Below are 57,671 nucleotides of genomic sequence, written 5' to 3'. Positions count from 1 at the left end.
GGTGCTCCGCCGTTCTGACGGCCATCAGTGCGCCCTCCGGCGTCGACGTCTGGCCAGGCTGGTGGACGGATGAGACGGACACGGACTCCCTGGAAGAGGAATTCACCGCCAGGTACTTCCGCACGGAGGACCTCTGGAAGCACTGACGCCGCCGGAATCAGTTGCCGGCCCAGACGGCCCAGGGACCGCCCATCTGCTGGCGTCGAGACCTCGACCACGGCGAGCCCTGCCATCCCGTCTGCCATCGACCCGCCCTCCGGGGAGCGGGCCGCCGCCCGGCCCGCCATGTCAAGCGGACCTTGACGGCTCGTACGGACGCTGGCGGGCTGGGCGGTGGTCTGCTCGGCTTGCCCGGGTCGATGGCAGACAGGGATGGCCTACCGCAACCACCCACGGACCGCGACCCGCCGACGGAGCCCCGCAATCCTGGAGCCGGAGCGCCCCCGCCGGAGGCGCAGTAACCGGCACCCCGCGACCGCCGCCAGCTCGCCGACGCGGCCGCATTCGCTCCCCCACGCCGCGCGGGCTGCTGGCCGCGCGGCCCAGCCGTGTGGGGCTCGTAAATCGGGTTTGGCTACGCGGCCTGCGTGTATTCGTTGATCAGTCCGCCCAGAATCGGGCGTCGTTGAACGCGGGCGGCGGTGAGGTCGACGACCTGCGATGGTGGGTTCGGTGGTTGCTGGCCGAGCGATCGGTGTGGCCGGTGGCCGTTGTAGTGGGCGGTGTACTCGGTCAGGACGCTCGACAGGTGCCGTTCGCCGACGATGAGCATCCGGTCGGTGCACTCGCGTCGTACCGTGCCGACCCAGCGTTCCGCGAAGGCGTTCGCCCTCGGAGCCTGTGGTGGTGTGCGGAGCACGTCGATACCGGCGGCGGTGAACACCGTGTCGAACGCTGGCGTGAACTTCGCGTCCCGGTCACGCAGCAGGAACCGCAGCCCGTCGGCGCGCCGGTCGAGACTCATCAGCAGGTTCCGGGCCTGCTGCGCCACCCAGGCGCCGGTGGGATGTGCGGTAACGCCGACGACGTGGACCTGGCGGGTGGCGAGCTCGATGAAGAACAGGACGTAGATCCGTTTGAGGAGCACGGTGTCGACCGTGAAGAAGTCACACGCCAGGATCGTGTGGGCCTGAGCAGTCAGGAACTGCTGCCAGGTGGGTCCGGTCCGGCGGGGCGCCGGATCGACGCCGGCCCGGTGCAGGATCTTCCAGACCGTGCTGGCCGCGATCCGGTAACCCAGACCAGCCAGCTCACCCTGCACGCGGCGATGCCCCCATGTCGGGTTCTCCGCGGCCAGACGCAGCACCAGCTCGCGGAGCTCCCGGTCGACCGGTGGCCGGCCGGGCCGCACGTGCGGATGGGTCCAGTGTCGGGCGATCAGTTGCCGGTGCCAGCGCAGCAGCGTTGCTGGGGTGACGAAGAACGCCGACCATTGTGGTCGGGGCAGCAGCCGTGACAACGCCGCCAGCACCACCCGATCCTCGGGCTGCAAATCAGGGCGGTGCACCTGCCAGCGCAGCACCGCCACCTGATGGCGCAACACGAGCAGTTCGACGTCTTTCGCGCCGCCGTCGCGGGCGAGCTGGGTGAGCATCTGCAAGATCTGGCGCAGGAGCAGGTACACCAGCGAAGCCGTCATGACCCCATCGTTGCCGCTACCGCCGGGGCAGACCTCACATAAAGGCGCACGTCACAGACCGGCACCGAATTTACGAGCCCGACAGGCCGGATTCGAACCGACGACCCCTTGTTACCGTCCATAGCTATCCCGACCTTGTCATTGGCTGTGAGAGATAAGCGCTGAGCTGCATAGACATGGCCAGGGACCGATCGCCTCTTGTCACTGGTTGTCAACTGCGGGTGGGGGTTTTCGGGGGGTAAACGGGGGGCAGACCGACAGGACATCGCCAGGGACCGACCGCGCCCACCGCCCTACCATCGGGGCCTCCCATCGCCAAGAGAACGACGTGCCCCCGTCCATCGCGACCCGCCTACTGCAGGCATGGGGGTATGTGTCGGTGGGGCAACACAAACCAATGCCCCACCGCCAATGAGGCTCGACACGATTCTGAAGCTCACGCCAGTCTAGCTGCGCTGGTGGCCTCTTCGGCGGCTACGCCGACCGCTGGCAGGAAGAGACCGCCCTCAACGAGATCAAAAGTGATCTCCGCGGCCGGGGTGAAGTGCTGCGGTCGAAGACCCCAGACCTGGTCGAACAGCAAGTGTGGGGCCTACTGCTGGCGCACTACGCGATCAGGGCACTGCTGGTCGACGCGGCCGACGACGCCGGCTACGACCCCGACCGGCTCTCGTTCATACGCGGGCTACGTCTCGTGCGCCGCCAGGTCACCGACCAGGCGGCCATTTCCCCCTGAGCGTCTGACCAACGCCATCACCGAGGCCCACACCGAAATCCTGCGCCACCCGCTACCCCCGCGCCGGAATCGCACGTCAACGAACCACCCGGACAGACCGCCGGGCGAATACCGCCCGGGCGAACCGCCGCTTCCGGCAGCCGACCGCCCACACCGGGACCGCGAGGCAGCAGGAGCGGCGACGCCCGGGCGGATCCCCGCGCCGGCCGGCGTGTTCCAGCGGGCTCAGGCCGTCAGCGACGTACGCAGACCGGCGCCGAGCAGGGCCGGCTTCGCCAACGCGGTGTACTGTCCTAGGGCGCCCCGGTGGGGTACGACCGGACGGGTCCAGCCGGCCCTCCGGCGGGTGAACTCCCGCTCGACCTCGTCGGCGCCGACTCGCGTACCGTCCACTCCGACGACGTCGAGGGTGCGACGCGGGATGTCGATCTCGACGAGGTCCCGGTCGCGGAGGAAGGCCAGTGGCCCGCCGTCGAGCGTCTCGGGATAGGCGTACCCGATGCAGGGTCCCCGGCTCGCCCCGGAGAACCGGCCATCGGTGAGCAGGGCCGTGGTCGCCGCCAGCACCGGATCCGACGCAATCAGCTCAGACAGGAAGAACATCTCCGGCATGCCGGTCGCCCTCGGGCCCTGGTAACGGACGACGACGACGTCGCCCGGCTGGATACTCGCACTGACCACGGCCTCGATCGCGTCCTCCTCGCGGTCGAAGACCCGGGCCGGTCCGGTGTGCGTCAGCATCGAGTCGGCGACGGCGTGGGACTTCACGAGATTCTCCCCCACGGTCGCCCCGGTAACGGTGAGCGCGTCGAGGTGGAGCCGGTCCCGCAGCCGCGCCATCAGCGCCGGGACGCCACCGGCGTACCAGAACAGCTCGGTGGGGTATCGGCCTGCGGTCTTCGCGTCGACCAGCACCGGCGTACGGCGGTGGATCGCGTCGAAGTCCGCCGCCGAGACCTCGACCCGGGCCTCCTCGGCGACCGCGATGAGGTGCATCACCGCGTTGAGCGAACCGCCGATCGCCGCGTGAAGTGTGATCGCGTTTTCGAACGCCTTCCGGGTCAGGATGGCCCGGGCGGTCACCCCGTCCCGCAGCAACCCGACCGCGCTCTCCCCCGCCGCCCGGGCCATCCGCCGGAGCTCGGCCATTGAGGCCGGGATGAGCGCACCCCACGGCAGGGCGAGGCCGAGCGCCTCGCTCATCACCTGCATGGTGGCGGCCGTGCCCATGTACTGGCAGGCGCCACATCCCGGGCAGGCGAAGCGCTGGAACGCCGGGAACTCGTCGAGATCCAGCTTGCCCCGGTCCATGTTCACCTTCATGCTCCACAGCTCCTCGTTGGAGCGGAGCTGTGGGCCGGAGGCCATCGCACCACCGGGCACGTGGACGGAGGGCAGATCCAGCCGGGCGATGGCCAACAGGTGTGCCGGCACCGCCTTGTCCCCGGCGGAGGAGAGGACCATCGCGTCGAACGGCGTGGCGTTGGCGTGGATCTCCACCATGTTCGCGATGAACTCGCGGGATGCCAGGGGGTACCGCATGCCGTCGTGCGCCTGGGCCACACCGTCGCAGATGTCCGTCGTGGTGTATTCGGCCGGCTTACCGCCGGCCTGCAACACTCCCTTGGCCGCCTCCGCGCCGAGCTGACCCAGGTGGTACGAACTCGGATGCGAGGAACCCGCGGCCGTCTCGACCAGCACCTGGGGTCGGGACAGGTCGGCCACGGACCAGTCCATCGACATCCGGAGAGCGTCGCCCTCGAAACTGATCTGGCGTACCCGCTGGCTGGCCAGTCCGGCCTCCGGCACCGACTTCGGCGCGGTGCTCGACGTGGAGTTGTCGCTCATTCACATACCCTTCGTAACAGCCGGGCCGCTTCCGGCGGCACTCCGGCGCAGGATCCGGCCGGGACGGGCGGCGGTCTGCTCGCCGTCGTCCACCACCACCGTCCCGTTCACGACGACGTGGCTGATCCCGACCGGCGGCTGTGCCGGCTCGGTGAAGGTCGCGGCGTCGAGCACCACGGCCGGGTCGAAGGCGACGAGGTCGGCGAAGGCACCGGTCCGCACCGTGCCCCGGTCGACCAGCCGCAGCCGGTCGGCGACCGCGCCGGTCATCTTCTGCACCGCTGCGGCGAGGCTGAGTAGGCCCTGCTCGCGGACGTAGCGACCGAGGATCCGGGGGAACGTCCCGAACCCACGCGGGTGAGGCTTCAGGCCACCCTGGTCGAGTGGGACGGCCGAGCCATCCGAGCCGACGACGCAACGGTGGTGCGCCAGGAACGTCGTCATGTCGGCCTCGGTCCGTAGAAGAGCACCACCTGGACCGCGTTGCCGTGCTCCAGACAGAGGTCCAGGGTGAACGCCGCCGGTTCGACGCCGGCCCGGGCTGCGGCCTCCTCGATGGAGAGCCCGACGATGTCCTCCCGGCCCGGACCGCTGCGACTGATCACGACCCGGTCCCAGAACCACGGGATGCCGCCCATCCAGCCGTCCGCGAGGTCCCGCTCCGCCCGTTCACGGTTCGCCGGGTCGGCCAGCGCCCGGCGCATCCCGTCGGTGCCGCCGGCCTGGGTCCAGGGCGGGAGGTACTGGGTGAGCGAGGACGACGACGCGTCGTACGGGTAGACGTCGAACCAGACGTTCAGGCCCCCCGCCGCCGCGTTTTCGAAGAGTGCGACCACGTCGCCCGCGCGTCCCCACTTCGTCGGCTCGTTGATCGCGGCGTGTGAGAACTGCATCCGGGCACCCACGTCGGCGCAGGTCGAGATCGCCTCCTCCACGTCCGCGAAGCCCGGTCCGGCAGTGGCCCGCGCGTGCGTCGCGTACATCGCGTCCCGGCTGGCCACGACCCGGACGAGTTCCCGTACCTCGTCGGTCTCGCCGTAGCCGGACGGGATGTGGGTCAGGCCGGTCGACATGCCGAACGCCCCCTGGTCCAGGCTCTCCGCCACCAGCCGGCGCATCCGGTCCAGTTCGTCGGCGGCCGGACGGCGGTGGCGGTCGGACGCTGTGTGGCCGTGGCGGTCGAGGGCGTCGGCTTCCCGGCCGGCATCAGTGTCAGCGCACCCGCCAACCGATTCCCCCCGGAGCGTACCGAGGAGATCGTTGGTCACCTCCGTAAGGTCGCTCGGACGTTGACCCGCGATATGCGGGCCTGAGCCACCCCGACCAAGCCGACGCTGCTGCTGCGACTGCCCTACCTGGCCCTCACGAGCGTGTTCGCCTTCATACGGCTGCTGCCAATGAGCAATGTGGATTAGATGGCCAAGATTCTTGCGCTGCGCCACCAGCTCGCCATCCTGCACCGTCAGGTCGACAGACCTCGCCTCACCGGCGTTTCTGCTGGTCAGGGCTTTCTGTCTGTCGGGACGGCCGGATTCGAACCGACGACCCTTGTCGGCTCACCGGCGACCTCAAGGGCCGGTTTCCGCGACCGTCCCTTGGGGCGTGGTCCGTCGGTCAGCCCAGGCGGGCGGTCACCGCGGCGACCACCTGCTCCTGTTCCGGCACGAGATAGAAGTGGTCACCGGGGAACGTCGCCAACTCGAAGCAGCCGGTAGTCAACTCCCCCCAGGCCCGCACCGTCGACGTGGTGCAGGTCGGGTCCTCGGTGCCCAGGTAGGCGACGATCGGGGCTCGGACCTTCGCCGGTTCCCGCGGCAGGTGGCGGTAGAGCATCCGCAGGTCCCCCCGGAGCGAGGGCATGATCAGCTCGCGGAGCTTCGGTGACCGCAGCAGCACCGGATCGACCTCGCCCAGGGCGCCGATCCGGCCGAGCAGATATTCGTCGTCGGCGAGATCCGGATCGAGGTCGACCTGGCAGACGTGCGGCGCGCCGTGTCCCGAGACGAAGAGCACGCTCGGCGTGAACCCGTACCGGGACTCCAGGACCAGGGTGACCTCGTACGCCACCGACGCGCCCAGGCTGTGGCCGAAGAACGCAATCGGCCGGTCCAGGTACGGCACGAGCACGTCACTGATCCGCTCGGCGAGCACGTCCATCTGATCCACGCAGGGCTCCAGCAGCCGGTCCTGCCGACCCGGGTAGCAGACCGCCAGCAGATCGGTGGCGCCGTCAAGCAGGCCCGCCCAGGGTTGGAACACGTTGGCGTTCCCACCGGCGTGCGGGAAGCAGACCAGCCGCAGGTCGGACCGCTCAGCTCGGCGGAAGGTCCGCAGCCACCGGCCGCGTACCTCGGCCCCTATCATCTCCACATTTCTCCTCCCGCCGGCCGATGCCCGGTCAGTCCGACATCGCCACCAGGATGCGGCGGCTCCCGGTGTAGGGCCGCCGACCGTGCGCCACCAGCACGTTGTCGATCAGCAGCAGGTCACCGACGCGCCAGTCCACGTCGATCGCCGCGTCCAGCCCTCGGTCGCGGATCTGGAACACGTACTCGTCGGGGATCGGGCTGCCGTCGGCGAAGGTGACCGACTGGGGCAGTTCGTCCTGCGTCATCACCTGGGTCATCACCCGAGCGACCTCGTCGTCCAGAGCGGCCGGGTGCCACTGGTCGCTCTGGTTGAACCACACCTCCACCCCCGTTACGGGGTGCCGGGTGGTGGCCGGGCGGACCTGGCTCACCCGCAGCCCTTCCGCGGTCCACTTCCAGGTCGCCCCGGTGCCGTCGAGAAACGCCTCGACCTCCGCCCGGTCCTCGGTCTCAAAGGTCTGCTGCCAGCTCTTGCCCAGCCCCAGGCCGTCGTGCAGGTTCTGCTGGTAGCACACCCCGCCCGCGAAGGCGGCGCGGACCTCCGGGTCGAGGGACTCCAGCCAGTGATGGGCGTCGACCACCGGGGTGGCACCGCCGGTCGGCGCGGCGAGCTGGCAGTAGAACAGCAAGCGGGCCGGCCAGTGCGCGGCGTACGACAGTTCGTTGTGCATGGAGATGGTGTACGGCGCCGGGTACTCCGTCGAGGTGTAGACGTTGCGGCCGACCTTGGTGCGGGGCGAGTTGCCATGCACGTAGGCGAGCCGGTTGGGCAGCACCATGTCCATCACCGGGTCCAGCGCGCCCGGCTCGACGCCGAAGCCCCGGAACACCAGCGCCTTCTCGGTGGTGAGTAACGCCGTTAGGTCCAGCTCCCGCAGATGGCCGATCAGCCCGTCAACGGTGGCTGCGCATCCGGCGCTGCTGGGTGTGATCTCGTGCGGCTGCCACGTGCCGTGCTCGCTCATCGGTCGGTCTCCTCCACGCCAGGGTCGGTCCAGTGCCGGCAGCCTGACGTGGGCAGCCATATTTCCTCGATATCGTCGCCGGGCTCAACCATGCGGGTCGCGACCGGCTGCCGTCGCCGCCAGCTCCGCATCGGCCCGCTCGGCGTCGACCCGCTCGGCGTCGACCCGCTCGGCGTCGACCCGCTCGGCGTCGGCCCGCTCGGCAGCCGCCTCGGCCCGTTCCGCCTCGGCGGCGGTACGGGTGCCGAAAGCCAGCACCGCGAACACCGCGATCACCACCATCGTCGCGCCCACGACGGCCAACGCCACCTCGATGCGTGCGGCGTCCAGCAGGAAGCCCGCGAACAGCGCGCCGATCGAGTTGGCACCCGAGGAGAGCAGCGTGAAGATCGAGCCGGCCCGGCCGCGCAGCTCGTCGGGAGTCGTCCTGAGCAGGTACAGCATCCCGGCCACATTGCCGATCCCGGCGCCGTAGTTGATCAACGCCAGGATCACACTGACCGCCACCAGCCCGGGTGCCACGACCAGCAGCGGCATCAGCACCGCCCACACCACGTGGATGCCGATCATCATCCGGCGGATGCCCCACCGGCGCAGGTAGGCGTTACTGGTCATCGCGCCCGCCATGCCGAAGACGCTGTTGACCGCCAACAGCAGACCGACCGTCGCGGGCGTGCCGTCCCGGTCCTTGACCAGCACCACCAGACCGAGGCCGAGAACCTGGAAGAGGATGTTGCTGGCCGCGAAGAGACACAGCGCCCGACGCAGGTAGAGCTTGCCCCAGATGAAGACGACACCTTCCCTGATCTGGGCGATCAGCCCGCCCGCCCCGCCGCGCGACGGCCGGGGCGCCCGCAGGTCCCGTCGGACGAACAGCAGGGTCACCAGCGAAATCAGGTGCACCCCGGTGGCGAACAGGAACGGTGCGAACCGGGCCACGGCATAGAGCACGGTGCCGGTCGGCTGACCGAGGATGCTGGCGGCGTTGGCCCGCGACTCGTTGGCCGCCATCGCCGCGCCCAGTTGGTCGCGGGGCACCACGGCACACACCGCGGCTCGTTCCGCCAACGCGTAGCAGATGCCGAGGGTGGCCTCCAGGAACGCGACCACCATCAGGTGCGGCAACCGCACCGCGTCGAGCAGCACCACCGCCGCCACGCTGCCGGCTCCGAGAACGCGGCCGGCGGTGCAGACCAGCATCGTCGTACGCCGGTTCCACCGGTCGACCAGCGCGCCGGCCGGTAGCTGAGCGACCAGGTTCGGCAGCAGCGCGGCGAAGGTGACGAGGCTGGCTGCGGTGGCCGAACCGGTCGACCAGTAGACCAGCAGGGTGTAGCCGATGGAGGTGGCCCGGGCGCCGAGCGCGGAGAGCCCCGAGCCGGTCCAGAGCAACAGGAAGTCCCGGTTGCGGGTGAGCCTCGCCGCGCGGCGGGCGGGTCTGCCCGGCGGCTCGAGGACCGTCACCGCGTCGTCCCAGCCGCGCGCGATCGGCACCACTCAAGCACCGCCATCGCGCTGTAGAGCTTGTTCTCCGCCTGACCGAACGCGATGCTCGCCGGCCCGTCGAGTACCTCCGAGGTAACCTCCTCGCCGCGATGCGCCGGCAGGTCGTGCAGGAAGACCGCGTTCGGGCTGTGCCGCCAGAGGTCCTGTTCGACCCGGAACGGGGCGAAGACCTGACGCCAGTCCGGGTCCGGCTTCACGGTGCCGGTGGTCTGCCAGCGGGTGGTGTAGATGGCGTCGAGATCGCCCGGCAGGTCGGACATGTGGCACCGCTCGACGATGCTCGCCCCACTGATCCCGGCCTGCCGGATGGCGTCGGCCAGGATCTGTGCGGGCAGGCCGTAGCCGGGCGGGGTGCGCAGTTCCAGTTCCACGCCCGGAAACCGGGTGAGCGCCAGGGCGAGCGCGGTGGCCGTGTTGTTGGCCTCCCCCAGATAGAGCAGGCGCAGCCCCTCGATCCGGCCGAACTGCCGCAGCAACGTGGTCAGGTCGGTCAGCGCCTGGGTGGGGTGCTCCTCGGCGCTCATCGCGTTGAGCACCGCCATCCGACTCTGGGCAGCCCAGGCCCGCAACTCGGCCGGGTCACCGGCGGTGCGGGCGACCAGCACGTCGAGCATGCCGGACAGCACCCGGCCGGTGTCCTCGCTGGTCTCTCCGGTGTTGGTCTGCAGGTCCTGCGGGCCGTACTGGATCACGCCAGCGCCGAGTCGCAGTGCCGCGCTGGTGAAGGCGGTCCGGGTGCGCGTCGAAGTCTTGAGGAAGCAGACCCCGACCACCTGCCCGGCGAGCGGGCTGCCGCACTCCCCGGCGGCGAACGCGGCGCCCCGGGCAACGATCGAGTAAAGGTCCCCATCGGTCAGGTCGCGGATCGACACCAGGTGCCGCACCTGCCGGACGGTGGGGTCGGTGACCGTCGCGGAGACGCTCGGCAAGGTCGTCATCACATGTCCTCCGTCCGTGTGGTGTTCGACATCAGCAGCGACATGACCTCGTCGCCCGCCTCGCCGTTGGTCAGCAGCACCAGCCCGGCCCCGTCCGGAACCCGACCAGTGGTGAGCGCCCGGTAGCCGGCGATGTGGCCCCGGTGGGTGAACTCCACGTGCGTTTCAGCGCTCCCCTCGATGCGGTCCACCATGCAGCCGAGCCCGAAGACGCCGCCCGGGCCGGCGGTCAGTTGCGCCATCACCAGTTCCTGGCTGAGCAGTGCCCGATCACCCAGGTAGGCGAGCTGGATCTCCCTGGTCAGCGCGGCCAGGTCGGTAGCGGTGGTCCAGAGGCCGGCTGCCGCCAGGTCCGCACGCACCTCCCAACCGTGTGGGTGCGGCTCGCCCCGTTCGTCGTGCCCGGCGGCCACCGGCCGGCCGGATGTCTCCGGGAAGCTCTGGTCGAAGCTGCTGCCGGTCATCCCCAGTGGTGCGAAGACCAGCTCGGCCATCAGGTCGGCGAAGGGTGTCGCGGTGACGTCCTCCATGAGCTGCTGGACCACCACGAAGTGGCTGTTGCGCTCCACCGCGACCGGGTCGGGCGCGTCGAGCGCCCGCACCGGGCCGGTGGGCACGCCACGGCCGAGCAGCAGGTCCGACAGCGGCGGCACCGGACCGCCGCGCAAGCCTCCGGTGCTGCCCGTCGATGTCAGCCCGGCGACGTGGCTGAGCAGTTGCCGCAGACTCACCGGCCGGTCGGCGGGCAACTGCCAGGCCTTGAGGTACGCGTTGACGTCCGCGTCGAGCTGGAGTGCTCCCCTGTCGACCAGGGCCAGCGCCCCAACCGCCGCGACCAGCTTGCTGACCGAGCCCACCTGGAAGATGGTCGCCGGGGTCACCGGGGCGTCACCGCCCGCCGTGCAGTGCCCGACAGCAAGGACCTGCACCAACTCGCCGTCCGCGAGCACGGCCAGCGACGCGCCGGGCACCCGCGCCTCGGCGAGCAGCGGAGCGACCTGGGGCAGCGGAGCGACCTGGGGCAACGGCGCGATCCGGGGCAGCGCCACGGCTCGCGCCGCACCGGCCCTCGGGGCCGGACCGGCCGGGGTGAGCCCGGCGGCGAGGTCGGCCAGCGGTTGGTCCAGCATCGCCTGTTGCAGGGTGAGCGGGAGGCCGGCCTGCCGGGCCGCGGTGACCACGGGCACCACCAGCAGGGAATGCCCGCCCAGGGCGAAGAACCGGTCCTGACGACCGATCCTCGGCACGTCCAGCACCTCGGCCCAGATGCCGGCGAGGATGGTCTCGGCCGGACCCTGCGGCGGGGCGATCTCCGCCTCCGTCCGCAGTGGCACCGCCGGCAACGCCCGCAGGTCCACCTTGCCGTTGGGATTGAGCGCGATGGTGTCGACCGACACGAAGGCCGCCGGGACCAGGGCGGCGGGCAGCCGCCGGGCACAATGCCCGGCCAGATCTTCGGCACCACCCACGTGGTACGCGATCAGCTGGTTGCCCCCGCCGGGCGCCGGGTGGGCCAACACCGCCGCGTCGCGTACGGCGGGATGTTCGAGGAGCACCGCGCGGATCTCGCCCGGCTCCACCCGGTGCCCACGGATCTTCACCTGGTCGTCGATTCGGCCGAGCAGGTCGAGCTGCCCGTCCGGCAACCAACGGCCGCGGTCACCGGTGCGGTACAGCCGGGAGCCCGCCGGCCCGTACGGGTCGGGCACGAACCGGACGGCGGTGTGTTCGGGCCGTCCGGCGTACCCCCGGGCCAGTTGCGGCCCACCGAGGTAGACCTCGCCGACCGCGCCGACCGGCACCGGATTCAGCCGGGCGTCCAGCACATAGGTACGCATCCCGCCGAGCGGCCGACCGACCGGCGCGACCTGGCCGGTGAGCGTGCCGGTCACCGGGTAACGGCTGACGGCGACGGTCGCCTCGGTCGGTCCGTACTCGTTGAGCAGGACGGTCCGCGGTGCGAGTTGCTGCCACCGCGCGCAGGTCCGCGCGGTGAGCGCCTCGCCGCCGAGCACCAGCACCGGGGTCAGCGCGGCTGCCTGCTCGCTCGACAACTGCCCGGCGAGCAGGTCCAGATGACTCGGGGTCAGCTTGACGAAGCTGAACGGCCCCGCCTCGGCCAGCCGCGGGCCGAGTTCGTCCAGCCCGGCGTCGGCCGGCATCAGCCACAGGCGCTGCCCGGCAACCAGCGGCGCCCAGATGGTGGTCACCACCATGTCGAAGGCGACCGAGGAGAACAATGCCGCGCCACCCGCCCGGTCGGCGACGAGCTCGTCCACCGCCCAGTTCAGGTAGCCGGCCAGACTGCGGTGGCTGACCTGCACGCCGTTGGGCCGTCCCGTCGACCCCGACGTGAAGATCACGTACGCGAGCTGGTCCGGGTCGGTGCGGCCGGGTGGCTGCTCGTCAGGGCGGGCCGCGATCGGCCCCGCGTCGACGTCCAGCAGCACCCGGTCGACGCCGGTGAACCGGTCGGCGTAGGCGGTGCTGGTGACCACGACGGTGGCCCCGGCCTGGGTGAGCATGGACGCGATCCGCGCCGCCGGGTACGACGGGTCGATCGGCAGGTACGCCCCGCCCGCCCGCCAGATGCCCAGCAGGGTCGTGACGAGGTCCGCACCCCGGTCGAGCAGCACCCCCACCACCCGCTCCGGTCCGACGCCCCGCTCCTGCAGATGCCAGCCGAGCCGGTTCGCCGCCGCGTCGAGGCCGGCGTAGCTCAGCTCACCGACCGCCTCCGCGTCGCCCGCGGTGGCAGCCCTATCCCGCACCAGGTCAGGCACCAGGCCGTGCTCCGGCAGTTTCTCGTCGGCCGCCTCGGCCCAGGCCACCAGCACGTTGTGCCGTTCCGCCTCGGGCAGCCGGACCGCGCGGGCGTCGCCGTCCGGGTCCGCCACCATCGCGGCGAGCACGAGCCGGTACATCGCGGCCATCCGTTCGACCTCGGCTCGCTCCAGGTGGTCGCTGTCGCTGCTCAGCTCCAGGTGCCCGGCGACCGCGGAGACGGCCAGGGCGAACTCCGAGCTGGCGGCGGCGTACCGGGGACCTGCATCGACGTGCTCACCGACCACCTCGTCGAAGTCGAGGTAGCTGAAGTAGACGTCGAGCAGGCGGGTGCCGGCGACCGCCGGCCGGATCGCCGGCGCGGGGTAGCGCCGGTGCGGCCACATCTCGACCTCCGTCGCGTGCACCCGGCGGACCAGCTCGGTCCAGGTGGCGGAGTCGCGTTCGTACGGGAACGGCAGCGTGTTCAGCGACATGGCGTACACCCGCTCGCTGCCCGGCATGTCCGGCCGGGTGTGGCAGACCAGGCCGCTGTAGAACCGGGGCTCGTCGGTGAGCTGGCCGAGCACCGTCAGGTGCGCGGCGTGCAGCACCGCCTTGAGCGAGACCCGCGCGGCGGAGGCCAGCGCGCGAAGGCCCGGCTCCAGGTCGCGGAACGGCACCCGGACGGTGTGGGCGGTACGCGCCTGCGGCGGCGCCGTGGGCCGCCAGCCGGTGGGGAAGGTGAACTTCGCGCACCGGTCCATCAGGTCCTGCCAGTACCGCCGGTCCGCCGCGGATTCCAGGGCACGACGTTCCTCGGCGATGAAGTCGGCGAACCGCACCTCCGGCAGGGGCTCCGGCTCAGGCCCGGCCCCGACGCGCATCGAGCGGTAGCGGTCGAGGATCTCCGCGACCAGCGCGTGCAGGCTCCAGCCCTCGACGACCACATGGCAGATCGTCAGCACCAGCCGCCAACTCCGGTCGGTCTCCCGGCAGACGGCGAACCGCAGCAGCGGCGCCCGCTCGACGTCGAACGGCGACGCGTACTCCACGGCGACGAGGCGGCGCAGCTCGGCCTGCCGGTCCTCCTCGGACAACCCGCGCAGATCGTGCGGCACGACCGGCACCCGCACGGCGGGATGCACCAGCTGCATCGGCACCGAGTAGCCGGTCGGGTCCACCGAGGAGCGCAGCACCTCGTGCCGGTTCACCACGAGGTCCACCGCCTCGCGCAGCGTCGGCAGGTCCAGCGGGTCTTCCTCGCGGACGAGGAAGGACGCCACGTTGTGGTAGTGGTTCCAGCCATTGTCGGCCAGCATCTCCAGCAGCATGCCGAGCTGCACCTGGGACAGCGGGTACGCGTCGGTGAGGCCGTCCGGCAGCAGCGCCCGGTCCGGCGCGGACACCAACTCGAACGGCTCCACCGGGCGGTCGACGTGCACCGGTCCGGTGCGATCGACCAGCGCGGCGCAGAGCCGGGAAACGGTCTGCAGGTCCATCACGTCCGCGACCGAGACCTCGAAACCGGCCGTCCGCAGCGTGCTGGCCAGTACCAGCGCCTTGATCGAGTGGCCACCCAACTCGAAGAAGCCGTCCTCGACGCCCACCGCCGGCAGGCCCAGCACCTGCGCCCAGATCCCGGCGACCCGTTCCTCCAACTCAGTACGCGGACCGACGCTGGCCCGCCCATCGCCGGGATCGCCGTCCTGCGGCGCGGGCAGTGCCCGCCGGTCGAGCTTGCCGCTGTTGTTGCGGGGCAACTGGTCCAGCGTCACGAAGACCGACGGGATCATGTAGTCCGGCAGCGTCCGGGCCAGCGCCACGCGAAGCTCGCCGGTGCTCGGCCGCTGACCGGGCGCGCCGGCCAGATATCCGACCAGTCGTGGGTCGCCAGCGGTGTCCTCGCGCAGGACGACCGCCGCCTCGGCGACCTCCGGCAGCGCGGCCAGCGCCGTCTCCACCTCGCCCAACTCGATCCGGTAACCACGCAGCTTGACCTGGTCGTCGAGCCGGCCGAGGAACTCCACGCTGCCGTCGGGCAGCCGGATCCCCTGGTCGCCGGTGCGATACATCCGACTGCCGGCGGGGCCGTAGGGGTCGGGCAGGAACCGCTGGGCGGTCAGCGCCGGTTGGTTCAGGTAACCCCGGGCCACACCGTGCCCGGCCAGGTGGATCTCGCCGGGCACACCGAGCGGAGTCGGGTGCCCCTGCTGGTCGAGCACGTACATGCGCACACCGGCCAGCGGACGCCCGATCCGGCTGCCCACCCCGGCAGCGAGGTCGGCGCGGGTGACCCGGTGATAGGTGGAGTAGACCGTGGTCTCGGTGATCCCGTACATGTTGACGAGGGCGATCCGGGCCAGTCCGAGCCGATCGACCCACGGGGTGAGTTCGGCGAAGTCCAGCCGCTCGCCGGCCAGGACGACCGCGCGCAGCACCAGTCGCCGCAGCCGCTGGTCACCGTCGGCGGCCAGCCGGCCCAGACCCCGGAAGGCCGTGGGGGTCTGGGCCAACAGAGTCACCTCCTGCTCCACCAGCAGGTCGAGCAGGTCCTCCGGCACCCGGGCCACCGCCGGCTGCACCACCACCAGCCGGCTGCCGTGCAGCAGCGCACCCCACAGCTCCCAGACCGAGACGTCGAAGGCGTACGAGTGGAACAGCGCGACGACGTCGGTCTCGTCGGTGGCGTAGTGCTCCTGCGTGCTGTCGAGCAGCCGCAGCACGTTGGCGTGGCTGACGCAGACACCCTTTGGGCGGCCGGTCGAGCCGGAGGTGTAGATGACGTAGAGCGGATCGTCGGCGTCGTTCACCGGGGCCGGGTCGGTCTCCGGCTGGCCGGTCAGGTCGGTGCGGTCGAGCAGCACCAGGTGCCCGTCGTAGCCGGCCAGTGCGTCGGCGTGGGCACTCGTGGCGACCACCGTCCCGGCGCCCGCGTCGGCGAGCAAATACGCGATGCGCTCGGCCGGCTGAGTCGGGTCCAGCGGCAGGTAGGCGGCACCGGCCTTGAGCACGCCGAGCAGTGCGGGCACCAGGTCCACGCCCCGGTCCAGGCAGACACCGACCACCGTGCCCCTGCCCGCACCGGCGGCCCGCAGCTGCCCGGCGAGCCGGTTGGCCTGCGCGTTCACCTGCGCGTACGTCAGCCGGGTCGGGCCGGCGACCACCGCGACCGCGTCGGGTGCGGCAGCCACCCGAGCCTGGAACAGCTCGACCACCGTGCCGGTCACCGGCTCCTCGACGCCGGTGTCGACCACGCCCAGCAGCCGCTCCCGCTCGCCACCGGGCAGGTGGACCGCCTGCGCGTCACCGGCCGGGTCGGCGACCATCGCCGCCAGCACCGCCCGGTACATGCCGGCCAGCCGCTCCAGATTTGCCCGGGAGAGCACGTCGCTGCGGCTGGAGAGCTGGTAGTTGCCCCGGTGCGCGAAGACCGACAGCTCGAACTCGGTGGCACCGTCGCCGGCGCTGCCGACGACGACAGGCTCGGTGCCGGTCGCCGTCGCCGACTGCCCGGCCCGGGAGAAGTCCTGGTAGTTGAAGAGCACCCGCAGCAGCCGCTGACCACTGCCATGCTGGATCTCCGCCAGCGGGAACCGCCGGTGGGGCCAGAGGTCGACCTCCCGATCGAAGACCGCCGTCACCAGGTCGCGCCACGTCCGGGCGGTGCGTTCGTAGCCGAACGGCAGGGTGTTGAGATACATGCCCTGCACCCGGTCGGCCCCGAGCACCTCGGGCCGGGCGTCGCAGACCAGCCCGGCGTGGAAGCTCTGTTCGGTGGTGAGTTGACTGAGCACCTTCAGGTGCGCCGCGTGCAGCACCGCCTTGACCGAGACGCCGCCCTCGGAGGCGAACCGTGCGACGGCCTCGTCCAGGTCGGCGACGTCGACGGTGGTCGAGATGGCGGTCGGATCGCCGGGCTCACCCCAACCCGCGGGCAGCACGAACGGGCTGCGCCCGTCGACCACCGCACGCCAGTAGTCCCGGTCCTCGTCGGACGCCAGCGCGGACAGCTCGGCGGCGATGAAGTCGGCGTACCGCACCGCCGGCTGTTCGGTCTCGGTCGGGCTCCGCCCGTCGGCCAGGTCGGCGTAGACGGCCAACAGTTCGGCGAGCAGCTGTGCGGTGCTCCAGCCCTCGGTGACCGCGTGGCAGATGGTGAAGCTCAGCCACCAACTCGCGTCGCCGTCCTGGTGCGCGGCGACGCGCAGCAGTGGCGCGACAGGCAGGTCGAAGGGGGTGGCCCGCTCGGCCGCGACGAACTCCTCGAAGAGTCGCACCTGCTGATCCGCCGGCACGTCCCGACCGTCCACGACGGTCACCTGCGGGGTTACTTCGGCGTGTACGAGCTGCATCGGCACCGAATAGCCGGTCAGGTCGAACGAGGTGCGCAGGATCTCGTGCCGGGCGACGACCGTCGCGACGGCGGCCCGCAGCGCGTCGGCCGAGAACGGCCGCCCGTCGCGGACCTGGTGGGCGATGACGCTGTGGTAGGCCGCCCGGTCTCCGCTGGTGGCCAGCTCGACGAGCATGCCGAGTTGGGTCTGTGCGGCGGGGTAGGCGTCGGTGAGGCCGGCCGGTAGGGCGTTTCGGTCCGCGTCTCCCAGCAGCGCGAACGGCTGCACCGGGACCCACGAATCCTCGACCCCACCCAACGACGCCGCCAACCCACGCACCGTCCGGAACGCGAAAACATCCCGCACACTCGTCGGATAACCCGCCGCCCGCAACGCCCCCACCAACGTCACCGCCAGCATCGAATCACCACCGAGATCAAAGAAACTCGACTCGACACTGACCACGTCACGACCCAACACCCGCGCCCACACCGCAGCCACGGCCCGCTCCACCACCGACACCGGCGCCACAAACACACCCACCGGCTCATCCGTCACCGACGGCAACGGCAACTGCCGCCGATCCACCTTCCCATTCGGATCCACCGGCACCACATCGATCACCACCAACGCCGAAGGCACCAACACCTCCGGCAAGACCCCCCGCAACACCTCCCGCACACCCACCACATCAACACCCGAACCCACCGGCACCACATAACCGGCCAACACCCGCCGACCATCCACCTCCACCACCGCCGCCACCGCATCCCGCACACCCACACAGGACCGCAACGCCGACTCCACCTCACCCAACTCCACCCGCACACCACGCAACTTCACCTGCGCATCCAACCGACCCAGGAACTCCACCGTCCCGTCCGGCCGCCACGCCACCGCATCCCCAGTCCGATACAACCGCGACCCCACCGACCCAAACGGATCCGGCACAAACCGACCCGCCGTCAACCCCCCAGCCCGCAAATAACCCCGACCCACACCCACACCACCGACAAACAACTCCCCCCGCACACCGACCGGCACCATCGCGAGGTCTTCGTCGAGGACGTAGAGCCGCAGATTGGGGTGCGGTCCGCCGAGGGGCACCCGGGTCAGCTCGGCCAGGGCCTCCGGGTCGCACCGCCAACTGGTGACATCGACCGCCGCCTCGGCGGGCCCGTAGGTGTTGTGCAGTTCGCAGTCGGGCAGCGCCGCCAGGAACGCCCGCGCCACGTCGACCGGCAACTCCTCGCCGCCGACGCCGACGGAACGCAGCGAGGTGCACCGCTCGATGCCCTCGGCGAGCAACGCCGACACCATCGCCGGGACGAAGTGGGCGGTCGTCACCTGCTCCGCGATGATCAGATCGCGCAGGTACGCGGGGTCGCGGTGCCCACCCGGCCGAGCCACGACGATCCGCGCGCCGGCCGACAGCGCGGCGTACACCTCGGCCGGCGAGACGTCGAAGCCGATCTCGGTTTTCTGGAGGACGACGCCGTCCGGGCCGAGGCGGTAGACCTCCGGCAGTACGTGTTGGGTTCGGTTAACGAGGCCGGCGTGGGTGACCACCGCACCCTTCGGCCGACCCGTCGACCCCGACGTGTAAATCACATAACACGCGTTCTCCGGCCCCACCACCGCCGGCACATCCTCAGCAGACTCACCCGCCCACAACCCCGGCCGATCAACCAACACCACCTCAGCCGCCAACTCCGGCAACCCCGACACCAAACCCGACGACGTCACCACCACCGACGCCCCCGCATCAGCAACCATCAAACCCAAACGCTCAACCGGATAACCCGGATCCAACGGCACATACACACCACCCGCCTTATGCACCGCCAGCATCGCCACCACCTGCTCCACCGACCGATGCACACACACACCCACCAACACCTCGGCACCCACACCCACCGACCGCAAATACCGAGCCAACCTGTTCGCCGCCGCATTCAACTCCCCATACGACAACGACACCCCACCATCACAAACCGCCACCGCCCCCGCCCGAACACCCACCTGCGCCTCAAACGCCGAAACCACCACCCCCGACACCCGCACCACCGCACCCACACCCGCCCGCGACAACCACTCCGCCTCACCAGACGGCACACACACCACCCGCGAATCCCCACCCGGATCCGCCACCATCGACTCCAACACCACCCGAAACATCCCCGCCAACCGCACCAACCCCGCCGCACCAAACACCCGCCCATCAGCGACGAGACGGATCACGGTCGGGCTGGCACCGACGGACAGGACGAATTCGGTGGCGGCCACGTCGCTGGCGACCCGCCCGGCAACGGCCTCGTCGGCGTGCGTGGTGTGGCCATCGGGCGTCGGCGCGGCGCCCGGCCCGTCCGCGCCTCCCCTACCGGACGGGTCGGTACGAGGTTCGGTGTAGCCGAAGACGACGTCGATCGGGTGCGTGTTGACACCCGTCAACCGGCGCACCGCCGGCAACGGGAACCGCCGATGCGGCCACAACTCCACCTCACGGTCGAACACCGACCGCACCAGACCACGCCACGAACCCCCACCCCGCTCATGACCGAACGGCAACACATTGATGTACATCCCATGCACACGCTCCGCACCCCGCACCTCCGGCCGCGCATCACACACCAAACCCGTGTGAAAACGCCGCTCATCGGTCAACTGACTCATCACCTTCAAATGAGCCGCGTGCAGAACAGCCTTGACGGGTACGCCGAGGCTGCTGGCGAGCTGGCGCAACGCACCGTCCAGGTCGGCGATGTCCACCTCGGTGCGGCACACCTGCCGTGGGCCGGAGTCGGTCGCCGGGGTGCCCGGCAGGGTGAGCTTCGGCGTACCGGTCACGACTTCCCGCCAGTAGGCGGCGTCGGTCTCGGAGTCGAGCGCCGAGAGTTCGGCGGCCACGAAGTCCGCGTACCGGACGGCCACCGGTTCGGCCGGCGTCGGCTGCTCGCCGCGCTGCCGCCGGTGGTAGCCGTCGCGCAGGTCTGCCAGCAGGAGGTTGAGGTCCCAGCCGCCGGTGATCAGGTGGCTGACGGAGACGGTGAGCCACCAGGCCCGATCGTCCTCGCGATGGACAGCCACCCGCAGCAGCGGCGGCGGCGTCGCCAGGTCGAACGGCCGGTCACGCTCGGCGGCGACGTACGCGGGATGGCCGGTCGCCTCGGCATGCACCGCGACCGGCACCTGCGCCTCGGCGTGCACGAGCTGCATCGGCACCGAGTAGCCGGTCAGGTCGATCGAGGTGCGCAGCGTGTCGTGCCGGGCGACCAGCTCGGCGAGGGTGGCGCGCAGCGGCTCGACGTCGAAGGGCAACTCGTCGTGCACGCGCATGGTGTGCACGATGTGGTACGGCGTGGCGGTCTCGTCCTTGGCGATCTCCACCGCCATGCCCACCTGGGCCTGGGTCGCCGGGTAGGCGTCGGTGAGGCCGGCCGGTAGGGCGTTTCGGTCCGCGTCTCCCAGCAGCGCGAACGGCGCCACCGGGACCCACGAATCCTCGACCCCACCCAACGACGCCGCCAACCCACGCACCGTCCGGAACGCGAAAACATCCCGCACACTCGTCGGATAACCCGCCGCCCGCAACGCCCCCACCAACGTCACCGCCAGCATCGAATCACCACCGAGATCAAAGAAACTCGACTCGACACTGACCACGTCACGACCCAACACCCGCGCCCACACCGCAGCCACGGCCCGCTCCACCACCGACACCGGCGCCACAAACACACCCACCGGCTCATCCGTCACCGACGGCAACGGCAACTGCCGCCGATCCACCTTCCCATTCGGATCCACCGGCACCACATCGATCACCACCAACGCCGAAGGCACCAACACCTCCGGCAAGACCCCCCGCAACACCTCCCGCACACCCACCACATCAACACCCGAACCCACCGGCACCACATAACCGGCCAACACCCGCCGACCATCCACCTCCACCACCGCCGCCACCGCATCCCGCACACCCACACAGGACCGCAACGCCGACTCCACCTCACCCAACTCCACCCGCACACCACGCAACTTCACCTGCGCATCCAACCGACCCAGGAACTCCACCGTCCCGTCCGGCCGCCACGCCACCGCATCCCCAGTCCGATACAACCGCGACCCCACCGACCCAAACGGATCCGGCACAAACCGACCCGCCGTCAACCCCCCAGCCCGCAAATAACCCCGACCCACACCCACACCACCGACAAACAACTCCCCCCGCACACCGACCGGCACCGGCTGGAGTTCGTCGTCGAGCACTCGCAGGGTGAGGTTCGGGAAGGGGCGCCCCAGCGGCACCCGGGACACGTCGGCCAACTCGTCGGCGGTGCAACGCCAACTGGTGACATCGACGGTGGTTTCCGCCGGCCCGTAGGTGTTGTGCAGCTCGCAGTCGGGCAGCGCCGCCAGGAACGCCCGCGCCACGTCGACCGGCAACTCCTCACCACCGACCGCCACCGACCGCAGCGAGGTGCAGCCGGTGATGCCCTCGGCGAGCAGCGCCGACAACATGCTGGGCACGAGCTCGATCGAGGTGACCGACTCGGCGATGATCAGGTCGCGCAGGTACGCGGGATCGCGGTGCCCACCCGGCCGAGCCACGACGATCCGCGCGCCGGCCGACAGCGCGGCGTACACCTCGGCCGGCGAGACGTCGAAGCCGATCTCGGTTTTCTGCAGGATCACCCCGTCGGCACCGAGGCGGTTGATGGTGGGTGCGACGTGGGCGGTGCGGTTGACCAGGCCGGCGTGGGTGACCACCGCACCCTTCGGCCGACCCGTCGACCCCGACGTGTAAATCACATAACACGCGTTCTCCGGCCCCACCACCGCCGGCACATCCTCAGCAGACTCACCCGCCCACAACCCCGGCCGATCAACCAACACCACCTCAGCCGCCAACTCCGGCAACCCCGACACCAAACCCGACGACGTCACCACCACCGACGCCCCCGCATCAGCAACCATCAAACCCAAACGCTCAACCGGATAACCCGGATCCAACGGCACATACACACCACCCGCCTTATGCACCGCCAGCATCGCCACCACCTGCTCCACCGACCGATGCACACACACACCCACCAACACCTCGGCACCCACACCCACCGACCGCAAATACCGAGCCAACCTGTTCGCCGCCGCATTCAACTCCCCATACGACAACGACACCCCACCATCACAAACCGCCACCGCCCCCGCCCGAACACCCACCTGCGCCTCAAACGCCGAAACCACCACCCCCGACACCCGCACCACCGCACCCACACCCGCCCGCGACAACCACTCCGCCTCACCAGACGGCACACACACCACCCGCGAATCCCCACCCGGATCCGCCACCATCGACTCCAACACCACCCGAAACATCCCCGCCAACCGCACCAACCCCGCCGCACCAAACACCCGCCCATCAGCGACGAGGTCGAGGAATCCGCTGGCCGCGGTGACCTGGAGGGCGAACTCGGTGCCACCCTCACCGGCGACGGCCTCGAAGCCGACCTGCTCCTCGCTGTCGGTGTTGGCACGCCGGAACTCGGTGTAGTCGAAAACGACGTCGATCGGGTGCGTGTTGACACCCGTCAACCGGCGCACCGCCGGCAACGGGAACCGCCGATGCGGCCACAACTCCACCTCACGGTCGAACACCGACCGCACCAGACCACGCCACGAACCCCCACCCCGCTCATGACCGAACGGCAACACATTGATGTACATCCCATGCACACGCTCCGCACCCCGCACCTCCGGCCGCGCATCACACACCAAACCCGTGTGAAAACGCCGCTCATCGGTCAACTGACTCATCACCTTCAAATGAGCCGCGTGCAGAACAGCCTTGGGTGACACCTCGAGCGCCGAGGCCAGAGCGCGGATCCGTGGGTCGAGATCCTGGTAGCTGATCCGGTGCCGCAGCACCGTCCCGGGAGTCGCGGACTCCACGCCCCAGCCCGTCGGCGGGGCGAATCTGGCGTACTCGGAAGTGATCTTTCGCCAGTACGCCTCGTCGCCCTCCGAGGCGAGCGCCGCCCGCTCGCCGGCGACGAAGTCGGCGTACCGGACCGCGGTCGGCTCCGGTGCCTCCGGCGCCATGCCCACGCACCGCCGCTCGTAGCAGCTGAGCAGCTCGGCCAGAAGGGTGTTCAGGTCCCATCCACCGGTCACCAGGTGGCTGATCGCCACGGTGAGCCACCATCCGCCGTCGGTAGCGACGTGAGCGCTGACCCGCAGCAGCGGGGCGGGGTGCTCGGCGTCGAATGGCCGGGCCCGCTCGGCGTCGACGTAGCCGCGCAGGTGCGCCTCGGCCCGCTCCTCGTCCAGGCGCAGGATCCGTACGTCGACGGGGGCCTGGGCGTGCACGAGTTGCAGCGGCACCGAGTAGGTGTGCGGGTCGAAGGACGTACGCAGGGTCTCGTGCCGGTCGACGATGTCCTGCACGGCCGCCGTGAGCGCGTCGGCCGAGAAGGGCTGGCGACTGTGCACCCGGAAGCAGCGGACGATGTGATAGAGCGACCGCGTCGGGTCCTTCTGGATCTCCACCAGCATGCCGAGTTGCACCTGGGCGATGGGGTAGGCGTCGGTGAGGCCGGCGGGCAGGGCGGCCCGGTCGGCGTCGTCGAGCAGGGCGAACGGGGCCACCGGCTGGAACTCCGGTGCGACCTCGGCGGTGTCCTTGGCCGTCAGGTGGGCGGCCAGCGCGGCCACGGTGCGGTGCACGAAGACGTCTCGGACGCCAACCGGGAAGCCGGCTCCGCGGAGCGCGCCGACCAGGGCCACCGCTCGCAGTGAGTCGCCGCCGAGGTCGAAGAAGCTGTCCGTGACGCTGACCGTGTCCAGGCTCAGCACGCGTGCCCAGATCTCCGCGAGTTGCCGCTCCAGATCGGTGCGGGGAGCCACGTGCACCCGGCCGGTCGCCCCGACCGACGCGGCCAGGGCGGCCCGGTCGACCTTGCCGTTGGCGTTCAGCGGGATCGACTCCACCACGACCAGATCCGCCGGGATCATGTACTCCGGCAGTCGGCTCGCACATTCCTGCCGCACCCGGGCGGCCAGATCGGCGTCCGGCCCTTCGGGTACGTAGAAGGCGAGCAACCGCGCCTCTTCCGGATGGACCAGGGCCACCGTGTCGCGGACCCCGGCCACCACGCCGATCACCGACTCGATCTCACCCAACTCGATCCGGTAACCACGAACCTTCACCTGATGATCAACCCGGCCCACGAACTCCACCGCACCATCAGCCAACCGACGAACCAGATCCCCCGTCCGATACAACCGCGACCCCACCGACCCAAACGGATCCGGCACAAACCGATCCGCCGTCAACCCCGACCGACCCACATAACCCCGAGCAACCCCCACACCACCCACGAACAACTCACCAACCACACCCACCGGCACCAGATTCATCCACGAATCAAGCACAAACATCCGCATACCCGGCAACGCCCGACCAATCGGCACCACCGGCAACGTCTGCTCCACCCGCACCGGAAAAACACACGTACCCACCGACGCCTCCGTCGGCCCATACTCATTAACCAAATTCCCCGGACCCAGAATGCCCAACCACCGATTCGCCAACGCCGCCGGCAAACCCTCACCCGCCGCCACCACCACCGGCGCCAAACCAGCCAACCGCTCATCCGACAACTGCCGACCCAAAATCTCCAAATGACCCGGCGTCAACTTCAAGAAACTAAACGGCCCCGCCGCCGAAAGCGACTCCCCCAACTCCGCCAAATCCAGATCCTGATCCACCATGAACACCCGCTGGCCCACCACCAACGGCGCCCACAAATTCGGCACCTGCAAATCAAAAGCCACCGACGAAAACACCGACGACCCACCCGAACCACGACCAGCCAACTCCACCGACGCCCACCGAACATGATTCGCCAAACCCCGATGCGTAACCTGCACACCCTTCGGCCGACCCGTCGAACCCGACGTGAAAATCACATACGCCAAATCATCCAAATCCGCCACACCCGGCAACACCACCGGCTGCTGCGACACCACAGCCCGCTCGGCCACCAACACCTCTACCCCGGACGGGAACCGATCCGCATAACGAGCCGACGTCACCACATGAGACACACCCGCATCTGCCAAAATCGACCCGATCCGCCCGGCCGGATACGACGGATCCAACGGCACAAACGCCGCCCCCGCCTTCCACACCCCAAGCAGCGCCGCCACCAAATCGGCACCCCGATCCAGCAACACCCCCACAACACCACCACGACCAACACCCCGCGACACCAACCACGACGCAAAACCCACCGCCCGCGCATCCAACTCCGCGAACCCAACCCCGTTGACTGCCTCACCCGACGGCACCGCCGCCACCTGCTCCTCAAACCACCCCAACACCGACCCCGACAACGGCTCCACCACACCACCGCCATCGGCCAACACCACCGACACCTCACCCGCCGGCAAACACACCACCCGCGCATCCCCACCCGAATCCGCCACCATCGCCTCCAACACCACCCGATACATCGCGCCCAGGCGCAGGACGTTGGGGTAGCTGACGACGTGGGGGTCGCTGAGGATGCTGAGCGTCCCGTCCAGGGTGGAGACGTGCAGGTCGAACTCACTGGACGCCTCGTAGACGGCGTCGTCGAAGCCAACCCGGTCGGTGTCGACCTGCGCGAAGTCGAGGTAGTTGAAGAGGATTTCGATGGGCCGGGCGCCGTCGGTGAACCGCTGCACCGACGGCAGCGGGTAGTGCCGGTGCGGCCACAGCTCCAGCTCGGCGTCGAAGGTCTGCCGGATCAGCTCCGCCCAGGTGGCAGCCGGGCCACGGTGCACGATCGGCAACGTGTTCAGGTGCATGCCGTACACCCGGTCCGCGCCGGTCACCTCGGGCCGCCCGTGGCAGACCAGGCCGCTGGTGAAGACGAGTTCGCCGGTGAGCTGGCTCATCACCTTCAGGTGCGCGGCAAGCAGCACGCTCTTCAGTGCGGTGCCGGTGCTGCTGGCCAGGTCCCTGAGCCCGTCGAGCAGGTCGTGCAGCGGCACCCGGGTGCCGCACTGGAACTGGGGGTCGGACTCGGGGGCACCCCACCCGGTGGGCAACGCGAAGCGCGGGTACTCGACGACGCCCCGCCAGTACGCCTCGTCCTCGGCGGAGGTCAGCGAGGCCAACTCCGCGGCGACGAAGTCGGCGTAGCGCACTGGCAACGCGTCGACGGGCACCGGAGCACCGGTGTCCCGCAGCCGCCGGTAGTTGTCCAGGATCTCCATCAGCAGGGAGTGGTGGCTCCAGCCTTCGAGGATGCCGTGCGACATGGTCAGTACGAACCACCAGGCGTTGCCCTCGCCGATCGCACCGGCGACGCGCATCTGCGGGACCTGGTCCGGCGCGAACGGGTTGGCCCGTTCGGCGGCCATGAAGGCGCTCATCCGGGCCTCGGTGTCCGGGCCACGCAGGTCGAGCTCGGTCACCTCGATCGGCACCTCGGCGTGCACGAGTTGCAGCGGCACCGAGTAGCCGTTCAGGTCGAACGACGTACGCAGGATCTCGTGCCGGTCGACGACGGTCTGCACGGCGCGGCGCAACGCGTCGGGGACCAGCGGCTGCTCGTCGTGGATCGGGAAGGCTGAAACGTTGTGGTAGGTGTGCCGCTCGGTGTCGGCCATCGTCTTGACGAGCATGCCGAGTTGCACCTGGGCGATGGGGTAGGCGTCAGTGAGGCCGGCGGGCAGGGCGGCCCGGTCGGCGTCGTCGAGCAGCGCGAACGGGGCCACCGGCTGGAACTCCGGCTCGACGGGGGTCTGCTCCGCTTCAAGGTTCGCGGCGAGCGCGGCGACGGTCCGGTGCAGGAATATGTCGCGCACCGACGCGGGGATCCCGGCCGTACGCAGTGCGCCGACGAGAGCGATGGCGCTGATCGAGTGACCGCCGAGGTCGAAGAAGCTGTCCATCACGCTGACCGTGTCCAGGCTCAGCACCTGCGCCCAGATCTCCGCGAGCTGCCGCTCCAGGTCAGTACGCGGGGCCACGTGCACCCGCCCGCCACCGGTCACCGCCGCCGCCAGAGCAGCACGATCGACCTTGCCGTTGGCGTTCAGCGGGATCGACTCCACCACGACCAGATCCGCCGGAATCATGTACTCCGGCAGTCGGCCCTCGCACTCCCGCCGCACCCGCTCCGACAAGCCAACATCCGGGCCGTCCGGCACATAAAAAGCCACCAGCCGCGACTCGTCGCCATGGACCAGGGCCACCACATCGCGGACCCCGGCCACCACGCCGATCACCGACTCGATCTCACCCAACTCGATCCGGTAACCACGAACCTTCACCTGATGATCAACCCGGCCCACGAACTCCACCGCACCATCAGCCAACCGACGAACCAGATCCCCCGTCCGATACAACCGCGACCCCACCGACCCAAACGGATCCGGCACAAACCGATCCGCCGTCAACCCCGACCGACCCACATAACCCCGAGCAACCCCCACACCACCCACGAACAACTCACCAACCACACCCACCGGCACCAGATTCATCCACGAATCAAGCACAAACATCCGCATACCCGGCAACGCCCGACCAATCGGCACCACCGGCAACGTCTGCTCCACCCGCACCGGAAAAACACACGTACCCACCGACGCCTCCGTCGGCCCATACTCATTAACCAAATTCCCCGGACCCAGAATGCCCAACCACCGATTCGCCAACGCCGCCGGCAAACCCTCACCCGCCGCCACCACCACCGGCGCCAAACCAGCCAACCGCTCATCCGACAACTGCCGACCCAAAATCTCCAAATGACCCGGCGTCAACTTCAAGAAACTAAACGGCCCCGCCGCCGAAAGCGACTCCCCCAACTCCGCCAAATCCAGATCCTGATCCACCATGAACACCCGCTGGCCCACCACCAACGGCGCCCACAAATTCGGCACCTGCAAATCAAAAGCCACCGACGAAAACACCGACGACCCACCCGAACCACGACCAGCCAACTCCACCGACGCCCACCGAACATGATTCGCCAAACCCCGATGCGTAACCTGCACACCCTTCGGCCGACCCGTCGAACCCGACGTGAAAATCACATACGCCAAATCATCCAAATCCGCCACACCCGGCAACACCACCGGCTGCTGCGACACCACAGCCCGCTCGGCCACCAACACCTCTACCCCGGACGGGAACCGATCCGCATAACGAGCCGACGTCACCACATGAGACACACCCGCATCTGCCAAAATCGACCCGATCCGCCCGGCCGGATACGACGGATCCAACGGCACAAACGCCGCCCCCGCCTTCCACACCCCAAGCAGCGCCGCCACCAAATCGGCACCCCGATCCAGCAACACCCCCACAACACCACCACGACCAACACCCCGCGACACCAACCACGACGCAAAACCCACCGCCCGCGCATCCAACTCCGCGAACCCAACCCCGTTGACTGCCTCACCCGACGGCACCGCCGCCACCTGCTCCTCAAACCACCCCAACACCGACCCCGACAACGGCTCCACCACACCACCGCCATCGGCCAACACCACCGACACCTCACCCGCCGGCAAACACACCACCCGCGCATCCCCACCCGAATCCGCCACCATCGCCTCCAACACCACCCGATACATCGCGCCCAGGCGGCGCAGGGCGTCGTGGCCGACGTGCCGCCGGCTGGCCTGCAAGGTGAGGAAGCCGAGCCGACTGAACACGCCCAACGGGAACTCGGTGGGGCTGTCGTCGATGGACTCGGCGTAGTCGATGTCGTCGGCATCGATCTGGTGGAAGTCGTGGAAGCTGAACCGCACGTCGAGCATGCGGGCGTCCTCGCCGACCTCCCGTTGCAAAGTGGACAGCGGGTAGCGCCGGTACGGCCACAGCTCTAGCTCGGCGGCGAAGGTCCGCTGGATCAGCTCTTCCCAGGTGGCAGCCGGCCCGTCGTAGCCGACCGGCACGGTGTTGAGGTGCATGCCGTACACCTGGTCGGCGCCGGCTGCCTCGGGGCGGATGTTGCAGACCAGGCCGGTGTAGAACCGCTCCGCGCGGGTGAGCTGGCTCATCACCTTCAGGTGCGCGGCCAGCATGATCGACTTGAACGGCACGCCGAGGCGCCGGGCCAGGTCGCGCAGCGAGGATTCGAGGTCCTGCACCGGCACCCAGTGCTCGTGCTTGGCACCCTCCGGCGCGTCGGGGTCACCCCAGCCGGTGGGCAGGTCGTGACGGGCTCGACCGGCCAGGACGCCACGCCAGAACGCCCGGTCGGCGTCGCCGGTGACCGACCGCCGTTCGGCCGCGACGGCGTCGGCGAACCGCACCGACGGGATCGGCCGCGGCGACAGCGGCTCTCCGGCCCGGATCTGGTGGTAGTCGCGGACCAACTCCATGATCAGCGAGTGGTAGCTCCACCCGTCCAGGATCGGGTGGCACTCGGTGATGGTGAGCCACCAGCTGCCGTCCGCGCAGGTCCTGGCGTGCAGCCGCAGCAGCGACGGGCGATCGAGGTCGAACAGACGGGTCCGCTCGACCGCGATGTGGTCGCGCAGTTCCCGGTCCAGCTCAGCCCGCTCGGTGGCAAGGCTGTGATCGTGCGTGACGGTCAGCTCGGCGGTGCCGTGCACCAGCTGCATCGGCACCGAATAGCTGGTCAGGTCGAAGGAGGTACGCAGCACCTCGTGACGGCGCACCAGCAGTGCCGCGGCGGCACGCAGCGCGTCCAGGGAGAACTCCCCGTCGCCACGGACCCGGTAGCTGGTCACGTTGTGGTAGGGGTTCTGCTCGGTGTCGGACAGCAGCTCGACCAGCATGCCGAGCTGTCCCTGGGTGCACGGGTAGGCGTCCACCACGCCGACGGGCAGCGCGGCCCGGTCCGCCTCGCCGACCAGCTCGAACGGGGCGACCGTCGGCTCCGGCTCGGCGGCCGGCCGCGCGGTGAGCAGTTCGGCCAGCTCGGCGACGGTACGCCGCTCGAAGATGTCCCGGACCTCGACGTCGAAGTGCGCCGCCCGCAACGCGCCGGCCAGTGCCACCGCGCGGATGGAGTCCCCACCGAGGTCGAAGAAGCCGTCCTGCACACCGACCCGGTCCAGCCCGAGGGTGGCGGTCCAGATGTCGACGAGCTGTTGCTCCACAGTGGTGCGTGGGGCCACGTACGGGCGGTCGACGGCGGCCACCGAACGGCCCGGGGCGGGCAGCGCGGCCTGGTCGAGCTTGCCGTTGACGGTCAGCGGGATCCGGGGCAGCGGCATGAACGCCGCCGGGACCATGTAGTCCGGCAGCGTCCGGCCCAGCGCCGCGCGCAACTGCGAGGGGCGCAGCAACGTCGAGTTGTCATCGGCCACCAGGTACGCGGTCAGCCGCTGGTCGCCCGGGTTGTCCTCGCGCAGCACCACCACCGCGTCCCGGACGCCCGGCAGGACGGTCAGGGCCGCCTCGATCTCGCCCAGCTCCACCCGGTAGCCACGGATCTTGACCTGGTGGTCGATGCGTCCGACGAACTCCAGCCGCCCGTCGGCGTGCCGTCGGGCGAGGTCGCCGCTGCGGTAGAGCCGCGAACCGGCCGGCCCCCACGGGTCCGGCACGAACCGCTGCGCGGTGAGCTCGGCGCGACCGAGGTAGCCGCGGGCGACACCCGGGCCGCCCACGTGGATCTCACCCGGTACACCGATCGGCACCGGTCGGCCGTCGGCGTCGAGCAGGTGGACGGTGAGGTCCGACAGCGGTACGCCGATCGGGCTGGCCGTACCGCCCACCTCGGCGGCGACGACCCGGTGGTACGTGGTGTGCACGGTGGTCTCGGTGATCCCGTACATGTTGATCAGTTGCGGCGCGTCCACGCCACGGCTGGCCACCCACGATGCCAGCTCGGCGAAGTCCAGTTTCTCGCCGCCGAAGGTCACCACCCGCAGGGCGAGCCGGTCCACCCGAGCGTCGCCCTCGGCCGCCAGTCGGACCAGCGCGCGGAACGCCGTGGGCGTCTGGCAGAGCACCGTGACCCGGTGTGCGATCAGCTCGTCGAGCAACTCCTGCGGGGATCGGGCCAGCGCCCGGGGCACCACCAGCAGTCGACCGCCGTGCAGCAGACAGCCCCAGATCTCCCAGACCGAGAAGTCGAACGCGTACGAGTGCAGCAGCGTCCACACGTCGTCCGGGCCGAACCGGTAGTCGGCGGCGGTGACGGTCAGCAGCCGCAGCACCTGCCGGTGGGCCACCGCGACACCCTTGGGGCGGCCGGTGGAGCCCGAGGTGTAGATGACGTAGCAGAGGTTGTCCACGTCCATCGACACGGCCGGGTCGGCGGTCGGCTGGGCGGCCAGCTCCGCGGCGAGGTCCGGGTCGTCCAGCAACACCACGGTCCCACCGAAGTCGGCGAACCGGTCGCGGTGGGCGGTCGTGGTCAGCACGATCTCGGCCCCGGCGTCGTTGATCATGAAGTCGAGGCGTTCGTCCGGCGAGGCCGGGTCGAGGGGCAGGTACGCCGCGCCGGACTTGAGCACGCCGAGCAGGGCCGGAACCAGTTCGGGGCCGTGGTCGAGCTGCACCCCGACCAGCCGCTCGGGCCCGGCACCGTGGCCGCGCAGCCAGTGGGCGAGCCGGTTGGCGTCGGCGTTCAGCTCGGCGTAGCTACGGGTGGTGTCGCCCACCGTCAGCGCCGCCGCGTCGGGGTGGGCGGCCGCGATCGCCTCGAAGACGTCGTGCACGGTGCCGGTGACCGGGTCCGCGGTGACCGGCCCCCGGGTCACCACGGCCAGCTCGGCGGCACCGAGGATGGCCAGGTCGGACAGTCGGGCCGTCGGGTCGGCCGCCACCTGCTCCAGGAGCCGCACCAGGTGGTCGGCGGCGCGCTCGACGGTGGCCGGGTCGAACAGGGCGGTGGCGTACTCGATCCGGCCGCGCAGCCCGCCGTCGGCGCCCTCCATCATGTGCAGGGTCAGATCGACCTTGGACGACCGCAGGGGCAGCTCGACCGGTTCCACGCGCAGGTCGCCGGGCCAGTCGGTGGTGGGCGGCTCGGACTGGAGGGTGAACGCGACCTGGTAGAGCGGGGTACGGGAGAGATCCCGCTCCGGTTCCAGCTCGTCGGCCAGCAGGGCGAACGGGGCATCGGTGTGGTCGAACGCGCCCAGCACGGTGTCCCGGGTCTGCTCCAGCAGGGCGGCGAACGAGGGGTCGCCGCTCCACCGGGCCCGCAGCACCAGGTTGTCGATGCCGTACCCGACGAGGTTGTGCAGCTCCGCGCGACTGCGCGCGGACGACACCGTGCCCACGGCGAGGTCGGTCCGGCCGGTGTAGCGCGACAGCAGCACCTGGTAGGCGCTGAGCAGGGTGACGAAGACGGTGGTGCCAGCGTCGCGTGCGACCCCGCGCAACGCGGCGGAGAGCTCGGCGGTCAGCGTGAACGGCACCGACGAACCACGCCAGTCCCGGCTCTTCGGCCGGGTCCGGTCGGCCGGCAGCTCCACCGGCGTCAGCCCGGCGAGTTGGTCGCGCCAGTAGTCGAGCGACCGGGCCACCGGCTCGGCGCGCAGCCGGCCGCGCTGCCAGGCGGCGAAGTCGGCGAACTGCACGGCGGGCGCCGGCAACCAGGGCTCGACGCCGGCCCGGAGGGCGGCGTACAGCTCGGCCAGCTCACCGGTGAGCACCGCGAGGGACGGCGCGTCGCAGGCGATGTGGTGCAGCACCAGGGCGAGCACGTGCTCGTCGGCGTCCAGCCGGACCAGCACGGCCCGCACCGGCCAGTCCCGGGCCAGGTCGAACCCGGTCAGCGCAGTGTCGGCGAGCACCGCGTCGAGCGCCGCCTCCCGCTCGGTGCGCGGCCGGTTGGTCAGGTCCACCACCGGCAGGTCGCGGCGCGTCGGCGGGTCGATCACCTGGACCGGAGCGGTGCCGGCGAGGGCGTAGCGGGTGCGGAGGATCTCGTGCCGGGCGACCAGGGCGTCGAGGGCGCGGCCCAGCGCGTCGGCGTCCAGCTGCCCGCGCAGCCGCAGCGCGGAGGAGACCAGGAACTCGGCGCTGGTGGGGTCCATCCTGTTGAGGAACCACATCTGCTGCTGGCCGTACGACAGCGGCAGCTCCCCCGACCGGTCAACGGTCGGAATCCGGTCCCGGCGGCCGGTACGACGGCCGGCCAGCCGACGCTGGACGAGTTCTTCACGCAGGTTCGGCTCGTTGGCGATGCTGGTCATGCCGGGTACTCCTCGGATCGCGAAAGGTCGTGGGTGAGGTCGGCGGCGTCCAGCGCGTCGACCTCCGCTCGGATCAGGTCTTCGATGGCGATCGCCTGGGCGCGCACCGTGGGGTGCTCGAACACCAGCCGGATCGGCAGGTCGAGGTCGAACTCCTCCTGCAACCCGGCGATCAGCCGGGCGGCGAGCACCGAGTGACCACCCAGGAGGAAAAAGTCGGTCGTCGCGCCGATCCGCGCGTCGAGCAGCTCCGCCCAGTTCGCGGCGACCCGCTTCTCGACCACGGTCTGCGGTGCGACGAACTCGGCGGGATCGGCGGTGCCGTCGGCGAGCGCCGCGTCGAGCCGGCCGCGTAGGGCGTCCCGGTCCACCTTGCCGTTAGCGTTGAGCGGGATCCGCTCCACCGGCACGAAAAGACTCGGCACCATGAAGTCGGGCAACTGCCGGGCGCAGTACGCGGCCAGGTCGGTGGCCTCGCCGCGGTAGAAGGCGACCAGACGGTCCTGGTGGGCGAGGACCACGCAGTCGCGTACCCGAGGGTGTTGGGCGACGACAGCGCTGATCTCGCCGGGTTCGATGCGGTAGCCGCGGACCTTGACCTGGTCGTCCACCCGACCGACGAAGGCCATCGTGCCGTCGGGCCGCCAATGGCCCAGGTCGCCGCTGCGGTACAGGCGGGCGCCCGGCGGGCCGAAGGGGTCGGGCACGAAGCGCTCGGCGGTCAGCCCTGGCTGCCCGAGATAGCCGGTGGCCAGGCACGCACCACCGATGTACAGCTCGCCGACGGCGCCGACCGGCAGCAGCCGCATCGCGTCGTCCAGGATCCGCACCACGGTGTTCGCCATCGGCCGGCCGATCGGCACGATCTCGCTGGTCTGTGGTGCCACCACCGGGTACGCCGACATGATCACGGTGGTCTCGGTCGGGCCATAAGAGTTGATCAAGCCGCCCGGACCGAGGAGGTCGAGCCACTGGTTCGCCACCGACCGGCGCAGCACCCCACCGGCCACCCAGAGCTGACCGGCCAGCCGCTGCGCCTGCGCGGCGTCGACCTGCGCGGCCAGCAGCTCCAGGTGCGGCGGCGTCATGATGAAACGGTCGTACGGGCCGGCGGCCAGCAGCAGTGCGCCGAGCTGGGTGAGGTCGAACTCCTGCGGAAGCAGGGTCACCGGCTGCCCGGCCACCAGCGGCCCCCAGAGGTTGGAGATCGACAGGTCGAAGGCGATGGTGGAGAAGAGCGGGGCCCCGCCGCCGGCCGGGCGGCCGCCCCGGTCGCCGAGCGCCTCGGTCTCCGTGGCGCAGGCCAGGAAGTTCGTCACCGCCGCGTGGGAGAGCAGCACCCCCTTGGGGCGGCCGGTCGATCCGGAGGTGAACAGCACGTACGCCGTCTGCGCCGGGTCGAGGTCGCGAGCCGGCGCGGTGGGCGGCTCGGCACTGACCATCAGCCGGTGGGTGTCCACCTGGAGGGTGGGCACTCCGAACCGGTCGGCGTACCGCGAGTCGGTGACGGCGAGGCCGACGCCGGCGGCGTCGAGCAGGTAGCCGATCCGCTCGGCCGGGTACGAGGGATCCAGCGGAAGGCAGGCGGCACCAGCCTTCCAGCACCCGAGAATCGCGGCGACCAGGTCGGGTGCCCGCCCCAGCAGTACGGCGATGGTCGTGCCCGGCGCCACGTCGGACCGGCGCAGGTGGTTGGCGAAGCGGTTGGCCCGGTCGTCCAACTCTGCGTAGCTGGTGCGCGCGTGGCCGTGGCGCAACGCCACGGCCTGCGGTGTCGCCGCGCGGCGTGCCTCGAACAGGTCAACCACGGTGGTGGCGGGACGGGGCACCGTCGGCCCGTTCCACTCGTGCAGCAGCCGGTGCCGCTCGTTGGCCGAGAACGGGTCGAGCTGGTCCAGGCGGGCGTCCGGCTCGTCGGCGGCGGCGCGGAGCAGCCGGACGAAGTGGTCGGCCAGTCGTCGCACGGTTGCCTCGTCGAACAGCGCGGTGGCGTACTCGACGGCTCCGGCGAGCGAGCCGTCCGGTTGCGGCCACAGGTGCACGGTCAGGTCGGTCTTGGCCACGGTGGACGCCTGCCGCAGCGCGTCGATCGTGAGCGGGTCTTCGGCCACCCGGCCGGTGATCCCGTCCTCCTGGTAGTTCAGCGCCACCTGGTAGAGGGGGGTGCGGGAGAGGTCCCGCTCGCCGACCAGGTCGTACACCACCCGGTCGAAGGGCAGGTCCTGGTGGGCCAGGGCGGCGACGGTCCGGTCGCGGACCTCCCGGACGGTCTGGGTGAAGCTGGACGCCGGGTCCAGAGTGCAGCGCAGCACCACCGGATTGAGGAAGATCCCGGCGGTCTGGTCCAGTTCGGCGGGCCGGTGCCCCGAGGTGGGCGTGCCGATCGGCACGTCCCACTGCCCGGTGTAGCGAGCGAGAACCGTGGCGAAGCCGGTGAGCAGGGTCATGAACGGGCTGGCCGCGCAGCGCCGACCCAGCTCGGTCAGGGCGCCGGCGACCTCCGCCGCGACGGTGAAGCCGAGCATCCTGCCCTGCGCGTCCCGCCGGGCCGGGCGCGGATGGTCCAGCGGCAGCTCCAGCTGGGGCATCCCGGCCAGCGTCTCCCGCCAGTACGCCAACTCCCGCCCGACGACGTCGTCGGTGAGGTGTCGCTGCTGCCAGACCGCGTAGTCGGCGTACTGCACCCGCAGCTCCGCCAGGTCGGCCGGCCGTCCCTGCGCGGCGGCGTCGCACAGCTCCCGCAGGTCCCGGTCGAGGACCTCGGCGGTGCCGGCGTCGGACGCGATGTGGTGCACGGCCAGCACCAGCAGGTGATCACGGCCGGCGGCAATGGCCAGCCCTGCCCGCCACAGCGGGCCGGTGTGCAGGTCGAAGCCCCGGCCGAGCTGTGCGGTGATGAGTTCGGCCAACCCGCCGTGGCTGACGTCGCGCACCTCCAGGTCGGCCGCTCCCGGCGGCACGACCTGCTGCCGGGCCACGCCGTCGACCACCAGATAGCGGGTGCGCAACGGCTCGTGCCGTGCCTCGAGCGCGTGCAGGGCCGCCCGGACGTGGTCGGGGTGGATGGTGGCGGGCAGCCGTACGTGCACGGGGACGACCCACTCCTTGCTGCCCGGATCGAGCTGGTCGAGCATCCAGAGCCGGTGCTGGGCGGCGGAGAGTGGCAGGGGCCGGTCGCGTCCCACCGGCAGCACCGGCGAGTCCGCCGGGGTGGCCGCCTCCACCAGCCGGGCCTGCGCGGCCACGGTGGTGTGGGTGAGCAGATCGCGCAGCGTCACCGTGCCGCCGGCCCCGCTGAGCCGGCTCTCCAACATCAGCGTCACCAGTGAGGAGCCGCCGAGTTGGTAGAAGTCGTCGTCGACGCCGACCTGGTCGACGTCGAGCAGATCCCGCCAGATGGCCGCGACCGTCCGTTCGGCGGCGGTCCGCGGTGGACGCAGCGCCGGCCGGTCGAGAGGGTCGATTGCCGGCAGGGCGGACCGGTCGATCTTGCCGCTGGCGGTGAGCGGGAACTCCGCCACCGGCTGGAACACGGCCGGCACCAGCGCCTCGGGCAGCCGGCCGACGCAGAACGCCCGCAGGGCCGCCGGGTCGAGTGACCGCCGACCGGCGACGTACGCGGCGAGCTGCCGGCGACCGGCCGGGTCGGTGTACCCCACCACCACCGCCGCCTGGACGTCCGGGTGGGCGGCGAGCACCGCCTCCACCTCGGCCGGTTCGATCCGTACGCCGTTGACCTTGAGTTGGTGGTCAGCTCGACCGACGAACTCCAGGCTCCGGTCACCGCGCCACCGGACCTGGTCGCCGGTGCGGTAGAGGCGGGCGCCGGGCGTCCCGTACTCGTCGGGCACGAACCGCTCGGCGGTCAGGTCCGGCCGGTGCAGATAGCCCCGGCCCAGGTTGGCCCCACCGACGTAGAGCTCGCCGACCACACCCACCGGCACCGGTCGTCGGTCGGCGTCGAGCACCTGGACGCGGACGTCGGGCAGCGGCCGTCCGATCGGCACCGGCCCGGTCGGCTGCGCCGTGTCCACCGGGTGGGCGGTCACGTCGATGGCGCACTCGGTGGGGCCGTAGGTGTTCCACACCCGCACGTCGGGCGTGACCGCCAGCCGCCGGCACAGGTCGGCGTGCAACGGTTCCCCGGCCGAGAAGACCAGTCGCAGACTGGTGCAGTCGGCCCAGCCGGGCTCGTCGACCAGCCGACCGAACACCGACGGCACTCCCTGTAGGACGGTGATCCGGTGCCGGATGACCGCGGCGACCAGGGCGGCGGGATCCCGGTGCGCCCCGTCCGGGGCGAGCACCACGGTGCCGCCGCTGGCCAGCGGGGCGAAGAACTCCCAGCCCGCCGCGTCGAAACTGACCGAGGTCTTTTGCAGCACCCGGTCGCCAGGGCCCAGGCCGTGCTCCCGGATCGTCCAGGTCACCCGGTTGCCGATTCCGCGGTGGGTGATCAGCACTCCCTTGGGCTGGCCGGTGGACCCGGAGGTGTAGATGGCGTACGCCACCGAGTCCGGGTCGGGTGACCGCACCGCGGCGGTGTCCGGGCAGGCCGCGATCCGCGCCCGGTCGGCGTCCAGGCAGACCACCTGGCCGGGCGTCGCCTCGTCGCGCAGCGCGTTGCGGGTGAGCAGCACTCCGGCCCCGCTGTCGGCGAGGAGCCGCCGCCGCCGTTCGGCGGGGTGGGTCGGGTCCAGCGGCAGGTACGCGGCACCGGCACGCCACACTCCCAGCAGCGCGACCACGAGGTCGACGCCGCGGTCCAGGTTGACCGCGACCAGCGATTCCGGACCGACACCCAGCTCGGCCAGGTGCCGCCCGAGCTGGTTGGCCCGCCGGTCCAGCCCGGCGTAGTCCAGCCGCTCGGTGTCGCTGCTCACCGCGATCGCGGTGGGGGTCAGCGCGGCCTGCCAGGCGATCAGCTCGGACAGGGTGCCCGCCCCCTGGGTGGCGGCTGCGGCTGCGGGCGCCGTTGGCGGAACGATGCTCATGGTGCTCCTCCGGGGGACCGGGCGCGGGCGTGGGATCGGATCAGGTGGTCAGGCCGTGGCCTGGGACTCCATGCGCTGGCGCAGGCTCAGCGGCCGCATGTCGGTCCAGATCTCGTCGATGCGGGCCAAGCACTCGTCGCGGGTGCCCTCGGTGCCCTCGGCACGCCAGCCGGCGGGCAGATCCCGGTCGGTCCACCAGACCGAGTACTGCTCCTCGTCGTTGAGCACCACTCGGTAGCTGCGGTTGTCCGTCATTGCCACTCCTTAAGGGATCCGGTGGACGCCACGGTGGCGTCCACCACGGGTAGGAAGTCGTCGACGCGTACGCCCAGGCGCCGCCGTACGGCGGTGGCGCGGACGTGCTCGGCGAGCACGAGATCCAGCACGCCGAGGCCGAACGGGGACACCACCACCGGTACGTCGTCGACGGGCAGCCGCGCCTGGCCGCCGGCCAGCGTGCCGATGGTGGCGTGGATGAAGTTCCGGCCGCCGGTGAGCTGCTCGGCCAACTGCAACGAGGTGCCCTCTCGGCAGGCGTGATCGGGGTCGTCGACCACGTTGCGCGCGGTCAGCAGCCCCTCGGGGAGCAGGTCGCGCAGGGACAGGTGCAGCAGCATCGCGCCGGGCCGGCAGGCGGCCAGGTCGAGGTGGGGCTCGGTGGCGGTGGTGGCGATCGAGACCAGCCGGTGCGCGGCCATCGCCTCTTCGGCAGTCCCGGCCAGTGTCGTCGGCGTCCCCGGCAGCAGGGTCCGGGCGACCTCGGCGAAGGCCTCGGCCCGGCGGGGGTCGGTGTCGAACAGCGTCAGCGCCAGCGGAGGGGCGATGGTGCCCGCCACGAACCGCAGCACCTGCTGGTTGATCAGCCCGCAGCCGATCAGGGCCAGACCGTCCGGGCGGCGGTGCGCGGTGAGCAGGCCGGCCGCGAGCGCCGCGCTCGCCGCGGTACGCCGGGCCGAGATGACCGAGCCCTCGACCAGGGCCACCGGGTGGCCGGTACGCATCGAGTTCAGCAGGATCGCCGCGCTGGCCCGCTCCAGCCCTGCGGCCAGGTTGCCGGGGAAGGAGGAGATCCATTTGATGCCGCTCACCGGTGGGTCGGCGCCGAGGTAGGCGGGCAGGCCGATGATGCGGTCGCGGGGTTGCTGCGGGAAGCGCAGGAAGACCGAGTGCGGCAGGCTCGTGCGGCCCTGCTCGTGCAGCAGGTACGCGTGCCGAACCAGATCCACCACCCGGGCGTCGTCGCCGTCGAGGATGTCCCGCACCACAGCCCGACCGATGATCAGCACGTAGCGTCCTTCCACAGGTGGGTGATCTCCCCGAAGTGCCCGGAAACCCATTGATCGGAATAGATCGTGTCGAGGTAGCGGTCGCCGTTGTCGGGCAGGATCAGCACGGCGGTGGCGCCCGCCGGGATGTCCGCCATCCGTCGGCGCAGTGCGGCCACGGTGGCGCCGGAGGACCCGCCGGCGAGGATGGCCTCCCGGTGCAGCAGCAACCGGCAACCGACCACGCAGTCCAGGTCGGAGACGTGCATGATCTCGTCCGGGGTGGCGTCGGCGGCCAGCGGCGGCACGACCGAGGCGCCGTGCCCGGGGATCAGCCGGGTCGCTGGCTCGTCGCCGAAGATGGCGCTGCCCACCGCGTCCACCGCCACCACCCGCGTGGACAGCCCGTGGTCGCGGAGGTAGCCGACGCAGCCGACCAGCGTCCCGCAGGTGCCGGTGGAACAGAACAGATAGTCGATCCGCCCGTCGAGCGCGGTCACGATCTCGGCCATCGTCTGCCGCTGCGCGGCGGCATTGAGCGGGTTGGCGTACTGGTCCGGGCGGTAGGCGTGCGGGACCTGCTCGCACAGCTCGCGGACGCGGCGCTGCCGGGCCGGCAGGTACTCGCCGGTGACCGGGTCGGGGTGCTCGACCATCTCGATCTCCGCGTGGTACGCGGTCAGGATCGCGAGGTTCTGCCGGGTGGTCTTCGGGTCGACCACGCAGATGAACCGGATCGCGTAGTACGCACAAACCTGAGCGAGGCCGATGGCCAGATTGCCCGAGCTGGACTCGACGACCACCGATCGGCCGGGCACCAGCTCCCCGGATTCGACCTTGGCGCGCAGCATGCTCAGCGCGGTGCGGTCCTTGATGCTGCCGCCGGGATTGAAGCGTTCGAGCTTCACGAATAACCGGGAGGGGAACTCCGGAAACAACCGGACCAGCTGTACCAGCGGTGTGTTCCCGACCGTCGAGAGGATGCCCTCGCGCACCGTTCCTCCCTCCACAAGTGACCTACCAATGCCACGAAGTTGTCAATCAGCGCTATACCGCCCCTATACCGGTGCCTCGGGCGGCCACCGCCGGGCCTGGGTCCGGCCGGCGACGGGGGTCGCGCCGGCCGGATCCGGCCCGTGCGGCGGACGCGCCGGCCCGGCAGCACGGGGGCGCCGCGGGCCACGCCGCACCGGTCTATCGGGTGCCGAGCGCCAGCAGTTCGCGCAGTTCCGCCTGGTCGACCATCGGCGCCAGGGACACCACCGTCTCCGGCGCCGTGCAGGCCACCCGCAGCATCTGGAGGAAGTGCCCGGCCAGCCGCTGCACGGTCGCCTCGTCGAACAGGTCGGTGTCGTAACCGAACTCCGCCTGGAGCCGGCCGTCCTGGTACTGGGTGAGGGTCGCCGACAGGTCGAACTGGCCCTCGTCGTACGGGATGTCCAGCAGCCGGATCTGGCGCCCGGCGAACGCGTGCCGCCGGGTGGTGTAGTTGTCGCCGTGCTGGTGAGCCAGCAGGGTGACGGTCACCCGCACTGGCGGATCCTGGTTACGACGGCCCGATCGGAGCAGCGGGAACGGGTAGGCGGCATGGGCTACAGCGTCGGTCAGCTGTCGGCTCGCCGCGGTGATCGCCATGGCGAACGTGGTGTCCGCGTCGAACGATCCACGCAACGCGATCGTGTTGATCAACATGCCGACCACCCCGCGCAGCGCCCGTCCCCGACGCAGCGAGGCCGGACAACCGACGGTGAGCTCCCCCAGACCGGTGTAGCGGTACATCGTCGCCTGGAACGCGGCGAGCACGACGCTGTACGGCGTCACCCCGGCCGCCGCCGCGGTCTCCCGCAGCCGGCGGGCGAGGTCGTCCGGGAGTTCCTGACTGAACGCGCCGCCGCGGAACGAGCGCACCGGCGGACGGGGCCGGTCGGTCGGCAGGGTGGCCGCCGTGGCGCCGTCGCAGACCTGATCCCAGTAGGCGCGCAGCCGCTCGCCGCGCTCGCCGGAGAGGGCCGCCCGCTCCCGGGCCAGGAAGTCGTCGTAGCTGCCGGAGACCGGCTGCAACTCCACCGACCGCCCGGTCTGCAACGCCCCGTACGCGCCGTCCAACTCCTGCCAGACGATCCGCTGCGAGTGGAAGTCGGTGGCGATGTGATGGATGACCACCACCAGCACGCAGTCGGTGCGCCGCCGCAGCAACGCCACCCGCATCGGACCGTCCTGCGCCAGCCGTAGCGGCTGGTCGCCGAACTCCTGGCAGCGGCGCAACAGCCCGTCGTCGTCCAGGTCGGGAACATCGTGGACCTCGACCTCGCACCCGAGGTCGGGATCGACGACCCGCACCGGCCCCTGATCCGTCTGCACGAACCGGGACCTGAGCAGGTCGTGCCGTGATCGCACCGCCGCCACCGCCCGGCGTACCAGGTCGAGGTCGAGCACCGGTTCGACGTGCAGACCGTGGACCACATTGCTGGCCGGGCTGTCCGGGGCCAACCGGTGGACCAGCCACAGCGCTCGCTGCCCGACCGACAGCTCCCGGACGTCCTCGGTCACACCGGAGACCTGGCGGAGAGAACGAAGTCGCTGAGATCCTGGACCTTGGCGAAGCTGCCGACCAGCTCGTCCGGCACCTCGATGTCGAAGTGGGTCTCCACGGCGGCGAGCAGGTCGACGAGCTTGAGGCTGTCCAGCCCGAGGTCGACGAAGGTGTCGTCGGCGTTGATCTTTCGGTCGACGTCCTCGGTCATCAGCTTGCGGGTGAGCGATACGACGTCGAGGGACACCTGGTTCACGGTCATCGTCATGGTGCATGTCCTTTCGTAGGAAGGGGTCTTGATCGGAGTGGTCAGGGCATCCGGATGATCTGACCGGCGTAGGCGAGTCCCGCCCCGAAGCCCAGCAGCATCACCCGGTCGCCGGGGGTGGTCCGACCGCTCTCGTACAGCCGGCTGAGCGCCAGCGGCACCGACGCGGCCGAGGTGTTGCCGGTGTCGATGATGTCCTTGGCGACCTTCTCGTCCGGGATCTGGAGGATCTCGGCCAGCTGGTCGACGATGCGGAGGTTCGCCTGGTGCGGCACGAACCAGTCGATGTCCGAGAGCTCGACGCCGGCGGAGGCGCACACCTTGCGGGCCACCCTCGGCACGTTCTTGGTCGACCAGCGGTAGACCAGGGGGCCGTCCATCTTGGCGAACTCGCGGCCGTTGGCGTCCCACTTGGTGCCGAGGATGTCGGACCGCGAGCCGTCGCTGCCCCACACGGTCGGGCTGATTCCGTCGACCTCCGCGGGGGAGACCACCGCGGCACCCGCACCGTCACCGAAGATGACGTACGTCGCCGGGTCCTCCGGGTCGATGAAACGGCTCAGTTGTTCCGCCCCGACGACCAGCACGTTGCGGGCGCTGCCCATCCGGATCTCGTTGGCCGCGATCCCGATCGAGTAGGCGAAGCCGGCGCAGGCGGCGTTCAGGTCGAACGCGCCGGTGGCGGTGATGCCGATCCGGCTGGCTACCTCGGGCGCCCCGCCCGGGATGCGGTCCTTCTTCGTCGCCGAGGCGAGGATGACCAGGTTCACGTCGGCCGGGTCGACGTTCGCCATGGCCAACGCCTTTCCGCCAGCCTCGGCGGCCATCATCGTCACGGATTCCTCCGGCCCGGACCGGTAGCGCGACCGGATGCCGGTCCGCTCCTCGATCCACTCCGGAGTCACACCGGCTTCCTCGGCGATCTCCTCGTTGGTGATCAGCCTGCTCGGCCGGTACGCCCCGAGCCCGGTGATTGCCGCACCTGTCATCTGTGCCATCGCCTCCTCCGCACCACGCCTGGTCGGCGTCCTGGTGGCACCGTCCGGAGGCAGTGTTCGGCGGGGCTCTCATAACTTCTCTACATCGCGCCCGGTATGGAAAAGAGATAGCCCGGCCCCGGACCGTACGGCGGAAGTGTGTCGCCGCAGGCGGGCACGCCGATTCCGAGGGAGCGCGCATGGAGGAGTTCCGAGCAAAGGTCGCGGTCGTCACCGGAGCCGGTTCGGGCATCGGCCGGGCGCTGGCGGTCGAGCTGGCCGCCCAGGGCGCCCGGTTGGCCCTCTCCGACGCGGCGGAGGAGGGCCTGGCGCAGACCGCGGCGAGCTGCGCCGAGCGGGGAGCCGAGGTCCGCACCTACCGGTTGGACGTCACCGACAGGCTGGCGGTGCAGGCCCACGCCAAGGAGGTACGCGCCGACTTCGGCGGCGCCGACGTGGTGATCAACAACGCCGGGGTGACTCTGTTGGCCTCGATCACCGAGGCCGAGTGGGACGACATGCGGTGGGTGCTGGACGTCGACTTCTGGGGCGTGGTGCACGGCACCCGGGCGTTCCTGCCGCTACTCGTCGCCTCCCAGGGCCACCTGGTGAACATCTCCAGCATGTACGGGTTGACCGCGGCACCGGCGCAGAGCGCGTACAACGCGGCCAAGTTCGCCGTCCGGGGTTTCACCGAGGCGGTGTTGCAGGAGATGCGGGTCGGCGACGTGCCGGTGAAGGTCAGCTGCGTCTACCCGGGCAAGGTGCGGACCGACATCTTCAGCAACGCCCGGGCCGCGAAAGGGCTCGGCTACGGCGGGATCCGGGAGCGCTTCGCCCGGGAGGCGACGACCTCGGCCGAGCAGGCCGCACGGCTCATCCTGCGCGGGGTCCGGCGCAACCGGGTGAAGATCGTCGTCGGGGCGGACGCCCGCCGGGTCGACCTGCTCACCCGGTTGCTCGGCACGGCCTATCCCCGGATCACGGCGCGCCGGGCCCGGACGCAGGCGAGCCAGGTCCGCCTGGAGGCCATGCGGACCCGGCTCGCGGCACAGCGGGTCAGAACGTCAGACCACCGTCAACCGTGACGACCTGCCCGGTCAGGTAGGAGGCCCGCTCCGACAGCAGGAACGTCACCACCGGGGCGATCTCCTCCGCCTGGCCCAGCCGGCCGAGGGCGGTCCGCTGCTGGACGCCCACGGCCAGCCCGGCAGGCAGGTCGTTCAGCATGTCAGTCTCGATGAACCCCGGCGCCACGGCGTTGACCCTGATCCCGTACGGGCCGACCTCCTTCGACAGCGCCTTCGTGAAGCCGATGATGCCGGCCTTCGAGGCCGAGTAGTTGGTCTGGCCCGGGCTGCCGGTGATGCCGGCTACCGAGGACACCGTGACGATGGCGCCACCACGACGCCGCATCATCCGGCGGATCGCCGCCCGGCACACGTTGTAGACACCCCCGAGGTTGACGTCGATCACCGACTGCCAGTCCTCGTCGGCCATCATCGCCACCGGTCGGTCACGGATGATCCCGGCGACGGTCACCAGGGCCGCGATCTCGCCCAGGTCCCGCTCCACCCCCGTGACGAAGTCGCGCACCTGCGCGGAATCGGCGACGTCTACCTGCCGGGCCAGCACCCGGGCACCGGTCTCCAGCACCTCCGCGGCCACCTTCTCGGCGGCCTCCCGGCTGCTCTGATAGCAGAAACCCACGTCGTACCCGTCTGCGGCGAGCTGCCGGACCACGGCCCGGCCGATCCCTCGGGATCCGCCGCTGACCAAGGCGACCGGTCGTCGAATTTCACTCATGTCGACTCCTTGACGTCGGAGACCCCGGCCAGGACGGCGGGGCGAAGCGCAGCCGCCGGGCGCACCGCGCCGACCAGACGACCGACCTGCATGACCACCTCGGTGCCGACCACGCTCTCGCCCCGAACGAAACCCGTGTCGGCGATCAGCCGGATCAGCTCGACCCGGTGCTCGACCGTCTCACCCGGCAGCACCGGCCGGCCGAAGCGGATCCCCTCGAAGGCACCCGCGATCGGCACTCCGTCGGTCAGCACGGCGGGCATCGGCCGGTCGTGCCTGATCAGCACCAGCGCGGCCTGGCCCCACGACTCCAACAGCAGCACGGCAGGCAGCGGCCGGGTCCCGGTCACCGTGTAACTGCCCACCAGCCGGCTCCGGGGTACCAGTTCGCTGACTCGGTCGACCAGGAGCATCGGCGGTCGGTGCGGGATGAGCCGTCGAATGTCGTCGCGGTCGAGCATCAAGGGTTTCCTTCCTGATAGCGCAACACCACCTCGGCGGCCGGTACGCCGGACACGGCGACCGTGCCCCGGCGTAGCCCGCCGTCGCGCCGGATGGTGATGACCAGCTCGTCGTCGAGATCGATCGTTCGGAGGAACCGGCAGGACACCAGCTCGGCGAGGATCTCCGACGGCATCGCCGCGAGGACGGCGCGGTGCACGTACTCGACGATGTAGACACCGGGCAGCAGGGGGAAGCCGGGATAGTGCCCGGCGAAGACCGGGTCGTCCCGGTCGGGCCGAACTCGACCGACGATCTCGTCCCCGCTGGCGTGGTCGAGGTCGATCCGCGCGTTGGTCGCGCACTCGGGCGGGATCAGGATGGTCACTCACTGACCGTGCTGGCACCGGCTATATCTTCTCCATACGCCGGGAGCACGGCGGAAACGCCGGGGATCCGCAGGCGCGGCTATGCCGACAACGCCGATCTGGCGGTCACCACGCGGTGGTCCACCGGGTCGGCCTTCTCCCGCGCGAAGACCCGCACCAGGTCGTGGAAGCGGTGTCGCTGCCGGCGCCCGCCGTCCGAGCCCGCGATCTCCAACAGCCGGGCATCGACCAGGCTCTCGGCCACCTCCTCCCCCACCCGGCGCGTCACGCCGAGCACCCGGGCGGCGGCCCCGATCGGGAAGACGGCCGTTTTCAGCAGTGCCAGCCGGCGCAGCGCGACCTGACTCTCGACCTCCAACTCCTGATAGCTGCCCTCGATGCGGGCCCGCACGTCCAGCGTCCCCAGCCGTAGCTCGTTGAGACGGAACCGTTCGTCGGCCAGCCGCTGCGCGAGGTAGCGCAGTGACCAGTGCGGCCGAGCGATGAGCCGCGCCGCAGCCACCCGGATGCCGATCGAGAGCCGCCCGCACAACTGCACGATCCGGTGTGCGGCACCGGGCTCGGCGGCCACCCGCGACAAGCCGACGATGGTGGCGAACAGCTCCAGCGCCTGCGCCGGATCGAGGATGCCCACCTCGACGCGGGTGACACCGGGCAACTCGGAGAGGCGGCCACGACAGGTCAGGATCACCCGGCAGGACGGATCACCGGGCAACAGCGGGCGGACCTGCGGATAGTCGGCAGAGTTGTCGAGCACCACCAGGACCCGGCGGCCAGCCAACTGGCTGCGGTAGAGGCACTCGCGTTCGTCGAGGCGCCTCGGAATGGCCTCCTCGGCATTGCCGAGGCTCCGGAGGAACCAGCCCAGCACGTCGCCCGGGTCGGTGGCGTTGCCCCGGGTGCCGCCGAGGTCGGCGTAGAGCTGCCCGTCCGGGAACTCGCTGCTGCACAGGTGCGCGGCCCGCAGCGCCAGCGCCGACTTGCCGACGCCGGCCATCCCGGTCAGCAGCGTCCGCTGCGGAGCGGACGGCGACGTCTCGGCGAGCAGCCCGGCCAGCGCCCGCAGCTCCTGCTCCCGGCCGCAGAAGTCCTGCGCCCCGGGCGGCAGCATCGCCGGTCGGACGTCGCGCCAGCCCGGTCCGGCCCGCGGTGCGACCGCGACGTCGGGCATCCCGGGGCCGGCCAGCACCGTCTGGTACGCCTCGGCCAGGGCCGGGCCCGGATCGGCACCCAACTCGTCGGCGAGCACCCGCCGGCCCTGGTGGTAGACGGCCAGCGCGTCGGCCTGGCGGTCACATCGCAGCAGCGCCGTAATCAAGTGGCTGCGCAGTTGCTCGTGCAGCGGCTGCGCGGCGACCAGATCGCTCAGCTCCACCACCAGGTCGGCCTGCCGGCCCAGCATCAGGTCGGCCGTGATGCGATCCTCCAGGACCGCCATCCGCACCTCGGCCATCCGGGGCGACTCCGCCTCGATGAGGTAGTCGGTGACGTTGCTGAGCGTCGCTCCGCTCCACAGCGCCAGCGCCTCGTGCAGGTCCCGCGCGGCCTCCTCGTGCCGGCCGGAGCGCAGTGCGTCCCGACCCAGTCCGGCCAGCCGCTCGAACTCGTCGATGTCGAGTCGGCTGTCCCCCGTCCGCAGCAGGTACCCGGACCACTGCCGGACGATCTCCACCTCGTCGCCGAGATATTTCCGCAGGCGGGAGACGTAGTTGTAGAGCTGGGCGGCGAATGTCGCCGGCGGGTTTTCGTCCCACAGCAGCTGGCAGAGACGCGCGTCGGAGACTATTCGCCCTCGGGCGAGCAACAGGACGGCCAGGACGGTGCGCTGCTTGGCGCCGTCCAGCGGGACCTCACCGCCGTCGCGCCAGGCGCTCACCGGCCCCAGTACGCGAAACTCCACAGTCGCTCCGATCGGGTCAGCCCATCGAACAGTCGGAGACTCGACCACCGTCGCGCGTCGACGCATCTGTGCCGGGCACCCAAGTTCCGTCGTCCGCACCCGCGTGATGTCGCCACACCACCGACACCCGCCCCCGGTCCCACCCTCCGGGCGGTCATCACCGACTGTCGTCCGGGCAGCACCGGAAAGTGCGCGAACTGCGGCGACCAGCCAGGTCGACAAGAATTTGGGTGGATCCCACGCATGAGTTACCCGCCGCCGCTTGGCACCCTCAATTCGATGAACACCACGGACGCCGACGGCCCACCCAGCCTCGCTCCGGCCGAGTCGCCCCGACTCCGCCAGAGCTGGTGGGCGCGGGGCTTGGCGCTGCACGAGCGGGTGACCGGCGGCGGCGGTACCGACCCGGTGGACACCGGGCGGCTCGGGCACGCGCGGCGGCGGCTGGATCTGTGGCGGGCCGACCGCGGCCCGGAGCTGGACGTCCGGCTGGGCGAGCTGGGCGTCGACGAGGACCGGTTGCTCACGTTCCTCGCCGAGGAGGACGGGCACCTCGCCGCGCGGGTCGGCCCGCCGCCCTGGGCGGTCCTGATCGAGTCCGCGGTGCGCGCCGCCGCACCGCCTCCGTCGGTGCCGGTCCCAGCGGACTGGAGGACGGCGTTCGCCCTGCCGTTGCGCCCGTTGGTCGACCAAGCGAGGGCTCGCTTCCGCCGGGACGCCGGCCCGGTGACCGACGCCCAGGTCGACCTGGGCGCGCTGGATGCCGCGTTGGGGGCCACCCTGGAACGGCAACTGGCCGCGCTGGCCGCCCGTACCTTCGTCGAGGAGCTGCACCGCCGCAGGACCGCCGGCCTCCTCCAGGGTGCCGACAGTCGCGCCCGATTCGTCGACTTCGTCCGCCAGCTTGCCACCCCGGCAGGGCTGGCTGCGCTGTTCACCGATCTTCCGGTCCTGGCCCGGCTGCTCGGGCAGGCCACCGCGCACGTCACCGACGCGATGCTGGAGCTGCTCGCCCGGTACACCGCCGATCGGAACTGCCTGGTCGACAACCTCCTGGGCGGCGTCGACCCCGGCCCCCTGGTGGCCGTCGACGACCGGCGGGGTGATCCGCACCGGGCCGGCCGGACCACCACCGTGGTCCAGTTCGCCGACGGCCGGCGGTTGGTCTACAAGCCCCGGGATCTCACCCACGACGACCGGCTGGCGGCCTTCGTCGGCTGGATGAACCGGATGGTGCCCACCGTCGGCATGCGAACAGCCGCCTGCCTGGTCCGCCCGGAGTACGGCTGGACCGAGTTCGTGATCGCGGCACCGCTGGCCGACCCGGACGGCGCGGACCGCTTCTATCGACGGCAGGGCGCGCTGCTGGCGCTCGCCCACGCGCTCAACACCACCGATCTGCACTACGAGAATGTGATCGCCAGCGGCGAGGACCCCGTGGCCATCGACGTCGAGACGTTGTTCAGCCCCAGTTGGCGGCCCGCAACCCAGAGCGGCGATCCAGCCGCCGACCTGCTCGCCGCCTCGGTGCACCGAACCGCGTTGCTGCCGCTGATCGTCGTCGGTGAGCAGGGCATCATGGACCTGTCCGGCGCCGGCGGCGACGAGGGCCGGCAGAGCCCGGTCAGTCGGATCGACTGGGCGGACCCGGGCACTGACCAGATGCGCCTGGTACGTCGCGCATCCGCCTTTGACGGTGCCTCGAACCGCCCCCGGCTCGGCGACCGGGTGATCGATCCGGAGGACCACGAGGCGGCGATGCTGGAGGGTTTCCGGCTCGGCTACGAAGCGATCGAGGCGCACCGCGGGGACTTCGCCCAGCTGGTCAAGGCGTCGTCGGCCATGACGGTGCGACTCGTCGTGCGGCCCACCTGGGCCTACCGTACGCTGCTCGACGAGGCCACCCACCCGAGCCTGCTGCGCGACGGTCTGGACCGGGACCGCTTCCTCGGGCAGCTCTGCGGCCGGACCACACTGCCCGGCGACCCGGTGTTCGCGCGCCACGAGATCGTGGCCCTGTGGCGCGGTGACGTGCCGTACTTCCACGCCCGGGCCGACAGTCCCCACCTGGCAGCCGACGGGGAGCCGACCGCGGTGCCGCTGTACCGCAGTGGCGTCGACGCTGCACTGGACCGGATCGGCGGGCTCGGCGAGGTCGACCGGCAGGACCAGGAGTGGGTCATCACGGCCAGCCTGGCCACCCGCCGGCCGGTCGGCGCGCATGGCGACGCGGCGCCGATGCCAGGGCCGTCGCACGGCACGGCCGCCCCACCCGAACGGCTGGTCTCAGCAGCCTGTGCGATCGCCGACCAGATCGTCGCCCGTGGCGCACCGGGCCGGGACCGGGTGAACTGGCTCGGCCTGGAACTGGTCGACGACCGGCAGTGGCTGCTGCTCCCGATGGGCGCCGGCCTGGCCAACGGGTACCTCGGCATGGCGCTCTTCCTCGGCCAGCTCGCTCACATCAGCGGCGTGGCCCGCTACGGCGACGTGGCCCGTCGGGCGGTCGCCGCGACGCCGGGGCTACTGCGCCTGCTCTCGGATCGACCCGAGCTGGTCACGGCGATCGGCTGTGGCGGGCTGCACGGCCTCGGCGGACTGGCCTACGGGCTGGCTCGGCTGGCCGTGCTGCTCGACGACCCGGGGATCGGTCGGTGGGTCGACACGGCGGTCGAACTCGCCGAGGTCGCGGTTGCCGGCTCCGCCACCGACGACTGGGCCACCGGCAAGGCCGGCTGCCTGGCCGCGATGACCTCGATCCACGCCGAGCTGGGTCTCGATCGGGCGGCGGCGCTGGCCCGGACCTGCGCCGACCAGCTGGCCGGTACCGCGTTCGATCACCCCGCCAGTCCGGCTGGCTTCGCCGATGGCACGGCCGGCATCGCGTACGCCCTGCACCGGTTCGTCAACGTCGGCGGCGGTTCCCCGCAGCACGCGGACGCGGCACGGAAAGCTCTGCGGCACGCCCGGCAGACCCCGACCAACTCGTCCGGGTGGTGTGCCGGCACCGCCGGCCTGGCCCTCGCCCTCGCCGGCCGGCACGACGCGGGCACCTCCCCCACCGCGGACCCGGACGCGCCGGCTCACCTCGTCCGACGCTTGGCCGACCGGCCGCTGTCCCGCGACCTGAGTCTCTGCCACGGCGAGTCCGGCGTCGGCGAGGCGCTGACTGTGCTGGCCGCGGGGCCGGCCGGCCCTGCGGCAGCCGCCGCGCTACGGCAGCGGACCACCCTGCTCCTCAACTCCCTTCAATGGCAGACGCGCTACTGCGGCACACCCGACGGAGTGCTCACACCGGGGCTGCTGACCGGCCTCGCCGGCATCGGCTACGGACTGCTGCGCTCCGCCCTGGCCGCACGGATTCCGTCCGCGTTGCTCCTGGAACCCGCCCCGCAGCCAACCGGACCCGGCTGGCTGTCGCTCACCAACCCCTTCACCCCGAGGAGAGAAGAAAAATGATGTCTCACCAGCTCACCGCCGACCTCGCCGACACCGCCCACGTCGAGGACCCGCACCCCGCCGGGGAGCCAAAGGTCAGCCCGATGGTGGCCTTTGGCCTGCGTACGGCGGCCCTGGCCGGTCTGGCCATCCCGGTGGGTCTCCTGGTTGGACACCTGGTCGCTGGCGACGCCGGAGACGTCGACGCCGCCGTCCCGCTCGCGCTCACCACCTGCTGCCCTACTTTCCCTTTGTGACCCTGGGCGGAGACCGCCCGGTCAGCGCCGCGATCAGGCCGGTCGGACGATAATCTCGCCGGGCTCGGTGCGCCTACCGGTTGACCCTGGTTATCGATGGACCGCCTCGCTAACGTTGCCGCCGTGCAACGATCACGCGTCCTGGTCGGCCGAGATGCGGAATTCGGTGTGCTGATCGGCATGATCGAGGCTGCCCGCGTCGGGCGCGGGGGCGCGGTCTTCATCGTCGGAGAGGCCGGCGTCGGCAAGTCGCGGCTCGCCGCGGCGGCCGCCGAGTCCGCCTACACCGCCGAAATGAGTCTGCTGCGGGGGCGGGCCAGCGCACTCGGCACCGGAGTGCCGCTGCGCCCGCTCACCGAGGCGGTACTGTCCCTGCTCCGTTCGGCCACAGTGGACGTCACGGCGCTCGGCCCGTACGGGCCGATTCTCGGCCGGTTGGTGCCCGACTGGGGCACCCCCCTCGCCGACCAGGAGACCGGATCGGTGGTGATCCTGGCCGAGGCGGTGCTCCGGCTGACCGGTCTCGCCGGCCAGGACCGCGGGTGCCTGATGGTCCTGGACGATCTCCAGGACGCCGACGCCGAGACGCTCATGGTGGTCGAATATCTGATCGACAACCTCGACGAGCAGCCCACCCTGCTGGTCGGCGTCCTCCGAGCGGACGGCTCCCCCGCGCTGGAGGTCGCTCGGGCAGCGGCCCGCCGCGGCCGGTGCACCGTGATCGAGTTGGGCGGTCTCGGGCCCGAGGACCTGCGCGCCATGGCCGGGGCTTGCCTCGGCGTGGCGGCGGATGAGCTGCCAACGGCCGCGGCCGAGCTGCTTTGGGGCGGCAGCGGCGGCAACCCGTTCCTCATCGAGGAGATCCTCGCGGCGATGGTGGACAACGGATTGCTCCGGCACGGTCCACAGGGGTGGCTCGTCACTCCACAGGCGCCCGCCACCCTGCCCGCCGCCTTCGCCAGAAGCATGGCGCACCGGATCGAGAAGCTGAGCCCGCAGGCCCGGGAGCTGCTGTCCTGCGGCGCCCTGATCGGGCAACGCTTCTCGGTGGCCGTGGTGCAGTCGGCGACAGGGCTCAGCGACCGCGACCTGTTCAACCATCTGCACGGCGACATCGTTGCCCAGCTGGTGGCACCGGACGACCAGTTGACCGACTGGTACACCTTCCGGCACCGTGTCACCCGCGAGTCGCTGCTCGCCCTGGTCGAGCCGACCGACCGGCGGGAGTTGGCCCACACCGTCGCCGAGGCCGTCGCGAAGGTCCACCCGGAGTTGCCGGGTGAGTGGTGCCAGATCTCCGCCACCCTGCGCGTCGAGACCGGCGACGCCCTGTTGGCCGGTCGACTCTTTGCCGAAGCCGGCCGGAGGGCCCTCGCGCAGGGTGCCGCCACCTCGGCCGTCGCCCTGCTCGACCGGGCCTGGGAGCTCCAGGCCGACGGGCCGGCCGAGGCCCGCGCCGACACCCTGGAGACACTCCTGCAGGCCCTCGGCGAGGCTGGCCTGGTCCGGCGGGCACTGGAGCTGGTCAACAGTCCGGACCAGGTGGCCGGTCTTCCCGCTCGACGGCAGGCCAGGCTGCACACCCGGCTGGCCTGGACCGCCGTGTTGGCCGGGGAGCTGACCGACGCGCTGGCCCAGGTGGAGATCGCCCGTGAGCTGCTCGGCCCGGACCCCGCGGCGGAGGACGAAGCCCCGATCGACGTCGTCGCCGCACACCTGGCCCTGGACACGCCAGGGCGGGACCAGATGGAGGTCGCCGAGACCCTGGCCCGCCGGGCCGCCACGGTCGGCGCCGCGGTGCCGCTGCCGGTGGTGGCCTGTCAGGCCTGGCAGTTGCTCGGTGCGCTCGTCCGGCATCGCGACCCGGCCGAGGCCACCCGCTGCCTGGAGCAGGCCCGGTCCATCGCCGCCGAGCACGGCCTGCCGATCTGGGAGGTCCACGCGCTGATCCGGCTCGGCAACGACGACGCGCTGCTACACGGCACACTGGACCGGCTGGAACAGGCCCGAGAACGAGCGCTGCGGGCCGGGGCGGTGACTGCCCGCCAGCAGGCCGAGGCGAGCATCGCGCTGCACCTGATCATGCGCGGCGAGTACCCGGCCGCACAGGACCTGATCGACCAGGTCCTCACCGCGACGACCCGCCTGAAGCTGATGGAGACCACCCAGTACGTGCTGCTGCTCAGCGCGGTGCTCGCCGCCCACCAGGGCCGGCGGGTGGAGATGCAGGACGCGCTCGCTGAGTTCCGGCGCTGGGGCGGTGACGAGAGCCTGCACACGCAGCGGGTCCACGGGCTGGCCGGCACGTTCTGCGCGCTGCTCGAGGAGGACCGCCCGCGGGCGCTGGACGAGCTGTCCCTGGCGGTACGGGCGGAGGAGACAAACCCGACCGTGTTCCACCTGGGTGGACGGCTCGGCCTCCAGTTGCTGTTGCGGGCGATGGCCAGCGAGGTCAGCTTTCCGGCGTACGAAGCGATCGTCGGCACACCGGCGAGCCAGCTACCGTGGGACCGGCAGTTCGCGCTCTTCGCCCGGGCGGTCCTGCTTGGCCGCGCGGGTCAGCACGACGCCGCGACCGCCACCGTGGCCGAGGCCATGGAGGTCGGCGCGCTGTACGCGATGGGGCGGCACCTCGCCCTGCGGCTGGTCGCCGAGTCGGCGCTCGCCGATGGCTGGGGCACCCCTGTGGAGTGGCTGCGTGCCGCCGAGGACTACTTCCACCAGGCGAAGGTCACGCCGGTCGCCGGGGCGTGTCGCACGCTGCTGCGCCAAGCGGGCGCGCGGGTCACCCAACGCCGGCGCGGCGCCGCAGAGATCCCACCTGAGCTGCGGACAGCGGGCGTGACGGTACGCGAGTGGGAGGTGCTGCGGCTGCTCACCGGCCGGCTGAGCAACCGCGAAATCGCCGAGCGACTACACCTGTCACCGCGCACGGTGGAGCGGCATGTCTCCAGCCTCATCACCAAGACCGGCCAGCCGAACCGGATCGCGTTGAGCGATATCGCGACCGATATCGACAGTGGCTGACCGGTTCCTGAGCTTCCTGGCGCTGGCCTCGTCGGCAGCCGTTGACGCCGATCCTGGTCACTTGAGCGGCATCCTGGCCGACAGTTCGTAGCGTCTGCTGCCGGCCTCACTTCAGGTGCCGGGCGAAGAACCGGTTCCCATCGTCCCCCTCGAACTGCGGAACGCCGGTGTGCCCGCCCATATTGGCGTGCAGCGTCTTCTCCTTGGAACCGAAGGCGTCGAACAGGTCCAGGGCCAACTGCCGGTCGTTTCCCTCGTCGTCCCACTGCAGCAGGACCTGCAGCGGAATGGTGACCTGCCGGGCCTCCTCGAACATGGTGCGGGGCACGAAACTCCCGGCGAACAGAAGGGCGGCCGAGATGCGCGGCTCGACCACCGCCAGCCGGAGGCCGATGGCGATCACCCCTCCCGAGTACCCGACCGGGCCGCCGATCTCGGGCAGCGAAAGGAGGGAATCCAGGGCGGCCCGCCATTCCGGGACCGCCTTTTCAACCAGCGGAAGGACGAGCCGGTCGACGATCTCGTCATCGACCGGCTCGCCAGCCTCCAACGCCCGGCGCAGGTCGGCGCGGGCCTCCTCGGCGGCGGCGAAACGGGGCCGGTCACCGCCCCCGGGGAGCTCGATGGTGGCCGCGGCGAAGCCCGCCGCTACGGAGTGCCGCGCCCGGACCACCAAGCGGGGGTACATCTTGTGCAGTCCGCCGGGGTGGCCGACCAGGATCAGCGGCGCCGGCGTCGGCGCGGATGCGGTCGCGGGCGTCCACAGGATGCCGGGGATCTCACCGAGGGTGAATTCGCGCTCAAGGACACCGTCGTCGAGGCGCTGCTCAGAAGTGAATTGCATGGTCGTGCCCTTCGGGAGTGCTCGTGGACGGCGCTCCCGGACGACCTATCGCCCGACCGTGACCCCGGAGGGAAGCACCCATGTCGACACGTTCACGGGTACCACCTCCTCGTTGTCTCGCACGGCCCTCCGGGAAAGTAGCAGTGGTCGCCGTGATCCGCCAACGGGTTCCTGCGGAGACTCCGTGGCTGGATGCCACAGACGACAACAAGCCGGTGACCTGGGTCACTCCCCACATCTTCCGCAAAACCGTGGCCACCCTCATCAAGGAAGAGACCGATACGAAGATCGCCGCAGCGCAACTTGGGCACTCCAGCGAGGAGGTCACCGCCACGTACTACATCGCCACGCCTGCCCAAGCCCCGGACGTCTCGGACATCCTCGAGCGACTCGGCACCGACCACGGAAGGCGGCAACGTCACGCACCCGCCCTGCCCAACGATGCGCATGGATGACAAACCTGGTTGTCGACCCCGGTAAATGGGGGGGTTCGGGGGGCGGTTCAAAAACCCATAGACAAACTTGAAACCCTGACCGACGTTTCCGCTGATCAGGGCTTTAAGTTTGTCGGGACGGCCGGATTCGAACCGACGACCCCTTGACCCCCAGGACGATCCGCCACACGCCCACGCACGTCACACACGCTATCCCCAAGATCAGGCCGTTCGGTCGACGCCGTGCCGCGCACCATCGCGCAGGCCGTGTGGTCCCCACTTGGTCCCCGGCACGCTGACGCGCTCAATGACCGCAGTGCACGGTTTAGGAATTGTCGATCATGGAGCTTTGGCGGCTCCCTGACCTGGCGTCTGCGCAAGTCACAGCTTGATCGTCGCTCTCGTCCTTGGCCGTGGTTGACCCTCGCTGGCCGTCGCATCGGGCACGCAACGGGCACGCGCTCGGCGTCCTGGTCGGCGCTGGACACCCACGCTGCGGCCATCCCTCGACCGGTGCCAAGAACTGCGACGCCCGCTCGGGGTCAAGGGTGGCCGCAGGCCATCGCGTCAGCGACGCGTAGCGCCCTTGACGCCGGGCGGGTGGCGTAGAGGATCGGGCACGCGGGGGATGGCTCACGTCCTGGTCCTCGCCGTCGTGCCCCGTGCGGACCGGGACCGCGACGGCTCCGGTGGCAAGCAGCTCCGCTGCGCGGCAGCCGATCGCCCCCAACCTCGGCGGCGGCCAGCCCGTCCGGCGATCGTCCCGGCTCGCCTCGGACCACTCGCGGCGCCCCTCGGTGTTCGAGCCGGGCGGCTGCTCCTGGCCTGTCACATCCTCATCTATCTAGGCTGGCCAGATGGAGCGGTCATGGGGGCTGTGGCGGCTGTTCGTCGGCCTTGCTGTCGTCTTGTGGGCGTCGGTGTTCGGCAACGCCTTTCTCTCGGGCTGGGAGATGTCGCACCAGCTCCTGGCGGCGTTCGTGCTGAACGTGTTGGCGTTGTCTCTCTGGCGCTACCTCCTCGGGCGCCAAGGCACGCGGCAGAGTTGGAGAGACGGCCAGTCATGAGGCCCGTAGCGCCGCCGCGCCGGCCGATGCCGGCCGGAGGTCGCCAGCAGGCCGAGCGCGGCGGCTGCGCCCCGCTTCGCGGGGCGCCTTGATCCAGAGAGCGAGCAATTCGGCAGGCATCCCGGCTGGCGCTTGAGACTTGACCGACGGTCAAGGAGCGCTACCGGACGACACACTTGACCGGCGTGGTCCCCAGAAAGCCAGAAAGGCCGGCCCGATGTCTCGGACCAGCCCCCTGACCTGCTATTTCACCTTGTCGGGACGGCCGGATTCGAACCGACGACCCCTTGACCCCCAGTTTTACAACGATTCTGTCACGCCATGCCGGAACAGCTCGATACATCCGCATAGCCGGACAGAACGCCATCGTGCATCACGTCCTAATGCCATCCCATGTCAGCCACTCCCCCATCGGCGGGCCTTTGCCGTTACCGGGCCCGTTGCGGCGAACGGTCAAGGACCCGTCCTGCCGCCCCATCCAGACTGCACTGTTGAGGAGAAACACAGCCTGCAGAGCGTCCTAGGATAGGACTGCGGACGCATCCAGGCGCTCGTTGCGATCAGCAGACTCGATAGCTGGGGCCGAGCTGGCCTGGGTGTTGCCGCCCGACGAGCTCCTGTCGCCCTAGCCGCGGCGCTGCCACCCGCGGCGCTTCTTGGGCGACGCGGGTTTCTCGTCGTCGTCCTGTGTGGCGCGGGCCAGCACCGCGGTCGCCACAGCCCGGTCGTCGGCGCGGCAGCCAGGAGT

The 57,671-nt window shown here is 70.8% G+C and carries 30 protein-coding genes (2 of these 30 cut by a window edge); 8 read left to right on the top strand and 22 right to left on the bottom strand.

What is annotated here, in order from left to right:
- On the top strand, positions 1-146 hold the 3' portion of the coding sequence (locus OG811_RS22865; RefSeq protein ID WP_406068546.1) for a hypothetical protein. Its footprint begins 304 nt before the window's first position; only the last 146 of its 450 coding nucleotides appear in the window; its start codon lies off the left edge, out of view; it ends in the stop codon at positions 144-146.
- A gap of 428 nt (positions 147-574) precedes the next feature.
- On the opposite strand, the gene OG811_RS22860 is transcribed toward OG811_RS22865, so the two are convergent.
- Entirely contained in the window at positions 575-1,639 is a 1,065-nt protein-coding gene (locus OG811_RS22860; protein WP_406068545.1) for an integrase core domain-containing protein, read from the bottom strand.
- Between the two features lie 544 nt (positions 1,640-2,183).
- On the opposite strand from OG811_RS22860, the gene OG811_RS22855 reads away from it, so the two are divergent.
- A complete protein-coding gene (locus OG811_RS22855; protein ID WP_406068544.1) occupies positions 2,184-2,375 on the top strand; it encodes a hypothetical protein in 192 nt (63 codons plus the stop codon).
- Between the two features lie 225 nt (positions 2,376-2,600).
- Here OG811_RS22855 and ilvD read toward each other — a convergent pair whose 3' ends face one another.
- From ilvD to OG811_RS22780, 15 genes are all read right to left on the bottom strand, one after another.
- Positions 2,601-4,223 (bottom strand): dihydroxy-acid dehydratase, encoded by a 1,623-nt coding sequence (gene ilvD, locus OG811_RS22850; protein WP_406068543.1) that lies wholly within the window; start codon positions 4,221-4,223, stop codon positions 2,601-2,603.
- Entirely contained in the window at positions 4,224-4,667 is a 444-nt protein-coding gene (locus tag OG811_RS22845; protein WP_406068542.1) for an amidohydrolase family protein, read from the bottom strand.
- On the bottom strand, positions 4,664-5,491 hold the full coding sequence (locus OG811_RS22840; protein WP_406068541.1) for a hypothetical protein: 828 nt from the start codon (positions 5,489-5,491) through the stop codon (positions 4,664-4,666). Before OG811_RS22840 ends, OG811_RS22845 begins: the two co-directional genes overlap by 4 nt.
- A 346-nt stretch (positions 5,492-5,837) precedes the next feature.
- Complete coding sequence (locus OG811_RS22835) at positions 5,838-6,587, bottom strand: thioesterase II family protein (protein WP_405433842.1); 750 nt, start codon at positions 6,585-6,587, stop codon at positions 5,838-5,840.
- 34 nt (positions 6,588-6,621) lie between these two features.
- A complete protein-coding gene (locus OG811_RS22830; RefSeq protein WP_328375638.1) occupies positions 6,622-7,557 on the bottom strand; it encodes a TauD/TfdA family dioxygenase in 936 nt (311 codons plus the stop codon).
- 84 nt (positions 7,558-7,641) lie between these two features.
- Positions 7,642-9,051, bottom strand: a complete 1,410-nt coding sequence (locus OG811_RS22825; RefSeq protein ID WP_406068539.1) for an MFS transporter — start codon at positions 9,049-9,051, stop codon at positions 7,642-7,644.
- A complete protein-coding gene (locus OG811_RS22820) occupies positions 9,018-10,001 on the bottom strand; it encodes an ornithine carbamoyltransferase (RefSeq protein WP_405433845.1) in 984 nt (327 codons plus the stop codon). The genes OG811_RS22825 and OG811_RS22820 overlap by 34 nt, the downstream gene beginning before the upstream one ends.
- Positions 10,001-33,283 carry an amino acid adenylation domain-containing protein gene (locus OG811_RS22815; RefSeq protein ID WP_406068537.1) on the bottom strand — a complete coding sequence of 7,761 codons (23,283 nt, stop codon included), beginning with the start codon at positions 33,281-33,283 and terminating at the stop codon, positions 10,001-10,003. The genes OG811_RS22820 and OG811_RS22815 overlap by 1 nt, the downstream gene beginning before the upstream one ends.
- Entirely contained in the window at positions 33,280-38,277 is a 4,998-nt protein-coding gene (locus OG811_RS22810) for an amino acid adenylation domain-containing protein (RefSeq protein ID WP_406068535.1), read from the bottom strand. The genes OG811_RS22815 and OG811_RS22810 overlap by 4 nt, the downstream gene beginning before the upstream one ends.
- A 48-nt stretch (positions 38,278-38,325) precedes the next feature.
- Positions 38,326-38,532 (bottom strand): MbtH family NRPS accessory protein, encoded by a 207-nt coding sequence (locus tag OG811_RS22805; protein WP_328375647.1) that lies wholly within the window; start codon positions 38,530-38,532, stop codon positions 38,326-38,328.
- Entirely contained in the window at positions 38,529-39,563 is a 1,035-nt protein-coding gene (gene sbnB, locus OG811_RS22800; RefSeq protein WP_406068534.1) for a 2,3-diaminopropionate biosynthesis protein SbnB, read from the bottom strand. The genes OG811_RS22805 and sbnB overlap by 4 nt, the downstream gene beginning before the upstream one ends.
- Positions 39,557-40,525, bottom strand: coding sequence for a 2,3-diaminopropionate biosynthesis protein SbnA (sbnA, locus tag OG811_RS22795; RefSeq protein WP_272619357.1), 969 nt, complete (start codon positions 40,523-40,525; stop codon positions 39,557-39,559). Before sbnA ends, sbnB begins: the two co-directional genes overlap by 7 nt.
- Positions 40,526-40,736: 211 nt before the next feature.
- Positions 40,737-42,092 (bottom strand): condensation domain-containing protein, encoded by a 1,356-nt coding sequence (locus tag OG811_RS22790; RefSeq protein WP_406068533.1) that lies wholly within the window; start codon positions 42,090-42,092, stop codon positions 40,737-40,739.
- The gene (locus tag OG811_RS22785) at positions 42,089-42,343 is read right to left on the bottom strand and encodes an acyl carrier protein (protein ID WP_405433852.1); all 255 of its coding nucleotides are present in this window, start codon (positions 42,341-42,343) and stop codon (positions 42,089-42,091) included. The genes OG811_RS22790 and OG811_RS22785 overlap by 4 nt, the downstream gene beginning before the upstream one ends.
- A gap of 41 nt (positions 42,344-42,384) precedes the next feature.
- Positions 42,385-43,341 (bottom strand): beta-ketoacyl-ACP synthase III, encoded by a 957-nt coding sequence (locus OG811_RS22780; RefSeq protein WP_405433853.1) that lies wholly within the window; start codon positions 43,339-43,341, stop codon positions 42,385-42,387.
- A gap of 179 nt (positions 43,342-43,520) precedes the next feature.
- Between OG811_RS22780 and OG811_RS22775 the strand changes: the two genes are divergently transcribed.
- Positions 43,521-44,408 (top strand): SDR family NAD(P)-dependent oxidoreductase, encoded by an 888-nt coding sequence (locus OG811_RS22775; RefSeq protein WP_405433854.1) that lies wholly within the window; start codon positions 43,521-43,523, stop codon positions 44,406-44,408.
- Here OG811_RS22775 and fabG read toward each other — a convergent pair.
- The 4 genes from fabG to OG811_RS22755 all read right to left on the bottom strand — a co-directional run bounded on the left by fabG (position 44,380) and on the right by OG811_RS22755 (position 47,856).
- The gene (fabG, locus tag OG811_RS22770; protein ID WP_406068530.1) at positions 44,380-45,126 is read right to left on the bottom strand and encodes a 3-oxoacyl-ACP reductase FabG; all 747 of its coding nucleotides are present in this window, start codon (positions 45,124-45,126) and stop codon (positions 44,380-44,382) included. The genes OG811_RS22775 and fabG overlap by 29 nt on opposite strands.
- Positions 45,123-45,587: a 3-hydroxyacyl-ACP dehydratase FabZ family protein gene (locus tag OG811_RS22765; protein ID WP_405433857.1), complete on the bottom strand. Its 465-nt coding sequence runs from the start codon at positions 45,585-45,587 to the stop codon at positions 45,123-45,125. Before OG811_RS22765 ends, fabG begins: the two co-directional genes overlap by 4 nt.
- Positions 45,587-45,955, bottom strand: a complete 369-nt coding sequence (locus OG811_RS22760; protein WP_124855632.1) for a hypothetical protein — start codon at positions 45,953-45,955, stop codon at positions 45,587-45,589. The genes OG811_RS22765 and OG811_RS22760 overlap by 1 nt, the downstream gene beginning before the upstream one ends.
- Positions 45,956-46,035: 80 nt before the next feature.
- Positions 46,036-47,856, bottom strand: a complete 1,821-nt coding sequence (locus OG811_RS22755) for a BTAD domain-containing putative transcriptional regulator (protein WP_406068529.1) — start codon at positions 47,854-47,856, stop codon at positions 46,036-46,038.
- Between the two features lie 279 nt (positions 47,857-48,135).
- Here OG811_RS22755 and OG811_RS22750 point away from each other — a divergent pair, with 279 nt between their 5' ends.
- The 3 genes from OG811_RS22750 to OG811_RS22740 all read left to right on the top strand — a co-directional run bounded on the left by OG811_RS22750 (position 48,136) and on the right by OG811_RS22740 (position 54,578).
- Complete coding sequence (locus tag OG811_RS22750; protein WP_406068528.1) at positions 48,136-51,315, top strand: type 2 lanthipeptide synthetase LanM family protein; 3,180 nt, start codon at positions 48,136-48,138, stop codon at positions 51,313-51,315.
- On the top strand, positions 51,312-51,551 hold the full coding sequence (locus tag OG811_RS22745; protein ID WP_405433864.1) for a hypothetical protein: 240 nt from the start codon (positions 51,312-51,314) through the stop codon (positions 51,549-51,551). The genes OG811_RS22750 and OG811_RS22745 overlap by 4 nt, the downstream gene beginning before the upstream one ends.
- A 123-nt stretch (positions 51,552-51,674) precedes the next feature.
- A complete protein-coding gene (locus OG811_RS22740) occupies positions 51,675-54,578 on the top strand; it encodes an AAA family ATPase (protein WP_406068527.1) in 2,904 nt (967 codons plus the stop codon).
- A gap of 106 nt (positions 54,579-54,684) precedes the next feature.
- On the opposite strand, the gene OG811_RS22735 is transcribed toward OG811_RS22740, so the two are convergent.
- Positions 54,685-55,422 carry a dienelactone hydrolase family protein gene (locus OG811_RS22735; protein WP_406068526.1) on the bottom strand — a complete coding sequence of 246 codons (738 nt, stop codon included), beginning with the start codon at positions 55,420-55,422 and terminating at the stop codon, positions 54,685-54,687.
- A 143-nt stretch (positions 55,423-55,565) separates the two neighbouring features.
- On the opposite strand from OG811_RS22735, the gene OG811_RS22730 reads away from it, so the two are divergent.
- Together OG811_RS22730 and OG811_RS22725 are read left to right on the top strand one after the other, a co-directional pair.
- A complete protein-coding gene (locus tag OG811_RS22730) occupies positions 55,566-55,877 on the top strand; it encodes a hypothetical protein (RefSeq protein WP_406068525.1) in 312 nt (103 codons plus the stop codon).
- Between the two features lie 836 nt (positions 55,878-56,713).
- Positions 56,714-56,923 carry a hypothetical protein gene (locus tag OG811_RS22725; RefSeq protein WP_406068524.1) on the top strand — a complete coding sequence of 70 codons (210 nt, stop codon included), beginning with the start codon at positions 56,714-56,716 and terminating at the stop codon, positions 56,921-56,923.
- A gap of 625 nt (positions 56,924-57,548) precedes the next feature.
- Here OG811_RS22725 and OG811_RS22720 read toward each other — a convergent pair.
- On the bottom strand, positions 57,549-57,671 hold the final stretch of the coding sequence (locus tag OG811_RS22720; RefSeq protein WP_406068522.1) for a hypothetical protein. 267 nt of this gene lie beyond the right edge of the window; 123 of the gene's 390 nt are visible here — the last part of the coding sequence; its start codon lies off the right edge, out of view; the stop codon is at positions 57,549-57,551.

The sequence above is a fragment of the Micromonospora sp. NBC_01638 genome, from assembly GCF_045209745.1.
Taxonomy (GTDB): Bacteria; Actinomycetota; Actinomycetes; order Mycobacteriales; family Micromonosporaceae; genus Micromonospora.
Note: the sequence above shows the minus strand (reverse complement) of the source record. Positions and strands in the feature narration are given on the sequence as shown.

Bases quoted from the DNA above. Each gene is read 5' to 3' on its own strand.
- OG811_RS22750 (WP_406068528.1), top strand. From the start codon at position 48,136: ATGAACACCACGGACGCCGACGGCCCACCCAGCCTCGCTCCGGCCGAG.
- OG811_RS22785 (WP_405433852.1), bottom strand. From the start codon at position 42,343: ATGACGATGACCGTGAACCAGGTGTCCCTCGACGTCGTATCGCTCACC.
- OG811_RS22845 (WP_406068542.1), bottom strand. From the start codon at position 4,667: ATGACGACGTTCCTGGCGCACCACCGTTGCGTCGTCGGCTCGGATGGC.
- OG811_RS22735 (WP_406068526.1), bottom strand. From the start codon at position 55,422: ATGCAATTCACTTCTGAGCAGCGCCTCGACGACGGTGTCCTTGAGCGC.
- OG811_RS22765 (WP_405433857.1), bottom strand. From the start codon at position 45,587: ATGCTCGACCGCGACGACATTCGACGGCTCATCCCGCACCGACCGCCG.
- fabG (WP_406068530.1), bottom strand. From the start codon at position 45,126: ATGAGTGAAATTCGACGACCGGTCGCCTTGGTCAGCGGCGGATCCCGA.
- OG811_RS22805 (WP_328375647.1), bottom strand. From the start codon at position 38,532: ATGACGGACAACCGCAGCTACCGAGTGGTGCTCAACGACGAGGAGCAG.
- OG811_RS22860 (WP_406068545.1), bottom strand. From the start codon at position 1,639: ATGACGGCTTCGCTGGTGTACCTGCTCCTGCGCCAGATCTTGCAGATG.
- OG811_RS22780 (WP_405433853.1), bottom strand. From the start codon at position 43,341: ATGGCACAGATGACAGGTGCGGCAATCACCGGGCTCGGGGCGTACCGG.
- OG811_RS22725 (WP_406068524.1), top strand. From the start codon at position 56,714: ATGGAGCGGTCATGGGGGCTGTGGCGGCTGTTCGTCGGCCTTGCTGTC.
- OG811_RS22830 (WP_328375638.1), bottom strand. From the start codon at position 7,557: ATGAGCGAGCACGGCACGTGGCAGCCGCACGAGATCACACCCAGCAGC.
- OG811_RS22810 (WP_406068535.1), bottom strand. From the start codon at position 38,277: ATGAGCATCGTTCCGCCAACGGCGCCCGCAGCCGCAGCCGCCACCCAG.
- OG811_RS22820 (WP_405433845.1), bottom strand. From the start codon at position 10,001: ATGACGACCTTGCCGAGCGTCTCCGCGACGGTCACCGACCCCACCGTC.
- OG811_RS22815 (WP_406068537.1), bottom strand. From the start codon at position 33,283: ATGACCAGCATCGCCAACGAGCCGAACCTGCGTGAAGAACTCGTCCAG.
- OG811_RS22775 (WP_405433854.1), top strand. From the start codon at position 43,521: ATGGAGGAGTTCCGAGCAAAGGTCGCGGTCGTCACCGGAGCCGGTTCG.
- OG811_RS22745 (WP_405433864.1), top strand. From the start codon at position 51,312: ATGATGTCTCACCAGCTCACCGCCGACCTCGCCGACACCGCCCACGTC.
- ilvD (WP_406068543.1), bottom strand. From the start codon at position 4,223: ATGAGCGACAACTCCACGTCGAGCACCGCGCCGAAGTCGGTGCCGGAG.
- OG811_RS22835 (WP_405433842.1), bottom strand. From the start codon at position 6,587: ATGATAGGGGCCGAGGTACGCGGCCGGTGGCTGCGGACCTTCCGCCGA.